The organism is Enterococcus sp. FR204 (assembly GCF_031143325.1).
Classification (GTDB): Bacteria; Bacillota; Bacilli; order Lactobacillales; family Enterococcaceae; genus Enterococcus_B; species Enterococcus_B faecium.
The window spans coordinates 1-57671 of the sequence record NZ_JAKZIW010000001.1; the positions used below are offsets into that span (position 1 = coordinate 1).

Sequence of the window (57671 nt, forward strand, 5' to 3'; positions counted from 1 at the left end):
TAAGGCTGTGACAAAAGTCGCATCACAGCTCCTTTTTCCGAATAAACGGCGTTCTTGAAGCTGACCACTTCTGTCACAACCTCCCTTAAATCTGAATCTATATTTTTTGGTATTTGTTTTTATTTGCTTGCCTATTCGACAAATTCAAATTCAAACTCACCGATACGTACAAGGTCGCCATCTTTCGCACCGCGTGCCCGAAGAGCTTCATCCACACCCATACCACGTAATTGACGAGCAAAACGCATCACTGTTTCATCATGATCGAAATTTGTCATTTGGAATAATTTTTCGATCTTCTCACCAGATAAGATCCACGTTGCATCTGAATCACGATCGATTTGGAACTCAGGACCTTCTGGATTGAATCCATAGTGTACAGTTTCTTCTTCCAGTTCTTCTTCGTACAATGGGAATTCTGGCGTTACTTCTAACAAATCTGCTGTAGCATTCAATAACGCGTCCAATCCTTGTCGAGTCACTCCAGAAATTGGAAATACTGGGATGTCATCAGCAAATTCATCTTCTTTTTCCTTGTTCAGCTGTTCTTTGAATTTCACTAGATTTTCCTGTGCATCCGGCATATCCATTTTGTTTGCCACGATGATTTGCGGACGCTCTAGCAAGCGTAAGTTATAAGTAGATAATTCTTTGTTGATGGCAAGATAATCTTCATAAGGATCTCGTCCTTCCATCCCACTCATATCGATCACATGTAAAATTACTCGTGTTCTTTCGATATGACGAAGGAATTGTGTACCCAGCCCAACACCTTGCGAAGCTCCTTCAATCAAGCCTGGCAAGTCTGCTGCGGCAAAACTTCTGCCATCACTTGTAGTAACCATTCCTAGATTAGGGACGAGCGTCGTGAAATGATAAGCGCCGATTTTTGGACGAGCAGATGAAATAACGGATAGTAAAGTCGATTTCCCGACAGATGGAAAACCTACAAGTCCAACGTCTGCCAATACTTTCAATTCTAGTTCGATTTTTCGCTCTTGTCCTGGTTCACCGTTTTCAGCAATTTCCGGTGCAGGATTCCGAGGAGAGGCAAAACGGATATTCCCTCGTCCACCGCGTCCACCTTTTGCCACAACTAGTGTTTGACCATTTTCAATTAAATCTCCTAAAAGAGCACCAGTCTCCGCATCTCGGACAGTGGTTCCTTGTGGTACTTTAACATAGGTATCTTCTGAACCACGACCGTGCATCCCTTTACTCATCCCATTTTCACCTGGCTGCGCTTTGAAATGGCGATTGAACCGAAAATCCATCAATGTACGTAACCCTTCATCGACGATCAAGATGACATCGCCGCCACGACCACCGTCTCCGCCAGCCGGTCCGCCGTCAGGAACGTATTTTTCGCGACGAAATGCAACCATTCCGTCTCCGCCCTTGCCAGCTTTCACATCGATCGTTACTTGATCTAAAAACATGGACATAATTAAGTCCTCCTATTATTCATTTATTTATTTGACTGCCTGAATTTCCACAATAAACAAAAGTCTTACTTATTTTATCGGTGAAATCTGATTTTGTCTATCATTTCAGCAAAAAGATTGTTTACCTTCTTCTTTTTTTATCATTTGGTAAGGTTTCCAACCTTTTTTCTGCTACCAAGTATAATTTTTTGACAAAATATTCTTTGCGTAGCAGAATAACAGTGTATTAATTGTATTAATTGAGGATGCCGTTTCACAGCACCCCTAATAAAGGAGGAACTTTTGATATGACAGTAAAAGTAGGTATTAACGGATTTGGGCGTATTGGCCGTCTGGCTTTCCGCCGCATCAAAGAAGTCTCAGATGATATTGAAGTAGTAGCAATCAACGACTTAACAAGTCCAACTATGTTAGCACAATTATTGCAATTTGACTCTACTCATGGTACTTATCCTGGCACAGTTACTGCAACAGAAGACTCAATCGTAGTGGATGGCGAAGCAACTCGTGTTTATGCAGAACCCGACGCAAGCAAAATCCCTTGGGCAAAAGAAAACGGTGTAGATATCGTACTAGAATGTACTGGTTTTTATACATCTGAAGAAAAAGCAAAAGCGCATTTAGATGCTGGTGTCAAACGAGTAGTTATTTCTGCCCCAGCTGGTGCTATGAAAACCATCGTCTATAACGTTAATGATGATACATTAGATGAAAACGACAAAATCATCTCAGCAGGTTCATGTACAACAAACTGTTTAGCACCTATGGCTTATTTCTTAAATAATGAATTTGGGATCGAAGTTGGTACAATGACAACAGTTCATGCCTACACTTCCACACAAATGCTCTTAGATGGACCTGTAAAAGGCGGTAATTTGCGTGCTGCTCGTTCAGCTGCTGACAATACTATCCCACATTCTACTGGTGCTGCGAAAGCAATCGGCTTAGTTATCCCTGAGCTACAAGGAAAATTACAAGGACACGCACAACGTGTTCCAGTCGTTGATGGTTCATTAACTGAATTGGTTTCAGTATTGAAAACAAAAGTAACTGCTGATCAAGTAAACGAAGCAATCAAAAAACACACAGTTGACAATCCTTCATTCGGGTATGATGACCGTCAAATCGTTTCTAGCGATGTCATTGGAACAACTCAAGGTTCGATCTTTGACCCAACGCAAACAGAAGTAACAACTGCTGGTGATTTCCAACTTGTTAAAACTGTTGCATGGTATGACAATGAGTATGGATTTACTTGCCAAATGATTCGCTTACTAGAAAAATTCGCTAACTTGTAATTTGATAGATCAATCGATAAAAGAAGCCTTTGACTGGATCCAGTCAAAGGCTTCTTTCTTTTCATCCCCTACTTTTAAACTCGTTCAATGAACATATTGGCTTAAAAATTGTTGGACTACTTGCTGATATTTTTCAGGATCTGTCTTGTATGCTTCCGCATGCTCGGCTCCTTTTACAACATACTTTTCTTTTGGTCCCTTCGTTGCACGATAGACCTTATCTAACATTTCAAATGGTACAAATGTATCTTCATCTCCATGTATAAAGAGCATTGGGCGCTGGTTTTTCTTCAATTGTTCCACTGCATTTGCTTCACCGAAAAAGTAGCCAGCACGGACTTTTGTCACTAGACTCGTTACTTGCATAAGCGGAAATGCTGGAAGACTAAACATATCGTCTAGCTGATAGGCAAGCTCATCATGAACGGAAGAATAACCGCAATCTTCAATGATTGCTTTCACATTATCTGGTAGTTTTTCTCCGCTAGTCATCATAACTGTTGCTGCTCCCATGCTGACACCGTATAGAACGATTTCTTGCGATTTTCCATTGTTTTCTAGCACTTTGTTTATCCACTGTACATAGTCTTTACGCTCTGGCCATCCAAATCCAATGTAATCCCCTTCGCTTTTTCCATGTCCTCTTGCATCAGGAACAAGGACATTGTAACCCATATCATGAAACATCTTTGCGTAATTGGTCATCGTTTCAGCGTTTCCCATATAGCCATGAGCCACAAGAGCTGTTTTTTCACTTTTCGTTTCAGCAGGAAGATAAATCGCTGATAATTTCAGACCGTCTTTTGAAGTGATGGTCCAATCGCTTCGGTTTTCTTTTGAACTAAACCATTTATGTGCATCCGTTTCTTTGGATGTCTGTGTTGTACCAGGTGTATCTTCGTCTAAAAAGTCTTTCTCAGAAGGCACAACAGCATAATTATAAAAATAATTCCCTGCAAACACTAACGCAACAATCAGAGCTAAAGCGACGCCTAAAAGGATTTTCATCCAAAGTTTCATAAATCATCCATCTCATTTCTCTTTTTTCATATAACCTTGAATTAGTATAATCAAAGAATCTCTACTATGCAATGTTCATTTTTATAACCTATAAAAAAACAAAATAAAAAAGCAGAAATAACTGGCTATTTCTAGCGGATTATTTCTGCAATAACTAATTATCTATTTTTTATTTTCAATTAATTTAAAGCTTGACCATGGTTTCAAAAAGTCAAGGAGGAATAATTCGTCATCGGAGATTCTTCCTACAACATTGACACGTCCGTCGTTTTTCATATCCTTCAAGGCGATTTGTGTTTCTCCTTTGTATTGACCGTACCCTTCATTGTCAATCAGTACATCCCCATGATGCATATCTCGCGTATTATGAGGCGGGAAATCTTTATCTTTGTAGTATACACGAGTCATCGTTGAACGAAGGATATATTCTGAGCGATCCCCTCGATAACTATGAAGGTTATCAAACAAGCAGATTCGTTCGTTTTCTGTAATACCTTCTTCCGTATCTACTTTCAATGTTGGATAATCCGCGTTAAATGCTTCTGCCATTTCTTTCAATTCTTCTTCACTTGCGTACGCATTTCCAATAGAAATATCATCAATCAATCCTGTAAGGATTAAATGCTTCACTTGTGTCGCAATTTCAAGATCTCGGTGGTCTTCCAGCGTGCACAAGCCATCTTGCGTAGGCCAAGGGCCAAACTCAGCAGATTGCGAATTGACGAATGCCATCGTATTCAAATTATATTTTCTGAATTTTTCTGAACAAAAAACAAAGTGTTCGTATCCTAAACCAGAGTATCGATGAGGATAAAGATTATGAGAACCTAATAAATTATCCGTGTTTGGCGAATAACTCATGATGTTGTCAACGTAATTCGTGCCCGAACTCATATTGATCTCGATTTTGATACCAAAAGGATTGCGCGTCATTTTTGCTTCTTCTGCTCCTGTGAATCCGATATCTAAGCGGACCCCGTAGGCACCCATCTTATGGAAAAAAGATAAGTCATCGTAAGAAATCTCCAACTGTTCAAATAACGCTGGATTGATATCAACCATTACTTCCATGCCTAGGCTATTCGCGTAATCAACTACTTCTTTAAATTCTGAAAGAACTTTTTCTTTATCATCATTGATCTGCAGCAAACTGGTAAAAACCCGTTTATACCCATACTTATGAGCTAAATCCAAGTACGCTTTGTCCTTTTCAAATGTTGACCGTTCTGGATAAATCGAGATTCCTAATTTTCCCATATTACCATTTCCTCCTGCATCTTTTCGTTTTTGTATCCACTTACATTATAGCAAACACAAAGTAAATGGTCTACACCTTTTCTTTTTCTTTTAAAATAAATGATAAATTCCAATAATTTAAGTAGGTATTTTCCCTCTATTTTGTTATCATTAAAGATAACAAAATAGTAAATTGGAAAGGAACAGTTATGAAGAAAAATAAAGTTATTTTAAGTATTAGTTTAGCAGTAGCATTGCTGTTTGCTGCTGGTTGTTCTGCAAACAACACGACTTCTTCTAGTTCGTCTACAGAAAGTTCAAAAAGTACATCTACTGCGGAAAGCACGACTGCCAGTAGCGTCGATTTGAACGCATTGGAATTACCACAATTGACGAAAGATGTCGCCGAAAATGAAGATCTGGTTGAAATGGTGACGAATAAAGGCACAATCAAAATCAAATTATTTCCCGAATACGCACCAAAAGCGGTTGAAAACTTTATGACACATGCAAAAGACGGTTACTACAACGGACTGACTTTCCATCGCGTCATCAAAGATTTCATGATCCAAGGTGGCGATCCTAAAGGCGATGGCACTGGAGGGGAAAGCATTTGGGGAGAAGGATTTGAAACAGAGATCAACAACCACCTTTATAATATAAGAGGTGCGTTATCTATGGCTCGCTCACAAGATCCTAACAGTAACGGCAGCCAGTTCTTTATCGTTCAAAATACAGATGATATGCATGATGGTCTTTTAAAAGACGACTATCCTCAAGCAATCATCGACGCTTATAAAAACGGCGGTTATCCTTCACTAGATGGCCATTATACTGTCTTCGGCCAAGTGATTGAAGGAATGAATGTCGTGGATGCTATTGCAAATATCGAAACAGATAGTTCAGACAAACCAAAAGAAGAAGTAAAAATCGATAAAATCAATATACTGCAAGAAGCAAAACAAAAATAAAAAAATAACGTCTGAATCCCGCATAGATGACAACGTATGCTAGGATTCAGGCGTCTTCTTTTTACATAAAAAGCAAGTAAGCTTCCTTCTGTTTTGCTATATCAGGTTTTATAGTCAAGCATTTTGGTTGACGATGAACGTGAACTCGCACTCACAGACTTTTTTATCATCTACATATGCTGCAGATAACGCTGTACCGACTGATCCCTTCATTTTGGTGATTTCAAAATGACATTTCAGTACATCTCCTGGAACAACTTTTTGACGGAATTTGGCCTTATTGATCCCACCGATATAAGCTCTTTTTCCTAGAAACTCTTCTGATTTTAGGATAAGTATCGAACCTGCTTGTGCCAGTGTTTCTAGAATCAACGCACCCGGCATCACTGGATTGTCAGGAAAGTGACCTTGGAAAAAATCTTCATTGATTGTTACATTTTTTGTCGCAACAATCTTTTTTCCTGGTTCTAAAGTATCTACATAATCAATATAACAAATAGGATAACGATTAGGAATCAATTCCATTACTTCAGTAGCAGATAATACGTAAGACATAATTAAACTCCTTCTTTCAGGCAATTGCCATTTTCATTACTTTGACTATCAAAGTATCATATTCCTAAATATTTAGCAATCTTTTTTTAATTTAAGAAAAGATAGTTTGACAATCAAAACATTTTGACTAATAATTAAGAAATCAAGAAGTTATTTTAGCTATTATTCTCTATTTTTTTACGACTATCAAATTTTTATCAGAAACAAAGGAGAGTCATTATGTCATTTCTAGAAGGAAAAAAAATCGTCATTATGGGCGTCGCTAACAAAAAAAGCATTGCTTGGGGTTGTGCTGAAGCAATGTTGAAACAAGGGGCAGAAATTATCTATACTTACCAAAATGAACGAATGAAAAAATCATTAGTCAAATTGGTCGGCGAAGAAGCATTCACTGTAGAATGTGATGTTTCTAGCGACGAAAGCATCGAAAAAGCAATGAATGCCATCGGTGAATATGCTGGGGAGATCCACGGCCTTGTCCATGCAGTTGCTTACGCCAACAAAGAAGAATTGTCCGGAAATGTGTCTGATATTTCCAGAGACGGCTATCAATTAGCTCAAGATATCAGCAGCTACTCTTTAATTGCTGTATCAAAATACGCACAACCGTTTCTTGCACCAAACAGCGGGATCGTTAGCATGACTTATCTAGGTTCAGAACGCGCAATCCCGAATTATAACATGATGGGTATTGCGAAAGCTTCTCTTGAAGCTGCTATCCGTTATTTGGCAGCTGAGTTCTCGCCTAAAGGAATTCGGGTCAATGGAATCTCAGCTGGGGCAATCAAAACATTAGCTGTCACAGGTGTTAAAGACTATCAAAAACTGATCCAGTTATCTGAATCTCGTACGCCTGATCAGCAAGGTGTGACGATCGAAGAAGTCGGTAATGCTTGTGCTTTCTTAATCAGCCCACTTTCCAGCGGAATCATCGGTGATATTATCTACGTTGACAAAGGTGTCCATCTTTCATAAACTTTTGTTGCATTCTTTAAAGTAAAACATATAAAAATCAGGAAAAAACTTTTTAAAGTCTCTTCCTGATTTTTTCTTTTTACGTTTTTTTCAACTCATTACTTTGAAATTATTCCACGACTTCAATCCAGCCTTCTGGTGCTTCTATGTCTCCAAATTGAATACCTGTCAATTCATCATACAACCGTTTTGTTACTGGTCCTACTTCCGTTTCACTATAAAATACATGAAGATTGTTATTGTGATAAATCCCACCGATTGGAGAAATAACAGCCGCTGTACCACATGCACCAGCTTCTGCAAATTGATCTAGATCATCAATGAAAATATCTCCTTCAATTGCTTGCAGTCCTAGTCGTTCTTCAGCTAACTGCAACAAGGAATATTTCGTGATACTTGGTAAGATAGAGGGCGATTGCGGAGTGATGAATTTTCCGTCTTTTGTAATTCCAAAGAAATTTGCTGCACCTACTTCTTCGATTTTCGTATGTGTGGCTGGATCAAGATAAACACAATCTGAGTAATCCAGTTCTTTTGCTTCTGTTCCTGGAAGTAAACTCGCTGCGTAATTTCCGCCGACTTTTGCTGCACCAGTCCCCTTAGGAGCAGCACGATCGTAATCAGATACAATAAAATTCGTTGGTTTTAGTCCACCTTTGAAATACGCTCCTACTGGCGTACAGAAGACGACAAATAAATATTCTGGAGCTGGATGGACACCAATGTTTTCACCGACCCCAATCAGTAAAGGGCGCAAGTATAATGTAGCGCCTGTTCCATAGGGCGGCACAAAATCTTCATTTGCTTTTACCACTTGCTTGACAGCATCAACGAACATCTTTTCAGGGACCATTGGCATCAGCAATCGTCTAGAACTTTGATTCATCCGTCGACTATTTTGTTCAGGTCGAAAGAGATTGACCTTGCCGTCTTTTCGACGATAAGCTTTTAGACCTTCAAAACATTGCTGACCATAATGAAGCGCTGGAGAGCCTTCATGAATCGTCAGGTAATTATCTTCTGTCAATTCTCCTTCTTCCCATTGTCCGTCTTTCCATTTGGCAATAAAACGCCAAGGAGTTTTGATATAAGAAAAACCTAGATTGTTCCAATCGATTTGCATATACTTACCACCTTCGTTATTTTCTCCACATTTTATCATTATCCATATTATTTGTCATTTTATTTTCAGCTTTTTTCCTTCATTATAGTTATTTTTGCTATTTCCTTTTTTGAATACTTCTTGGTACAATACAGAAAGAATCAAATTTTAGAAAAGAGGATTTTATGTTTTCATTATTAGCAACTGCCGGTACGACAGACTCTTCTGGCGAGACATTGACAGATCAAGCTGTCAGCAAAGTAAATGCGTTTCAGCGGTTTTGGGACGGGATTGATTGGGACGCCATTTTGGCTGCCTTTATCCAAAAAAGTTTATATCTGATTTTTTTGATCGTCCTTTTTTGGATTCTTCACCGTGTGGGAAAATATCTGATTGATAAGTCTTTTAATCAGTATTCTAAAAAAGCCATTCTAAACGAGAGCCGCTTAAAGACTTTACATAGTCTTTTAAATACTATTCTTCATTATACCCTTGGTTTCTTTTTTATCTATGCAATTTTATCTGCTATCGGTGTGCCGATCGGATCACTTTTGGCTGGTGCCGGAATTGCAGGTGTGGCAATCGGTCTTGGTGCCCAAGGGTTCATGAGTGATGTTATTACCGGATTTTTTATTATCATGGAACAACAGATGGATGTTGGGGACTACATCAAGCTAGCAAACTTAACGATTGAAGGAACCGTCGTATCTGTTGGTATCCGTACCCTTCAGCTGAAAGCAACGGATGGTACTGTCCATTTCATCCCGAATCGAAACATCACCACGATCAGCAATCTCTCTCGTGCAAATATGCAAGTACTTTTAGATATTCGGATTGTTCCTGAAGAAGGATATGACAAAATCTATGAGATCATTGATCGAGTAAATCGTACATTAGCTGAAAAATACCAAGAAGAGCTCCAAACTGAACCTTCTATCTTTGGATTAGTGGATCTTGGAAACAGCAATTTTGCGATTCGTACGGTCTGCTACGCATTGAACGGAAAACAATATGCCTTAAAAGAAGAGTTCTTGAGCTCCTATGTCAAAGAATTGACAGCTTCTGGTTTCACGATTCCGAACAGTCCAATTGCTGTCGGAAAATAATTTGGACAAACGATGCAACGAATCTCACTAAAAAGAGCGTGGGTCAAAAGTAAAGAACACTTTTGTCCCACGCTTTAAACACGTATAAACGGCGGAAGCAGAAGCAATTCCTTCGGAAATAAGCTGAAATTCACAAAAATTTGAAAAGTAATTTTCGTGAATTCCTTCTTATTTCTTGGAGTTAAACGCTTTTGTCCCAGCCTCTTTTTCAAGATAAAGTCAAAACTGGTACGCTGTTTTTTCTACTTATTTTTTGATTATCTTTTAGTTTCTCGTTCTTTAGCTCACGATATCGATTTGTTCTTTTAATTCTTCGATTTTCGGAGACAATATATTACGACGTTCTAATTCATGCACCATGAAGTTTACGGCTTTAAGCAGCTCTTTTCTTGTAATGATTCCTTTGAAAATCCGATCTTCTGTGACAACCGGTAAAAAAGGCGAATCGACTAACAAATGGAGTACTTCTTCTAGTTCCCAATTTTCATCAATTGTCGGAACATCTGTTTCTGTCACATCAGCAACCGTTAGTCCTTCTAACGGGTCCATGCTGATTGTTTGCAAGTCAATCATTTTATTGACCACATCTGATAAACTTACTAGTCCTACAAAGTGATCATCTTTTCCTAATACAGGAATTTTGGAATAACCGACCTTCGATAACACAAGTAAACCATGGGATAATGGATGATGATACATAACATTTGCCACATTTTCTGCAGGAATCAAAAACGTTTCCTGATTTTCCAGCAGCATTTCTCTTACTATAGGTCCAATCATCTGATGGCCTCCATTTCTATTTCATTCAACACTACTATTTTACCGAAACCGGATGCAAAATTCATAAAATAAAGCTTATTTTTATTAAAAATTAGAGTTTTTTTATTCAGCGCTCTCTCGAAAAAGAAAAGGCCAACTCTTCAACTGCCTGATGGGCACGGTTATAGTATTGAACAGAAATTTGGTCATCTAAACTTTCGATAAGAGCATATGATGGGATTTGGATCGGGCCTCTAGGCTGAGAAATGCTACCAGGATTCAAAAACAGGATTTTCTGATCCATCTCACAGCCTATTTGATGGGTATGACCAAAAAACACCATATCGGCAGTTGCAGCTCGAGCTTCGATTGCTAACTGTGTCAAACCAAATCGGACATTCGATAAATGACCGTGAGTCATGAATACTGTATCCTGACCAGTTTGGATCACTTTTTTCTGTTCGAATCCTGGTCCATAATCACAATTACCTTGAACCACTTGGAATGTATCCCATAATGGGTCAGAAGCTTCTAATTCCGAATCACCACAATGGAAAAAGATATCCACTTCAGAACGATAACGATCTACTAAGTCAACGAGGATATCTCTGTCTCCATGATTATCACTTACTACTAAATACCGCATCTATCTCTCTCCTTCCAGCCATTGTTTCCACTCGGCACTCAATTTTTTCATTGCTTGAGCCCGATGACTGATCTTGTTTTTTTCTTCGCTCGATAATTCTGCTGCTGTTTGTTTCTTACCTTCTGGGATAAATAAAGGATCATACCCAAAGCCATTTTCGCCAGATGGTATACGGGCTACTCGACCGGGCCATTCCGCTTCTACTACAAGGCTGTCTTTTTTGGGTGCCGCGAATACTAATGTACAATGGAATTGTGCTGTTCTTTTTTCATCCGGCACATCTGTCAATTCATATAATAATTTGGCGTTATTCCCCGCATCACTTTTTTGTTCCCCTGCAAAACGTGCAGAATAGATTCCTGGCATACCGCCTAAAGCATCGACTTTCAAACCTGAATCATCTGCTAAGACTGGCTGATCAAGCAATTGTGCAATCGTTTCTGCTTTTAATCGGGCATTTTCTTCAAATGTGCTGCCAGTTTCTTCCACATCTGGCAATTCAGGATAGTCAAGTAATGTTTTTACATGATATCCCGCTTCTTTGAACATATTTCGAAACTCTTCTGCTTTTCCTGGATTTCTTGTCGCAATGATGATTGTTTTTGTTTCTTCTATCCGCTCATCATTTTGAGCAAACTCTGTTAGCAAAGCATGTTTTTGCTCTTTGATCAAATCTTCAATCGCGTTTTTTCCAAAAAAGAGCATTTCATTCAACTGTTCACCATCAAACGTTGCTTCTTCTCCAGTTCCTTGAATCTCCACGAATTTTCCAGATTCTGTCATTACAAGGTTCATGTCTACAAGTGCTGCGGAATCTTCTTGGTAATCCAAATCTGTGACGCAAGTCCCATCTGGTAAGATTCCTACGCTAACTGCAGCAAGATGTTCTTTGATTGGATCTTCTGACAATTCTTTTTCTCTTAAAAGTTTTTCAATGGCTAATTTCAATGCCACGAATGCCCCAGTGATACTTGCTGTTCTAGTACCGCCATCCGCTTGGATCACATCGCAGTCTACGATGATACTACGTTCTCCTAATTTTTCCAAGTCTACTACTGCACGCAAGGAACGACCAATAAGACGCTGGATTTCCATTGTTCTACCAGAAAGTTTTCCTTTGCTGCTTTCTCTACGATTTCTCGTACTCGTTGCTCGAGGCAGCATACTATATTCTGCTGTCACCCATCCTGTTCCTGTTTCTCTCAAAAAGGGAGGTACAGAATCTTCTATTGTTGCAGAACAAATAACTGTTGTATCACCAAAACGGATCACTACCGATCCTTCTGCATATTTGAAAACATTTGTTTGAAGCTCCAGTTTGCGAAGCTCTTGGGCTTTTCTCCCGTCATGACGCATCCTTATTTTCCTCCCAATTCAATATGATCTACATTTAGGTGTCCGATTCCAAGCCAGTCTTCAGCTATTTCCTCGAAAAGTTTGGCAGAGCCAGTTGTATAAAACTGGCATAATGTCCGACCATTTTGCGGTGAATTGCTCAGATTGAAATAATCTAACAGCATAGATACTTCACCTACTGTTTCTGCTCCAGAATCGATCAGTTGAACATTTTCTCCCACTACATTTTGAATGATGGGGCGTAATAATGGATAATGGGTGCATCCCAAAATCAATGTATCGATTTTTTTAGTGGTTAAAGGAGCTAATGTTTCTGCCACAATTTTTTTCGCCACCGATGAATGGTATTCATTACTTTCGACAACTGAAACAAATTTGGGACAAGCAAGACTTGTCACAGTCAATTCTGGCACTTTCTCTTTCAGTGCTTTTTCATAAGCTTGACTTTTTACCGTACCAATCGTACCGATAATGCCAACTTGTTTATTTTGTGTTTTTTTTACTGCCGCTCTAGTACCGGGAAGGATCACACCGATGACTGGAATAGAAAGAGCAGCTTTGATTTCTTCTAAAGCCACCGCAGTTGCGGTATTGCAGGCGATCACCAGCATCTTGATTCCTTGCTCCACCAGATAATCCGTCATTTCCCAAGTATACTGGATTACCTGTTCCGCGGGTCTAGGGCCATATGGGCAGCGTGCTGTGTCTCCTACAAATAAAATATTTTCATTCGGTAATTGTTTCAGGGCTTCTTTTACTACAGTCAAGCCGCCGACACCTGAATCAATAAATCCGATAGGGCGATTATCTGTCAATCGTATCATCCTTTTTTTCAATAAATTCTATCCTCCCTATTGTGTACTTTTTAGCGTGAATTTTCAAGTGCTCTTACTTGCTTAAAACAATCGAAATCTCTTTTTTTCGAATGGAAAGAGGAAAAGCGGTTGTGACTTTAGTTTGCCACAACCGCTAAAAGAATCATCTATTAATAACTGTACCGTCTCTTTTCCAAGTAACCGGAAAGCAGAGAAAGCGCGTAACATACCACGAAGTACATGAGTGTCATGATGATGAACATCGGAAGCACATAATTGGTGTTCTGTCCATAAATAATACGTGCCTGATGAGAAAGTTCAGGTAAAGAAATGATTACTGCTAATGAAGTATCTTTGATCAGTGAAATCAATTGGCTCACAATTGCCGGGATCATTGATTTAAATGCTTGCGGTAACACGATCGTTCGCATCGTTTCTACATAAGTCAGTCCCGTTGATAATCCTGCTTCCATCTGTCCTTTTGGAACAGCATTGAGTCCAGCTCGGAAAATTTCCGACAACATAGCTGACTCAAAAATCGTTAATGCTGCGACAGCGGACCAGAAGATGTTCATCTGAATGCCGATTTGAGGTAAGGCAAAGTAAGTGAAGAAAATGATCAATAATAATGGAAGATTCCGTATAATATCAATCACTACACCAAGGATTTTGGAAAAGAAAGGGATATCCGCAAAACGAATCACACCTGTCAGACCACCGATCAAGAAACTAAAAATGATCGAAAACAATGAAACTTCAACAGTAACCTTTAATCCTTCCAATAAAAAACGGATATTCATCCATGAAAAAGCGCCGCTAAAATCCATGTATTTCCCCTCCTTCTATGAACGAACCGCCCATTTTTTCTCAAGATAAACCATTAAGTAAGATAACGGTAGCGTGATAACTAAGTAAAATAACCCAACGATGATATACGTATCGAAGGTATTGAATGTTTCACTGGCGATCAAGTCTCCTTGATACATCAAATCTAAACCAGCTACGATTGCTAAAATAGATGAATTTTTTACGAGGTTGATAAATTGGTTGCCTAATGGCGGAATAACGATTTTGAATGCTTGCGGTAAAACAATATAACGCATGATTTCTGAATAGGTAAAACCAGAAGATAGTCCTGCTTCTGTTTGACCTTTTGGTACGGTTTGAATCCCTGAACGTACTGTTTCAGCAATAAAAGCAGATGTATAGATCGTTAATCCAATCGTACCTGCTTGGAATCCATCTAGATTAAACCAATAAATCGGTACGACAACATAAAAAAACATCACGATGATTAATAATGGAACGTTTCTAAAAAATTCTACATATGCCTTTGCTAAGGCGCTCACTACTTTATTCTTTGATAATTGGAAGATTGCCATTAACGTTCCGATAATCAAACTAAACACAAGTGCTAAGACACTCGAAAACAATGTGATCTTGAACCCGTCGATAAAGATTGGTCCATAAGTCTGTATCAATTCGCTCATTGCCTCTCCCCCTTACTCTACTTTTCCTTCAGTTTCATTTGGAAACCATTTTTGATAGATTTTATCGTATGTGCCATCTGCATGCATTTCCTCTAGCGCTTGGTTAACAGCTTTCAAGAAGTTTTCTTGCCCTTTGTTGATCGCAATCCCGTAAGGCTCATTAGTAAACGTTCCACCAACTAACTCATACTCTGGATTTTCATCTGCAATCCCTAACAAAATCGCATTATCCGTAGTCATCGCGTCTCCCTGACCAGATTGTAAAGCAGTAAATGCTTCTGCATAGTTTTCTAATTCTAAAATTTTTGCATCTGGTGCATGCTGTCGGATATTCGCAGCCGATGTAGAACCCTTGACTGCTAGAACCGTTGTAGAAGCATTCAAATCATCTACACTTTTGATTTGGCTTCCTTTCTTTACCAACAAAGCTTGGCCAGCATCGAAATAGACATCTGAAAAGTCGACCTGTTTTTTTCGTTCATCTGTGATCGTCATCGTTGCAATAATTGCATCGATATTTCCGTTTTTCAATAATGGAATCCGAGTTTTAGAAGTGACTTCAACAAATTCTGTTTTTCCATTGTCACCAAGGATCTTTTTAGTGATTGCTTTTGCAATATCTACATCAAATCCTTGTACAGTTCTGCTCTCAATATCCATCATTCCAAATAATCGAGTATCATACTTGACACCCCAGATGATTTCATTGGTAGATTTGCTTCGCTCTAAAATATCTTCATTTGCCAACCCATTTCCTTTACATCCGGCTAGTGCAAGAAAAGCAATGCCTAAAAGGAAAATCAGGCGTATTTTTTTTAACCTGCGCATCTTTTTCCTCCTATCAATGATTGATAACTTTACTGATAAATTGCTGTGCTCGGACTTCATTTGGATTTTCGAAAAAGTCTCTCACATTTCTGCTGTCTTCCAATACTTCTCCATCAGCCATGAAGATAACACGATCCGCCACTTCTTTGGCAAAGCCCATTTCATGTGTCACGACAATCATTGACATACCGTCATGAGCCAATTTTTTCATAACGTCTAATACATCACCAATCATTTCCGGATCCAAAGCAGAAGTAGGTTCATCAAACAGCAGCATCTCAGGATTCATCGCTAAACCTCTGGCGATTGCCACCCGTTGCTGTTGTCCCCCGGATAACATGGAAGGATAAGAATCTTTCTTATCTAACATATTGACAGTTTTCAGAAATTTCTCAGCGTTTTTGACTGCAGTTGCCTGGTCTTGCTTTAACACTTTGATTGGTGCTAATGTAATATTTTCCAGAACGGTTTTATTAGGATACAAATTGAAATGCTGGAAAACCATGCCGATATTCTTTCGGACTTCTGTCAACTTTGTCTTTTTATCATGCAAGTCAGTATCATTAATTAGTAGCTTGCCTGAAGAAATCGTCTCTAATCCATTGATACAGCGAAGCATCGTGCTCTTTCCTGAACCAGAAGGACCAATGACAACGACAACTTCTCCTTTCTCGAATTCGAGATTGATATTTTTTAATGCGTGGAACTTGCCATAATATTTATCCACGTGATCAAATTTAATCATTGCCATAGAATTACACTCCCATTATTATTTAGTAAGATTTCTTTTAAAGATGTATAATAAAATACATTATATCTGATAGTTTAGTAATTTGTAAAGTTTCTTAGAACGTTTATTCTCCCATAAATATTTCTTCCATTTCTAATCTATTAGTTATTTTATCCTCTTTCCTTGTTTTTTCATTAGGAACTGTTGTTTCTTTTCAGGAAAAACGGTAAGATATTAAGTGCTCAGACTTACAAATCGTAAAGAGGTGTCTTTTTTGAAAAATATTATTTTAACGGGAGATCGACCAACTGGGAAGCTGCATTTAGGGCATTACGTCGGTTCTCTAAAAACCCGAGTGGCTATGCAGGCAGATGAAGACAACCAACTGTTTGTCATGATTGCTGACATGCAAGCACTGACAGATAATGCTAAAAATCCTGAGAAGGTTTCATCAAATGTCTTGCAAGTTGCTTTAGACTATTTAGCCGTGGGATTAGATCCTGCAAAATCTACTTTATTTATCCAATCACAAATTCCGGAATTAGCTGAATTAACCATGTATTATTTGAACTTAGTCAGCGTAGGACGCGTTCGGCGCAATCCGACTGTCAAAACAGAAATCGAACAAAAAAAATTCGGTGAAAGCGTGCCTACAGGATTCTTTATCTATCCTGTTTCTCAAGCAGCAGATATCACTGCATTCAAAGCGAATCTTGTACCTGTTGGTGAGGATCAAAAACCAATGCTAGAGCAGACACAGGAAATCGTACAAAGCTTCAATCATACATATGGTGAAGTCTTGGTGGAACCAAAAGGCGTATTCCCACCAAAAGGAATGGGTAGATTACCTGGAATCGATGGAAATGGCAAAATGAGTAAATCGTTAGGAAACGGTATTTATATCTCCGATCCTGCCGATGTCTTACAGAAAAAAGTCATGAGTATGTATACTGATCCAAACCACATCCATGTACAAGATCCTGGACAAGTAGAAGGGAATATGGTCTTCACCTACTTGGATGTATTCGGAACAGATAAAGAAGCAATTGAAGAAATGAAAGCTCATTACCGCCGCGGCGGACTTGGTGATGTAAAGATCAAACGATACCTCATTGATGTATTGGAAGCTGAATTTGCACCGATCCGTGCGCGCCGAGAAGAATTGGAAAAAGATCCTTCAGCTGTTATGGAAATCTTACGTAAAGGTAGTGAAGAAGCTGCTAAAGTAGCTGCACAAACACTTTCTGAAGTAAAATCAGCAATGGGAATCAATTACTTCCATTAATTCATTTACTCTAAAAAAGCAGGCTGTAAAGGCCTGTTTTTTTATCTCGTCTCTGTGCTATTCCTTTTTTAAAATCAAAAAAAGAGATGTGACGAAGTTGTGTCACATCTTTTTTTCAAATGTATGGTCTTCAAAAGCTACTTGATCGTTACTTACTATATTTTCCCTCTTAGCGAATACTTGCCTCTAGGTTTTCTACCAACGCTTTTTCGACTTTTTCCATTCCTTTATTGATTTCTTCATCTGTCAATGTTGCTTCTGGGTTGACGAATGTCAGGCTATACGCCATGGATTTATGTCCTTTTTCAATGTTTTCTCCTTGATAGACATCAAATAATTGGATATCTGTTAAAAATCTTCCGGCAGCAGAACGGATAACTTCTGTTAATTCCTGATTTGTCACAGTTTCTTTTACAAGCAAAGCGATGTCCCGGCTGACTGCTGGGAATTTTGTCACTGCTTCGAAAACGATCCCTTTTTGAGCAGCTTCCACTACAGCAGATAAATCAAACTCAGCAACATATGTTTCTGGAATATCATAACTTTTTGCAATCGTTGGATGCACTTGACCGACAAAACCAATAAATTTTTCGCCAAGGTAAATCGCAGCAGTTCTTCCAGGATGCATTTCCTTCATTTCTGTCACTGTTTGATAATGGACATCTTCAGTGATGCCTAGTTGTTCAAATAAGTTTTCTAAAAGACCCTTGATGGTGAAAAAGTCTACATTTTGAGCTTTCGTCTGCCAATCTTTTTCTTCCCAAATACCAGAAATAGCGATTGCTGCATGTTTTACTTCTTGCGGCAGATGTGTGCACGGATCATTTTCTTGGAAGAATACCCGCCCAATTTCATATAAAGCAATCTCTGTATTTTTTCGAGCAGTGTTATAACTGATATCATCTAATAATCCGCTGATCAAATTCATTCGCAATACAGAACGTTCTTCGCTCATTGGCCAGTCCAAACGTGTAATATTACTTTCATTTATAACAAACTGTCTTGATTTTTCTTCTGTTGTCAATGCATAACTGATTGCTTCGCTCAATCCGCTTCCTTCAAAGATTGTACGAATTTTACGAGTAGTTTTTTGTTCTTTTGACAAGCTTCCAGCAACCGTTTCTCCACTTGGAAGTGTAGATGGCAACTGGTCGTATCCATAAATACGAGCAACTTCTTCGATAATATCTGCTTCGATTTGGATATCCCAGCGTCTTGGCGGTACTACTACGGAATAAACATGATCCTTTTCTTCATAGCTAAATCCAAGTGCTTCAAAAATCTCATTTACTTCTTTAACGACAAGAGATGTTCCTAAATATTGATTGATGCGTTCAAGTGAAATCTTCACTGATACGTCTTCTGCTTTGATCTCTGAACCTTTGACCGCGCCTTGTAGAACTTCCCCACCCGCAAGAGAAACGATCATTGCTGCAGCAACCTCACTGGCTTCTCCAACAGTCGCATGGTTGATTCCTTTTTCAAAACGTGCAGAGGATTCACTACGCAAATTAAATTGTTTTGCTGTACGACGAATCGAAATTGGATCAAATAAAGCAGATTCTAGTGCAACTGTTGTTGTTTCATTCGTGATCTCTGAGTCTAACCCTCCCATGACACCAGCTAAAGCAACTGGTTCTTTGCCGTTAGTAATGACGAGATTGTCAGTTGTCAATTCCCGAGATTCTCCATCTAGTGTTACTAATGTTTCATTTTCTTTTGCACGGCGGACAAGGATCTCTTTTGATTTCAATTTTTCGTAGTCAAATGCATGTAGTGGTTGTCCGAATAAAAGCAAAATATAGTTCGTCACATCTACTACATTGTTGATTGGACGAATGCCTTCGTTCATCAAAAGATTTTGCAGCCATTGAGGACTTGGCTGGATTCTTACTCCTTCAATGATTCTGATTTGATAAGCAGGAACTGCTTCTTTATCTTCAACTTCCACTTGAATTTTATCGCTAGCAGGACGTGAGGATTCTACCAGCTTTTCGTCATCGAATGTAGGAGTCTGATGATAAATTGCCCCAACTTCATAAGCTACGCCACGCATTGACAATGCATCCGCACGATTCGGTGTGATAGATAATTCAATAATCGAATCATCCATATCCAAATAAGGAAAAACTGGATCGCCATTTACAGCTTCTTGTGGCATATAATAGATACCTTCAGCGTATTCTTTCGGTATAACACTATCTGAATAGCCAATTTCTTGTAATGAGCAAATCATGCCATTTGATACTTGGCCACGCATTTTTCCTTTTTTGATTTTTACATTACCAGCGATACGTGAGTTAGGAAGTGCAACAATCACTTTGATTCCAACCTTCACATTAGGCGCTCCACAAACGATTTGAGACAGTTCGTCTTCGCCAATATCGACTTGACAAATAGAAAGGTGATCAGAATCTGGATGTGGTACGCATTCCTTGACTTCGCCGACAACGATTTTTTTCAAGCCTTCTTCTGGAACCGTTACTCCCTCGACTTCGATTCCTGTCACAGACATTTTATCCGCTAATTCTTTTGGTGTTACATTCGATAAATCCACATAACGATTGAGCCATTTATATGAAACTAACATCTTCTTACTCCCCCTTGAACTGACTTAAGAAACGTAAGTCATTTTGATAGAAATTACGGATATCATTCACTCCATACCGCAACATAGCTACGCGGTCTGGTCCAAGGCCGAAAGCAAAGCCTGAATATTCTTCTGGATCGATTCCTGACATCTTCAACACATTCGGGTGCACCATGCCAGCTCCTAAAATCTCGATCCAGCCAGTGTATTTACATACGTTACAACCGGCACCCCCACATTTGAAACAGCTGACATCTACTTCTACTGATGGCTCCGTAAATGGGAAATAACTTGGACGCAAACGGATTTCACGATCTTCCCCAAACATTTTTTTCATTACGACTTCTAATGTTCCTTTAAGGTCGCCCATCGTGATGTTTTTATCAACAACTAGCCCTTCAATTTGATGGAACTGATGGCTGTGGGTCGCATCATCTGTATCTCTGCGGAAAACTTTTCCTGGCGAGATCATTCGTAGAGCACCCTTAGAGAAATCATGTTTTTCCATTGTCCGTGCTTGGACTGGTGAAGTATGTGTCCGAATGAGTATCTCGTCTGAAATATAGAAAGTATCTTGCATGTCCCGTGCTGGATGATCTTTTGGCAGATTCATCCGTTCGAAATTGTAATGATCAGATTCTACTTCATATCCTTCTACGATCTGATAGCCCATACCCACAAAAATATCTTCAATTTCTTCCATGATTTGTGTCACGATATGACGTGTACCATGTTTTACTTTTCTACCAGGTAGTGTCACGTCTATTGTTTCTTTTGCCAAAGCTGCATTTAACGCTTCTTCTTCTAATACTTGTTTTTTTCGCTCGATCTCTTCTGTCAAAAGATCTCGGATCTCATTTGCGAAACTTCCGACTTTTGGTCGCTCTTCTGGACTTAGATCTTTCATCCCACGTAATACTTCTGTGATCGGTCCTTTTTTTCCTAACGTTTCAACACGTATTTGATTTAATTCATTTAAATCTTGTGCCGCTGTGATTTTGACGAGCGTTGCTTCTTTCAAGCTCTCTAATTGTGCTTGTAGAGACATGTGCTTGTTCCTCCTTTAAATTCCAAATACAAAACAAAAAGACCTCATTCCTGTTAAGGAACGAGGTCTTCGCGTTACCATCCTAATTTGCGGATAAATGACTTACGCCGCACTCTTACTTCGTTAACGACAATTGCCGGTCTGATTTTATCAGACGAACTCGGAAAGTGAACTTCATTTTTCAAACACAGGATCTGCTTTCAGTCTGCGACAGATCTCCCTGAACTGGTTTAGCCAAACTACTCTTTTTCGTCATCGTTCTTTACTTATTCGTATGGACTATAGTTTACAAGATTTTTTTTACAAAATCAACCGCATTCTTCCTCTGTGACCCATTTTTCGCTCCAAACTTGTATTTGACGCATCGCTTTTTGCAAGTCTGCTCCTTTTTCAGTCAAGAGATATTCTGAACGGCTCTTTTCGCTACAGGCAAAGTTTCGAGTGACTATTCCTTCTTTTTCTAATTCCTTCAAGCGTTCGACTAATACTCGATCACTGACCATCGGGATTTTTGCCGCAAGCTCAACAAAGCGTTGCGGACCGTTTTCGAGTAGTACATCGATAATCAATCCGTTCCATTTTTTTCCTAAAATAGAGAATGTTTTTTCAAATTTAGGGCATAAAACGAATTCTGTCTGTGTTAGCTCCATCATACTCACCTCTTCCCAGAGTATAGCATAATCCTTACAAAACATAAGTCAAGTTTGCTCAATTATAATTATTTGTTAATGTTTATAATTTGTTTCACTCGAAGCAAAATTAGGAAAACATTTTCTACTGGCTTATTCAAAGCTTCTGACATTGCTTGTTGGTAAAGTCTTAGCTGTCCTTGATATTTTTGGACGATTGCATCTATTTCTGCTGGATTATCCGGATGTAAAATAAAATCTGTTTTAAAATCATAGATATTGAGATGATCTTTTTCTTCTAGGTATCCATCGACGATTCCGTGGATTAATAGTTCATCTTCTTGATTTGGATAGTCTTGAAATACTTCGTCAGCAGGAAGCAGCATGGAAAAAGGTTGTTCTCGTTTTACGTTTTCTTTGTTGGCAATCAGCTGTTGACCAAGTTCTGTTTGAAAGAACCATATAATAGAAGAAACATCTACTTTTTTCGCGACTTTTTCGTCTACTAACCGTTTCCTTACCAATTCCTGTAATTTTTGATGGATACTCTCTGTAGTTGGCATCTCTAATGGCAGTAATTGTAACAAAGCATGCGTAGCAGTTCCAACAGCAGCTGCTGACACTTGCCGATCTTTTTGCAAAAATTTTGGTTCTGCTAGTTGTTCTTGCGTATAACGAAATTGACGGGATGCTGCTTTGTTCTGACTGCTTTCCAGAGTCAAACGTGATTCTTGTGTATCATCTGGATCTTCGAATAATCGTTTGATTTCAGATACAGATTGATAACTTGTGGTTTGTGAAGAAGCTTGATAAGGATATTCATATGCCAGACGTTTTTGTAACGAATCTGCTAATAAAGTTTCATCTTCTTTCATCTGCTGATCTAAGTTAACCAGTTCTTTTTCAGCAAGCAACTGTCTTTGTTCAATGATCGATTGCTGATTCATCCATGAAATAGAAAACTGTGCATTTGAATGTTGAAGAAGAGAAGTCGAAATTTCTTCCTCTAAGTATTTCTGCATTTCAGGATGACGGATCAATCCGTAACCAATCCAATTCATCAAGCTGCTTCTGCCCTTCAAACGTAGCGCAGGATCAAAAACCAACTCCTCATGATCAGCTGCTTCAGACCACGTTTGGATCATTTGCTCTTTATTTTTATAGGAACCGACAATGAAAAGCTTTTGTTCTGCCCGAGTCAATCCTACATACAATTTACGCATTTCTTCCGACAACAATTTGTTTTGCTTTGCCAATTTGATGGCTTGAAACGGTAACGTATCATATAACACTCGTGTTTCAGGATCCATATAGCGAATTCCTGCTCCAAGTTTTTCTTCAAAAGCATACCGATTGCGCAAGTCTTGTAAGTTGAACTCCTTTGTCATATCTAACAAAAATACAACTGGGAATTCCAAGCCTTTACTTGCATGGATCGTCATAACGCGAACAGCATTATCTTCTATTGAAATGACTGGTTCTGCTAAGTCTTTATCTTTTTCTTGCATTTTTTCAATGAAACGCACGAACTGGTATAATCCTCTGAAAGAACTTTGCTCGTAAGCTTTGGCACGATCAACCAATGCATAAAGATTGGCTTGTCTCTGTGCCCCTGCTGGCAGACCGACCACATACTCTAGATATCCCGTCTCATAATAGATATCCCATAACAAGTCAGTGATCGAAGAACGGCGAGCAAGTTCTCGCCAATGCTCTAGTTGCTTGCCAAAATGTTCCAGCTTAGCTGCTAATTCATCTTCGTTTGATGCTTGATAAGCAAGCACAGCATCATAGTAAGTATGTGCACGGTCAGCTAATCGAATGCTGGCTAATTCTGGTTCAATCAGACCCACGATCGGTGAGCGCAATACAGCCGCAAGCGGAATATCTTGATAGGGATTATCGATTAATTGTAGCAGCGAGATCATCGTGCGAATTTCTGTCGCTTGAAAATAGTTTTGAGCATCATTCATCTCTAATGGAATATCCAATGTTTTGAAAATCTCTAAAATCGTTAAGTTGTTCTTCTTTGTAGGTGTCAAGAGAACAATGTCTTTGTACTCTATCGGACGACTTTTTTTTGATTTTTTATCATAAATCATAAAGGAGGAATCAATTAATTGACGAATTTTTAGTCCTGTCATAAAAAGTTCGCCTTCTGTTTTGTCTTCCAGTATATCATCCGTCGGAATCTCAATCTCTGATTCTTCCTGTTCTTTTTCATAGATCATGATTTCCGGCTCAAACTGTTCATTCTCTGGAAAGTCTGAAAATCCTTGGATCAGTTTGGCTGCTTCGTCATAATTGATTTGACCCACTGCTGGATCCATTAGTTGTTCAAAAATAAGATTCGTAAAAGAAAGGACTTCTTTTCTAGAGCGGAAGTTCTCAGCCAAAACGATTCGACGTCCGCCTTCTTTCTTTGAGAAATTCTCGTATTTCCCGATAAATAAACTAGGATCTGCTAAACGGAAAGAATAGATGGATTGTTTGACATCCCCAACCATGAACATATTTCCTTTTGTATCATCAGGTTCTCTTAGCCAGTATAAAATGGCTTCTTGTAATTGGTTCACGTCTTGATATTCATCTACCATTACTTCTTTGAATTTTTTTCGATAATGTTTTGAAGCTTCACTTGGCAGCCATGCATCTTTCGTTTTTTCTGTGAGAATCTGCAACGCTAAATGTTCCAGATCATTGAAATCCAGCACACCTTTTTCCCGTTTACGCATACTGAAACCGTCCATGAAGCTTTGCGTGACTTTTGTCATTTCTTCGACTAACGGTAGTGCTTTGTCCGTTAATTCTTCCATTTGGCTTGGGGAAACAGGAAAATAACTTTTACTTATCTGCTGAATCAGTTTTTTTGCTTTATCCCTCATGCCCTTGACTTCATTGGAAATTTCTTTCAATTCTGCTTTCCGACTGCTCTTAAAAGTTGAAAAAGTTAGTTGTTCCAAACCAGCATAAGCTTCTTCTAACCGATCTTGCGAGAACGCTTCATAGATATTCTTGATCTGCTGTTGTTCTCCAGCTACTTGCTCATGCATTTTTTCTAATCCTTCACCTTGTGCTAACTGAGTCATCTGTTCATATAACTGTACACATTGGTATATATCTGACAAAACTAAAGGACGGATTTGTTCTTGATATAATCGAGATTTCGCTAGCCCCTCAGGCAAACGATAATTATCGCTTAACTGTTCTAGCCATTTTTGGGGGTCAGGGTTGGCACGGGCAAACTCATAAAGAGAAAACACCAGATTCGTCAAGCCGTCATCTGAACGATCATTAGAAAAATTCATTGTTAATTGGAAAAATCGTTCATCATTTTCTGCATAAAGTGCTTCTCTCAGCTCGTTCCACACATCCTCCTTCATCAAGATCGTTTCTGTTTCATCTGTTAACATGCGAAAGACTGGATCAATATCAATTAAGTAATAATAACGTCGAATAACTGTCAGGCAAAAAGCATGTAAGGTTGAGATATTCGCTGTGGACAATAAAACTAACTGCTTAGTAAAATGCTGTCTACGTACAGGGTCACTTTCGCTATTGACGGCTTCTTGTAATGCCTCTTGAATTCTTTCTTTCATTTCTCTTGCGGCAGCTTCAGTAAATGTCACAATCAATAATTCATCGATATCAAAACCCATTTTTAGTTTTTCAATCACTCTTCGAACAAGCACTGTAGTTTTACCTGATCCGGCAGACGCAGAGACTAATAGATTATCTCCTTGATCAAAAATCGCTTGCCACTGATCATCTGTGAATCGTTCATTTTGCGGTTTTAAAGGAATTTGATTCACTCTTCTTCACTCCTTTTCAATATTCTACGCAGTGCTTCTTCCTTATCTATTTTCTCCAGACGGTGGTAATTATTTTCTTTCAGCATCACATCAAACGTACAGATGCTTCTGAATGGACAAAATTCGCAGGCAATCCGCTGTTTATCTTTATAAGCTGGATTTAGTTTGATTTCTCCGGAAGTAATCGCATCTCCAGCTAACCGCATATTTTCCCGATTATGCGCCATGAATAGTTGCAGTTCTTCTTCCGTGAAAAATTTGTCTTTACTGAAACTACCTTTTTGGTATTCATCTTTCGCATTTTTTTTCACTGGATAGATCAGTGATTGTTCTTTTGCTTCCAGTGAATGATCTAGTACTTCTAAAAGAGCGGGATCATCGACAAAAACGCCATCATAACTAAATTTTTTCAATGTATTCTTCTCTACATCATCTGTCTCCGTCAATACAGGATTATGAACATGTAAATAATATGATCCTGCTGGTTTAACAGTCGCCTTTCCTGTCAAACGCACTGCATCCATCAATGCTACGTCCAGGTACGTCAATAATTGCATAGCCATGCCATAATAAGCTTCTGTGACATCGAATGAACGTCCGCTAGATTTATAATCAACGACGCTTAGCCAAGTATCTTCTTGTTCAGAAGCTACATCGATTCGATCGATTTTCCCTCGAACATGGAGTTTTCCACCATTACTCAACGGTAATTCCAGACCTGTGATACCTTTTGCTCCAGCAATCTGACCAAATAGAATCTCTGTCTGAAGAGGATGCATGCCTGTATTTTTGCTCTGTTTTTGCAAAGCCCATGCCACTTTTTGAATCGTCTGTCCTAACTGGTAGCGGATATAGTTCATTCTTGCAGAACTATCCAATATCTCAAACCGAAGTTCTCCGAATACTTCCTGCAGCACTTTTTCAGTAAAGTCTCTACGCTGCGTATCGGACATATTCACTAAGGATAATTGGTTTGAAAACAGTAGCTTGAAGAAACGATCCAATGATTCATGATAAAAATCACCAGTTGCTGCTGGAGTTAGACCATAAACAGTTCGTTCTTTCAATTTCAAACCAAATTGCATGAAGTATTTGTATTCACAATTATAAAAATTCTCCATACGTGAAATTGAAGTATAAATTTCTTTTCCATAAAGCTCTTCCGCCATTTTTTCTGGCATCGAAACAGGAACATTTAAATGTTCCTGACTTTCAAAAATCTGTAAAGCAAAATTTCGCCATGACGAATTCAGTACTAATTCTTTGAGCTTTTGCCAGTGCTTTGGTACAGGTTTCTTTTCATCTAAAGCTAATCGATAAATCCTATTGACTGTATTGATTCCGCTTCTGTAAGTCCCTACATAACAATTAGGGTTGCTTTCGATCGTCAAATGCTCTTTTCTCTCGACGGGAACAGATAAATATTCTGTGATTCTACGCAAATAAGGAGACATCTTCAGCGAACCATCTGTGTCATAGCTTTGTGCATAACTAAGATATAATCGATCTGTTCCGGAAAGAAAAACAAGATAGGCTTGGAAAGGCTCAAAAGAGATACTTTCCTTTGATGGGTCGAATAAAAACTGTCCATCTGGCAAAGCCTGATTTAATACTTCTCGTTCTTCACTGGACAACAATCCTTTTGTCTCTTTTCGGTCTGGAAACACTTGATCATTCAACCCTAATGCAAAAGTGACGGCAGCTTGATTTGGTCGAACTAATTCCAAACGATTGATTCGCACTTGGTCGATTGCGGTAGGGATTTTACCATAACTTAGATTTTCTAGACCACTCGTAATGATTTCTTGGAACAGTGACCAGTCAAAAGCCGATTCACCATAAATTACTACATATTCATCCAACAGATCAATCAGCGCTCCCCATGTCTGCTCATGGTTTCTTGCCGCTTCTAAGTTTCCTCTGTCTACTTCCTGATTACGCCAAAACAATAATTGTTGCTGTACGCCACTTTGGATCAAAAATTGATAAAAACCATTTGCGGCCTCTTGTCCTGTTTTGCTTTTCTTTATTTTTTTCAAAAATACTGGTACAGCTTTCTGAAATAATCGTCTAATCGTATTTGACTGTTCTTCCAAATACTGTACGTCTTCAATCTGTTCTGCTTCAAAATCATACGCCACAAACTGCCAGTCTTTTTCACGAGTCCAATAAGTTCCTTGATAATTGTAAGCAAGTGCTACATTTTCAGTGATGTCCAGTTTTTTCCTGAATTCATCTCGCTCTTGTTTCCATTCATCAAGTTCGGTTTCTGCTTCCGTCGACAGAAATAATTCAGTTTTGAAAAAACGCATAATATCACTTAGCCGATAAGAATAGCGGTCAAGAGCGAACAGACTGTTGATCCATTCGATCAGCGGATGATTTTCCATCATTTGTTCTTCATCGATATAAAAAGGAATTGCCATTTCTTGAAAGATCGGCTGAAGGATATTTCCATATAAAGACATATTTTTTGTCAGCACTTGGATATCACGATAACGGTAGTTTTCTTCACTGACTAGTCGTCTGATTTCAACAGCTAATTGTCGGACTTCTTCAGTTGGATTTTCAGCTTCCCACAAATGGAGATGCTCTTGTCCCCCTAATTTGTGTACTGCCGCTTTCTTTTGGCTAGATGTCTCTTCCCACATTGTTTGCAGCAGTTGAAGCTCTGTCGGACGAGTCTGCTCTGGTGCAAATCGGTCCACTAATATAGGGACTTTCCGTTCTCTTGCACTTTGAAAAAGACGGAAATAAAGCTTTCCAGTCTCATGAAAGAGCGTAAGTACTTCTGGAAGATCCGCTGTATAAGGACGATCCAGCAATAAATCGACAACCAATTGCCCCTTTTCCATCATTGCCTGCAGTAATTGATACTCTTGACCATTGATTCGAGAAAAACCACTGACAATAAATTTGACGTTGTTGAAATCTTGTGTCTGCATATAATTTGCTAGTATAGATAGTGCATCTTCATTTGTTAGTGCACGTTGAGTCAATTCGCTGTCATAAGCTGAAAAAATCAGCTTCAAGTCTTTCATTTTAAGTTGCTGGTCTTCTGCATTAGGTGAATCACCAAATAAAAGCATCAGGTCTTCTGGTTGAATATTTCCTGTACGCAATTCACTGTAGAGTTCTTGTAATTGACGAATAAACCCTCTTTTATTGATTTCTCCGCGAAAGATTGTTAATTCTTCCTCATTTTTTTCTAAAATCTGTCGCAAGATCATTGCAGATCCTGATTCTGATAATTCATTTCCTGTAAGAAGAGTTGTCTGTTGCAGCAAATACCAAGCCAGACGATAAAAACTAAATACTTGAACGTTTGTTGTGCTGAAAGCTTTTTTTCCGCTTCTTCTTCGCATCTCCGCTAAAATTTCTTGTTCCTGTTCGAATTTGCTGTAGTTGGGAACAAGGAAAAATACTTGGTTACTTGCATCCTGGTCGAGCCAAGCGGATGCTTCGTCGATCAAGACTTGACGGTGATCTTTTTTCCCGTTTCCAAGAATAAATTGTAAAGACATGCTTTTCCTCCTTCAACACATGATACGGTGCTCCTTTATTATATCAAAAAATACTGAACATTTGTTCTATATTCTTCAAATTATATCCTTTTAAGGTTCTGATATTTCTACTTTTTTAAGTATACGCAAAAAACAGGAACTGCTGCAAATAAGCAATTCCTGTCTTTATGTTCATTGATTAATGAATAGAGCCCATTAGTTTTTTGATTGGTTCTTTCACAGTAAATAGCAAGATACCACCGACGATTGCTACTGCACCGATAATACCGAAGTAGGCAGATTCTGTTCCCGGTGTGTAGAAGCGTGCAATTTGTGCATTGATTGCTTGTGAAGAAGCATCAGCTAAGAACCAAATAGCGATTGTTTGTGATTCAAATGCTCGTGGTGCTAATTTTGTTGTCACAGACAAACCAACTGGTGAAAGACACAATTCAGCAATAACCACGATGAAGAAACTTCCCAACAACCACAATGGACTTACTTTTCCACTTGTACCATAAAGCATACCCGGCAACATCAATAGCAAGTACGATAATCCTGCAAATAAAAGTCCAAGAGAGAATTTCACTACTGTAGATGGTTGACGTTCACCAAGTTTCGTCCACATCGTTACGAATACTGGTGTCAGAATAAAGATGAAAATTGGATTCAATGATTGATACCAGCTTGCTTGGATCGTTACACCAAATAGCGTAGATTGTGTACGTTCACTAGCAAATAAAGCTAAGATAGATGAACCTTGTTCTTGTAATGACCAGAAAATGATTGCTGCAAGGAATAATGGGATATAAGCCCATACTCTTGGTTTTTCTTCAGCAGTTACATCTTTTGAAGTCAGCATTTTGATAAAGTAATACAACGGTAAGATAATCCCCAATACACTGATTGTATTGACAAAAAAGTCAATTGTCAGATGACCAGTTAGTTGTGCCCCGCCGAATACTGCAGCGATAACAACAAGTGCGATGATCAAGTTACGGATGAATCCTTTACGTTCTTCAGTTGTCAAAGGATTCGGCGGTGTTGTACCCACTCCGTCTAATGTCTTGCGTCCTTGGATGATGTATTGTAATAATCCAAAGAACATCCCAATAGCAGCTAAAGAGAACCCTAAATGATAGTTATATTCTTGACCGATTGTACCAACGATTAGTGGTGCTAATAATGCCCCTAAGTTGACACCCATGTAAAAAATCGAAAATCCTGCATCTCTTCGCAAGTCAGTCTTTGAATAAAGATGTCCGACCATGCCAGAAACATTTGGTTTCAAAAAGGCGGTTCCGATAATAATCAATGCCATCGAAACAAACAATGTACTTACACCAAATGGTAAAGCCAAGACGATGTGGCCAAGCATAATGAAAACTCCACCGAAGAATACAGTGCGTTTTGCTCCTAACACTCGGTCAGATACCCATCCGCCGACGATACTAGACATGTAGATCAAAGATCCGTAGATCGACATGATAGCTAATGCTGTTGCTCGTGGTAATCCAAGTCCCCCGTTGGCAACTGTATCGTACATATAATAGATAAGTAATGCACGCATACCGTAATAACTAAATCGTTCCCACATCTCAGTGAAGAACAAAGTTGACAATCCCTTCGGCTGCCCGAAGAAGCCCTTGTCTTGCTGTTTTTCCATAATCTATACCCCAATTCTTTAAATTTTCAGAAAATATTATACATCTTTACCGAAAAATTTAACTAAAAAACTTATTTAAGAAATATAAACTAATTTTCTATAAAAACAAGTAATTTTTAATGGCAATATCATAAAAAAAAGAAGATAGAGATTTAATAATTATATATCAGCTGTTTTTTTCAAATAAGCAAAAATTCCTAAAACACAACAATGAAAGCGATAATCAAGAAAATCCTTACATAACGATTTTTCTTATTAAAATTGTTTTTTGAACTTCGCTTATTTTTTGTGAGCATATCTGTTTACTTACTTTTTGTAAGGTGCTATACTTCATTTCGTAATCAATTAAAAAAAATGCAAAACGCAAATCAAAGGAGAAATTTTATTATGACAACTTTTACTGACACTTTGAAAAACCGCCGTTCAATCTATCATCTAGGACGTAATGTTTCACTTTCTAATGAAGAATTAACAACTTTGATCAAAGAAGCAATTAAAGAAAGCCCAACTGCTTTCAATGCTCAATCAACACGCGCAGTTATCCTTTTCGGAGATGCACATGAAAAACTTTGGGAAATCACTGAAGAAGCACTTCGCCCATTGACTCCAGCAGAAGCTTTCCCAAATACACAAAACAAATTAGCTGGTTTCAAAAATGGTTATGGTACAGTATTATTCTTCAAAGATACTGATGTGGTAAAAGGTCTACAAGAACAATTTGAATTATATGCAGACAACTTCCCAGATTGGTCAGAACAATCAAACGGAATCGCAACAGCTAATACTTGGGTAGCATTAGTTGATAAAGGATTGGGCGCAAACTTGCAACATTACAACCCAGTTATTGACGAAGCAGTTGTAAAAGAATGGAATATCCCTTCAAACTGGAAACTACGTTCGCAATTAGTATTCGGTTCACCAGAAACACCGGCTGGGGAAAAAGAATACATGAACGATGCCGATCGCTTCCGCGTATTTGGATAATTTTATTTGAAATAAAAAACAGAGGTTGTGACAAACATCTTGTCGCAACCTCTGTTTTTATTCTGGATCAATCATAATATCAATCTCTGCCTCATCGTTTAAGCGTTGGGACAAAAATGGAACTAATTCTTCTAATGATGCAGAAAATTTCAGCATCGGTCCTCGCCATCCGTTTCGGAAAAAATTCATTTTTACGATTTTAGAACCTTTTGGCTGATATAATACAATTTTATTGATCTCAGAAAAAGGAACACCTTTTTTGTCAAAGCTATTCAAAACAAGTCCTTCTTCTGTGATTCCTCTACTGTCCAACAAAAAACTAATAAAAATCATTGCTGACAAGATCCCTTTTGCCAATTCATCTGCTGTAGGATGACTGATGAGTGTATACCAAATGACTAGTGACACTAAGAAGGGTATCACCAAGTAGACCCATCGATTTCGCACAGTCCGATAAATAATTTCTTTTCGAACCAGCCAAAGAAATAAAAACATCACAACAACGAATAAAAACAATAGAACCGTAAAGAATGTTACCATGACAACTCGCCTCGCTTTTTCTTCTCCAGAAAATAGGAAAAGAATACTGATTTACCTTCTCAAAGAAATTGGACTTGCAGCACGCCGCACGTCCAATTGTTTTCTTTATTCAAATGTATCATATTTTGCAACAACCATGCTTGCTTTTTCATCTAATAATTCTTGGTCCTCTGCAGCACATTGGGCAACTTTGACCACGGCGCAGTTTGTCATTTTTGATACAACTTCACCAATGACCGTTTTTGTAAAACCAATTGGTTTGCATGCATATTGTTCTCCTAAATTAATCATTTCTTCCGTCATCAAAATCCTCCTAAACTGCTGGAACTTTTCTCCACATTACCACTGCTATTTCTTTGGAGATTTAACTCATTGATTTTTATTTACAGTTAAAAATCAACCTTACAGGCATTATAGCGTACTGTTTTCGTTTTCACAATTAAAACAGCTGTTGTATTTAGAAGAATTTTTTTTAAAAAATTAAAACATATTCCTTAAAAACTAATTATTTCCTACATATTAAAATATAATACTTCCATTTCCAATAAAAATACATTTATAATAGGAAAGATAAACAGCTGAAAAGGGAGATTTCAAATGAAGAAAAAAAACGTTCAAAAAACTATTGTTTCTAGGGGGCACAGCTGCTCTTTTATTAAGCGGTACAAGTTATTACCTACATATCCATTCTCCAGAACATACAATGAACACTGCACAAAAAAGTTCAACACAAAAAACAAAAAAGACAAAAGAGAAAGCAGAAGTTTTACTAGATGTTCCATTAGAGAGCCAGTTTGATTCTCCTTCTTTAGAAAATGGCTGTGAAGTCACTTCGCTTTCTATGCTTTTATCTTTTTATGGTTATGAAACAACTAAAAACCAGTTAGCTGAGCAATTGGATTACGTCCCTGTTTTCAATGCAGATGGGACTCATGGCGATCCTAATGAAGGATTTGTTGGTGATATCAGTGGCGGAGACTGGGCTATGGGCGTCTATGTTCCCCCAGTTGCCTCCCTTGCTCAGCAAATCGTCCAAACGGATTATCACACTTCTCCAAAAACCGATGCTCAACTCGATGATATCAAAAAAGCACTATCTAAAGGAAATCCTGTCTGGACTTCTGTGACTATCAATTTTGAAGTCCCAGATGAAACTGATTTTATGACTTGGACCACAAATAATGGAGAAGTAAGAGTCACTCCTCTTGTTCATGCTTGTGTAGTCACTGGATATGACAAAGAAAATATTTATGTCAACGATCCCTATGGTGTAAAAAATCGAGCAGTACCGATCAACGATTTTTCGGCGATTTTCACTGCAATGGGTGGACAGATGCTAACTTTGGAGAAAATCTAGTAATTCAAATAAAAATCCCTTATACTCAAGATACCAAACCTTTGAAGGGAGCGTAGATAATGGAAAAATTCACACATAAAAAAATGGATCCAAATGAAATTCCGATTATTTTTGTCCGTGACTGCAAGGGAAATGTTCAAGGTAAAGTCTCTATTAATGAGTGGAACGAGCGTCGCAGACCTGCTACCCTCAATGAACTGGAAATCAAATTGTATCGTCAATCTCTTGTTTATTACGCAGATCAAGAGTACGAGAAAGCCACCGATTTATTGAAATTTCTGATTGCTCGAACAGAGTATACTCGCTTTGAATATATTGAACGTTTAGCAAACATTTATCATATTATGAATGAACCTGTCAAAGAATATCAGTTACTGGACACCGTCTTGTCAGTAGCAGAACTGATTGCCCTTCCTGCTGGATTAGAAAAGAAACTAGTACGCCGCCTTTTACGAGTAAAGCAACAACTATCCGATCAAGAAAAATAACTTGCGTTTTTTTAGGAAAGTGCTATGATTATTTTGTTGAATAAATGGGATGTAGCCAAACTGGTAAGGCACTTGACTCTGAATCAAGCAATTGTAGGTTCGAACCCTGCCATCCCAATTTGATGTGCTTGCTGAAAAAATGAACCCCCTGTAAAAGAACAATCTTTTTGCAGGAGGATTATTGTATTATTTTTACTACTTCTATTTAGTTTACATAATTAAATTATGAATAATAAAATCGGGCGTATTCTTAATACAAAAACTGATTTACCCAATGCTTTCTCTGGAACTTTTTCTCTAGGAACTTCCTCATACGTTTCTATGTGTGCTCCTTTATTGCTGATTTTCAAATAATGATTTTCTTTTAACACAGAAAGACCATTAAATTCAACCGTTCGTTCTTTCCCATTGGCATCAGCAGCTTTCTGCACATACCTTGCTGTACCATATTCATTTACTTCCTCTGGTTTTTGTGTCTTTACATAGACCTCTCCTTTTTCAACTAATGGATTTAGCTGATCAAGTATACCAGGGATTTCTCCATAACTTCCTTCAGTATAATATTTCAGTCCAAATAGCAAAATACCACTAATCGCCGCCAGTCCAATCAAATATTTAATCACTTTCATCTTTCTACCTCCTTGTTATATATTCAGTATATGGGTCAGTTAAAGAAATTCCATCCGTCCCAAGTTGGAGATTTTTCTCCTACTTTAGAAGCGAGAATCGAGTGTTTTTTTAGTAAAAATGATCGTTATTTGATATTATTGACGTGTGGATAAATCAGTTTTTCTCGTTTTGTCCATGTAAAAAATCATGTTGATAGCAAAGGATGTGTTCAAAATGAATCAAGAAGAATTATTTCAAAAAGTCAAGGAAATGATTAAGAACGGCAATTTCGATGGCGCAAAACGATTTATCGAAGAACATAAAGAACAATTAGGACCTTATAAAGAGAAAGCCCAAAATCTTTTAAAAGATGTAAATATCGACAGTGTCAAAAACAAATTTAAAAATCTATTCAAATAAGTAAAACTTTCACTTTTGTAAAATCAAAGGAGGACAATGCTGCTGCATCGTCCTCCTTTGGTTCTTTTCTGAATACTTCATACTAAAATAAACGTGTCGGATCGTAATGATAAGTCACATTGCCGTTCAGTGAGGCTTTTCCCACCACATATTTACGATTCTCCAACTTCAGCCACGCTTCTCGAAAAGCCATTAATTCTTCTCTTTTTACATCAATCTTTTCGATTTTTCCATCGATCAAATCTTGAATAAGTTGTTCATATGGATTCATTTTTTTCCTCCATCTGCTATCTGCTGTCAATCAATAAGTTGTAAAAATAGGTTCATATGCTTTTTTGGTATCTAGATCTTCTCTGACTTTGACTGTCGTATAAATAATTTTTTCTACTGGGATACTATAATAACTTCCTTCACCATTATTGAATCGGTGAACGTCTTTCTTTGCTAAAATACCATTTATTTTATTCGTCAGTACACGTTGTTCGACACTGTTACTTACAACATAGTAAATCACCCGAATATTATTGATTAAATGCAAATCGATTTCTAACACTACATGATCCATGAAAATCCCACTCCTTCTTTCACTTTGATTATAGCAAGTTTCTCCTCTAATTTCAAAATCGATACAGATTTTACCGGATAAATCCACAAAACTGCTTGCGCCATTTCGCACAAAGTGTTATTTTGTATCATGGACTTTATTTATTGGAGGCAATAGTATGATCGCGATCGGTCAATTTGTTTTTTATATTCCTTTTTTTACTATGATAAGCATTCTTTTCTATTACATAAAATGGACAAAAAAAAGTTTTCAGTTTTACTGGCCTCTTTACCTGCTGTATATTTTACTTATCAAATTTTTTCTTTTAGGCATTGGGAAACAACGTCTGTATTAATAACACACATCATCGAATTGACGCTTTCAGTAATTTTTCTTATTATTTGGATCTATTTTTTATATAAGAATCAGAATTGAATCCCTCGCATGTTTAAAAAGAAAACGATTAAAGATGCAGCAAATTTCTGCCGATCTTTAATCGTTTTTTCTATTCTGTTATACCAAAAAAATGTTTGAATCGGTGAAGGATCGTTCCTTGTTTTAATTCTATAAATTCTTGTGCGATCGGGTACTTTTCTTCCAAATTTTCTTTGTTCTTTTCGATCAGGCTTTTCGCTTCTTCATATTTTTTATCTGCACATAGTGCTTTTACTTCCTGTAATACTTTTCCTGCTTCCATTTGCCTCACCCTCTTGCCATTTTATTGCTTTAAGTTTTATTTAAGTTATACGCATTATTCTAGTTTCATCCCAAATAACCTTTTTTCATTTTTACTCCTCGAACTAATCAGTTTTCTAAAGGCTGATTGGTTCGTCTTTTTTATTTTTCCTCCATTTCATTCTGCTCTTCTGTTAATTTATCTAATGCTTTGATTGATGCTGCGGCTCTTGCATAATCATAGCTGTATAATTCCATAAATTTATCAGGCAGAACAAACCACGCTGGATGATAACCGTTAGCTATGACAGGGAATCCTTTATCTTGTTGGTTATCTCCATCCCATCTCAGAGCAACACCTTTTTTTCCTTTCCACTTTACTAAAGCGATCGAGTATCCCTTTTTTGTTTGTGTGCCGTCTTCAATAATTGCTAAAATTTCTATTTTTTCTTTTGGCGCACGGACTTCTTGAGGACGAACCATTTTCTATTCCTCCCTTATCTCATTACTTCACGACCAACACACTGCAAGGGGCATGTGATACGACATAAGAAGCGGTCGATCCAACTAATGCTTGTTGTATAGCACCTTTTCCTGTCGCTCCCATAACGATCAAATCAATATTTTCTTGTCCAGGGATGACATTGGCAATCAAATTTCTTGGATCTCCAGTTTCAACTATTGCGTGGATCTCAGCAATGCCGAACTCTTTGGCATCATTGATTTTTTTCAGCATGGCTACTTCTGTTCTTTGTTTTTCATCTGCATAGATTTTTGAAAAGGCATAGGCACTATGGGTCAGCTCAACTTTGTTGATGATTGACACGATAAATAAGTGGGCTTCATTGTCCTTTGCTAAGTCAAGGGCTTCAGCGAACGCTTTGATCGATTGTCTTGATCCGTCAACTGCTACCATGATGTTCTGGTATCTTTTACTCATTGGAACCGCCTCCTTTTTCTTTTATTGTAACATCTCAAGCAAAAATACAAAAAATATACGCAATATGTAAATAAAATGATGAACAAAAGCAATTTCTTTCAAGTTATTTATACATTTCTTTTCTCATCAGAACACCTGTTCTAATCCCATTATTTCTGCATTATGTGAAATTCCTCATCATTTTTCACATCGAGCGAACATCATTCTGTTACAAAAAACGTGGATTTGTCATAAATTGTCATGCTTCTTTTACCTATGAAATATTTTCACGTGTTAAAGTATTCCTCGTTGAACACAACAAATAAAACTTTTTAACGAATAAAGGAGATTTTTCATGACATCACTTAAAACTTTACTTTTTGGAACAACTTTGGCTGCCGGCGCTGCATTCTTCATGGGAACGACTGCTCATGCGGACGAAGCTTATACCGTTCAATCAGGTGATACTCTATCAACGATTTTTCAAAAATACGTTGGTGATAACTCCTTGATCAATGCCATTGCAGAATCAAATTCAATTTCTGATATTAACCTGATTTACTCAGGACAACAATTAACAATCCCAACAGAAGGCTCTGCACAAGCAGCTGCTGAACCTCAAGCAGCCGTTCAAGAAGCACCAGTCCAAGCTGAACCTGTTCAAGCTGAACAACCTGTTGTACAAGAAACGGTTCAAACGGAAACACAAGCAGCGCCTGTTGCTGTAACACAAGCTGCTCCTGCTGTAACAGAAACTACTGCTACTCCAGCAAGCACAAGCTCTGCAAAAGAATGGATCGCACAAAAAGAATCAAGCGGTTCTTACACAGCAACGAACGGACGTTACATCGGACGTTACCAATTAGATTCTTCTTACTTAAATGGTGACTACTCTGCTGCAAACCAAGAAAGAGTAGCAGAACAATATGTTACTTCACGTTATGGTTCTTGGGAAGCGGCGAAAGCATTCTGGGAAGCAAACGGTTGGTACTAAGATTCATTATTTGAACGTTTAAACACATTCAAAATATAGTAAGAGGTCATGCGATTTATTCTTTCGCATGACCTCTTTTTGAGTTTAAGTTTAGTCTTTATTCCTTAACTATCGTTTGCCAGTATTTCTTGTATCAGAATCTATAAATCTACTATTTGAATCAATCTATTAGGTTTTAAACTGTCCCACCTTCACACAAATTTTTTTTGATTTATTTGAATCTGGTTCCGTTGTTTAAAATTTTTCCTATATTCTTTTAGATAATATGTTATTTTCTTTCTCATCGCTCCAGGTGTACCTTCTCTTTATAAAAAAAGATATCAACAGAGAAACTCCGTCGATATCTTTTTTCCTTCTCAAAAAAACAAATTATGCGGCTAAGAAGACTCGAACTTCCACGAGGTCACCCTCACTAGCGCCTGAAGCTAGCGCGTCTGCCAATTCCGCCATAGCCGCATCACATCTTTTAGTTTAGGATTACATGTGTTTTTTGTCAAGAACATATTTTTGTTCTTTTTCATTTCTGTACGCCCTCCCTTATGTCATCTACACAAATAATTCATCCGAGCAACTCCATCATCTATTGAGGGTTGGTGAAAAAACCTGTTTTATCCATATGATCGATTTCAATGTTAAACGAACGACTCTGGGATTAGTAACTATTTTATTTTTTTTCTTCATTTCTTTTTTCCTCTTTTTCTCGATTCAGCTATCTTCTTTCATTTGGATATTGATTATTTCTTCTGTTGGTTACTATCCTTCTGGAATTCTAGACGCTGAAGTAATTCACGTTTTCTTTCTTCTAGAGATCATAAGTAACGAATAAACGAACTTCAAATAATTTTTTTATTGTAATTCATATTTGTATTGTTCGATGATTCTTAATACGATATGACACAATAAATAAAAATAGGCATGGCTATTTACAACAATAGTGCTATAGTAGAAAACAAATGAATAAGGTTACTTAAAGAGGTGAATACGATGAAACTGATCAAACTATGGGAAGCAGATTTAAAGAAAGCTTATCAGCTACAAACTAGCTTTGGACCAAATGAGAATGGATTTATCAACAATGCTTATGGCTATACATTTGCTGAATTTTTAGATTATGTAAAAAAATGCGAAAAAACGTCTTTAGGAATCGATCTTCCTGAGAGTTACGTTCCCGCAACCGTCTTTATTTTAGAAAGTGATGAACATGAGTATGTAGGAATTTTTAATTTGCGCCATAAACTGAACGAAACATTAAGAAACGGCGCTGGCCATATTGGTTACGGCATCTCCCCTAATTATCGTAAAAAAGGATATGCCACACAAGGATTAGCATTAGTACTACAAGAGGAAAAAAAAATCGGCATTGATGAGGCACTTTTGTCTGTAAATAAAAAAAATCTTGGCAGCCTTAAAGCACAACAAAAAAATGGGGCTGCGATTTATCGTGAAGATGAGAAAGAATACTATACGAAAATCAAACTGATGTAAAAAAGAAGGATTCCAAAAGGAAAGGGATTTGAATGTCCTTTATCAATAGAACACATTTATTTAATTAACTTATAATATAGCAGACAAAATTTTATAAACAAAGAAACCTTTTATCTCTTTTCTTCTAGAAAGGATAAAAGGCTTTTTTGTTTTTCCTATTTGCTTCTCATAGCTAGTCAGCCAAGATTTCTATCGTATCCCCAACGCAATCCGTGCATAACGGCTCATCTTATCTGTCGTCCATGCTGGATACCAGACTAGTTTGACTTCTGCTTTCGTTACTTCTGGCACTTCTTTTAATGCGTCATGGATAGATTCTGTTAAAATATCTGCTAATGGACAGCCCATAGTTGTTAGAGTCATCTTAATGACTGTTTCTCCATTTTCAGGATTGAATTCTATATCATAAATCAAGCCTAAATTGACGATGTCGATTCCTAATTCAGGATCAATCACCATTTCCAGGGCAGCAAGAATACGTTCTTTGATTAGTTCTATTTCTTGTCCAGACCGTTCTTGGTTTGCTTCGCTCATCGTACGACACTCCTTAACACGATTTTTATTTATCATACTCTTTTTTTAGCTGCTTGTAAATGAGAATTTAGAAGGAAGATTCTCGTTTAAATTTATAAAAATGTTCTTATTAGATGTAATAGATTAAATTTATTCTAAAATAAACCTGATTCCTCATTTTTTTTGTGAACGATTTTTTATTTCTGGCAATACGCCAGTTGTTCGATACATTTTTTGTTCGTTTTCATTTGCAAACCGGCCAAATACTGAATGAGTTGGTAAAATATTGATAAATGCATCGTCGTCGATTTCATGAACGATCTGATCAAGATCATACAATTCGTAGCGGGTGATGACCATCATGATCATGTTCCCTTGTTTTTTTGAATAGCCACCGACAGACGGCAGTAATGTCATTCCACGTACCATCCGTTTTGCTAGTTCTTCTGTTACCTCTTCTGGCTTGACGGTAACGATCATTGCTGTTACTTTTTGATGACTCGTGTGGATGGCATCAATTACTTGAGTCATTGCATAAATGGAAATAATCGTATACAAGGCACTTTCCCAGTTAAAGAAGAAGCCTGCGATGACTACAATGATACCATTTAGAATCAGCATGTAGTTTCCGACTGTTTTTCCAGTTGTTTGTGAAAGTACAAGAGAGATGATATCCATCCCACCAGTTGTAAAGCCCATTTTTAAAGATAATCCTACGCCAAGACCTAATAAAACACCGCCTACTAGGGCATTCATCAAAATATTATCAGTGATCTGTCCGACTGGAAGCAGCATCGTCATCACCGATACACATACAACATTCACAAAACTAAGGATCGTTGCTCGTTTTCCTACTTTGAGAAACCCTAATACAAACACAGGGATATTCAAAAGAAAAATAAATGTTCCTGTGTCTATCTTGATATGAAACCATTCATATAAAAGCGAGGAAATGATTTGAGCGATCCCATTCATCCCTGCAGAAAAGACATTGGCTGGAATCAAAAAGTAATTTAAAGCGACCGCAGCGGTCAATCCGGTTATCAAAATAACCACTATTTTCTTTAATCTTTCATTTTTATGATACGCAGTCATAATTTTACTCACAAGCACCTCTCCCCTACTTTGGTATTCCAAATGTAAGAATAACAGTTTATCTATTAAAATAAAATACTTCGAACTCAAATGAGAAGAATTTTAGCAAACAGGTAAGAATCTGCCCTAATCCTATGATAAGATAGATGTATGGTAAATATTTATATGTATATCAGGAGGGTTCCTATGGCAAAAGATGCTAGCTTCGACATTGTATCAGAAGTCAATACAGAAGAAGTAAAAAATGCGATTCAGCAAACAACAAAAGAATTGTCCAATCGCTTTGACTTCAAGGATTCTACAGTAGAAATCAAATTAGAGAACAGCAATCTAGTTGTATTGAGCGATGATGATTTCAAAATCGAACAGATCAAAGATGTATTATTTGGTAAGCTGATCAAAAGAAATGTGCCAATCAAAAATATCCATTTTTCCGAATCAGAACACGCTCTAGGTGGCAAAGCTCGACAAACTGCCGATTTGGTCAACGGAATCGATCGTGAAAACGCGAAGAAAATCACTACAGCTATCAAAAATGAAAAACTGAAAGTAAAAGCACAAATCCAAGAAGATCAGATTAGAGTGACAGGTAAGAACCGTGATGATCTACAAACTGTGATTGCTTTATTACGTAAACTTGACTTACCAATCGAGTTGCAATTCACTAACTATCGTTAATCAAAAAACGAGGCTGACGTCTGTCATTCCTCGTTTTTTTGATTTACTGCTTCTTTTGATAACCAAAAACGCTGTATTCCTTCTTCCAATTCCCCAACATTTCGTACTTCTCTTGCTGTTTGCCAATGTTGTGGGAATAAACGTCGATAAGAAAAACTAGAAAATCGTTGATCTGCCAATACAACGATTCCTTGATCCGCCATGCCACGAATCACTCGACCACCAGCTTGCAAGACTTTGTTCATTCCAGGAAGCTGATAAGCGTAAGCAAATCCAAGGTGTTCCTTCTCATCATAATATGATTTGATCAGTTCCTGCTCATGATTCATCTGCGGCAAACCTACACCTACGATCATACTGCCGATCAATCGGTCCCCTCTCAAATCGATTCCTTCTGAAAAAATCCCGCCAAGTACGCAAAATCCAATCAATGTTTCAGCGGGATTTGTTTGAAATTTTGTTAAAAATCTTTCGCGTTCTTCCTCATTCATGTCCGTTTCTTGGATTAGCACATTGCTGTCGGGATATTGCTGTCTGAATGCTTCCACCGCGAGATCTAAATATTGATAAGAAGGAAAGAAAAAGAAATAATTCCCGACCTTTCCATCAGCAAAAGCATGAATCGTCTCTACTAATTTTGCCAGACTGTGTTCCCTTTTTCGATAAGTCGTCTCTAGGTAATTTGCGATGAAAACTTGCTGGTTTCCTTCTGGGAAAGGACTCGGCAGTTTGTAAGCCAGACTTTTTTGTCCCCCCAGTGTTTCCTGATAATAAGAGAGTGGTGAAAAACTAGCAGAAAAAAGAATACTGCTTTTTCCTTTATCCAACGACTGCTCAAGAAACAAGCTTGGATCAATACAAAACTCTTTTACTATCAGATCGCGATACGTTTTTTCGACTGTTGTTTCGTAGTGATCATCATAAAATTCACTGACCTTCAAAAAATGAAGCAAATCAAAATAATAAGGAAGCAATTGTTCTTGTGATGGGTGCTCAGGAAATTCTGCCAGCCATTCTTTAATTTTTTCGCTTAATTGATAACCTGCCTTTACTAAAGATTCAGCCGGTGCTTTTTGATGATGATAATCCCAATGATCTTCTTTTGCTATTTCTCGGATCGAATCAAATTCTTTTAATAGTTTGTTGAAACGGCGATGAAGTTTTTTGAATTCCTTTGGTATAGCTTCCTTACTTCGTTTCGTTTTTTCATAAGATAGTTCTGCCGAATACATCTCTCGGGAACGATTCACCAAATTATGTGCTTCGTCAATCAAAAACAGATAGTACTCGTTTTTTTCATCTTCAAAAAAACGTCTTAAATAAACAGTTGGATCAAATAAATAATTGTAATCCCCAATGATTACGTCACACCAGATACTGACATCTAATGATAGTTCGAAAGGACAAAGTGTATGCTTTCTTGCATAAGTTTCGATGACTTCACGAGTGATCTGATTCTCATGATTCAAAAGATCCCATAAACCTTCATTAATCCGATTGTAATAACCATTGGCATATGGGCACTGATCTGGATTACAGGTCGTCTCATCTAAAAAGCAGATCTTGTCTTTCGCCGTCAAAGTGACACTTTTTACTTCAGCTCCTGTATCTTTTAATGCTGTCATAGCATCTTCAGCTACTTGTCTAGTTATTGTTTTAGCCGTTAGATAAAAGATCTTTTCTCCCTCTTCTTCCCCTACAGCTTTCAAAGCGGGGAATAACGTAGAGATTGTTTTTCCTGTTCCGGTAGGTGCTTCTACAAACAATTTCTGTTTCGTACGGATCGTTTTATAAGCAGCTACCGCTAGTTCACGCTGACCTTTCCTATACTCATCATGGGGGAATTTCAAAGCCATCAAAGAGGCATTGCGTACAGTGCGCCAGTTTTCTTGAAAAACAAGCCATTCTTTATAATCTTCAGTCAGCTTTTTAAAAAAAGTTTCTAACTGCTCTCTTGTCTGATGTTCAACCTTTCTCGTGATCACTTCTTCTGCCGTCTGGAAGTAAGTCAATTGCAGATTTATTTCTTGTAAATCATGTTCTTGACTATAGATATAGGCATACACCCTTGCTTGATGAAAGAAAAGTTCCACTTGTTCTGGTTCTAAATCTTCAAATCGTGGTTCGGAGGTTTTGATTTCATCTATATAATAAATACCGTCTCTTTTGAAAATACCGTCTGCACGGCCTTCAACGATCAGGTGATATTCATCTAATTGAACTGTTGTTTTTAAAAAGACTTCTTTTTCATAGTTTTCTCCCGCATCTTTTTGGAGCTTGCGGTGGATTCTCGCTCCTTCTAATGCAGTATGGTTACTTTTTTTACGATTGTCGATACTTCCACGTCGCAAAATAAATTCTACTAAGTGCCGCACAGATATTTTTGACTGTTTGATCATTTCCACCACCTCTTTCTCTCTAAGATTACCTGAAAAAGCCTAGTTTAGCAAAAAGAGCTCTCTTTCCAAACATAAAAAAACACCCTGCTGATTAGGCAGGGATATAGGATATAGAATTTGGATTTTTGGATGAATCTAATGTAACAAGGACATATTAAAATGCTATGAAAACTTACTTTCCTTCTCTTTAGAATATCCAAATACTTTTCATATAGTCTGATAATTCAGATAAGTAAAGAGAAATAAGTACCTGTTTTTGTTTCCTAGCAATGAATGCGTTATACTAATGGATGAAAGAAGTTTTGGCTATCAAGGAGGAATGCACATGCATATCGAAAGATTAAAAACAGGAATGATTGAAGAAAACTGTTATTTGGTCTACAACGAAGAAGCACTTTTGATCATTGACCCTGGAGAAGACGCGGAACGAATCAAACAAGAAATCAAAAAAACAAACCAACAGCCGGTAGCGATTTTGCTTACCCATACCCACTACGATCATATCGGTGCAGTGGAACCTTTACGTGCGTATTATCAAATCCCAGTTTATGTCAGCCCACTAGAGCAAAAATGGCTAGGTGATCCGATTTTGAATCTTTCTGGACTCGGTAGACATGATGATATTGCTGATGTTATTGTCTCGCCTGCAGAATATGAATTTGAAATGAAAACTTATACTTTAGGAAACATGTCTTTTCGCGTCGTCCCTACCCCCGGGCACTCTATAGGAAGCGTCAGCTTTATTTTTGATGATTTTGTCGTTTCTGGCGACGCCCTGTTTAGAGGAAGTATCGGTAGAACCGATCTGTATACAGGGAATTTAGAACAATTACTTCATAGTATTCGGACCCAGCTGTTTGTTTTACCTGATGAATTTGCAGTCTATCCAGGACATGGCGATGCAACGACGATTGAACAGGAAAAAAGGACAAATCCTTTTTTCAATCGTTAAAACGACTTAGGAGGAGAATAAAATGACAGAAACTACACTTTATATCGTACGACACGGAAAAACGATGTTCAATACAATTGAACGAGTACAAGGCTGGTGTGATACACCCCTCACAAAGCAAGGACAAGAAGGCATTCATTATTTAGGTCGCGGGTTAAAAAATGTCGACTTTTCATTTGCTTATTCTAGTGACAGTGGTCGTGCGATCGAAACTGCCCGTATTATTCTAGGAGAACATTCTAAGGGAAAAGAAATTCCTTATTTTATTGAAAAAAGGATTAGAGAATGGTGTTTCGGGTCTCTTGAAGGTGGATATGACATGGAAATGTGGGGTGTGATCCCTCGTGTATTGAATTTTAAAACATATGATGAAATGTTTACCACAGAAGTTTCTTTTGAACAAATTGCTAATGCTGTATACAACTTAGATACCGCTGGGTGGGCGGAAACTTATGAAACATTGCGAGACCGTGTATGGACAGGATTTGAAGATATCGCCCATCACTGCGAAAAAAATGGTGGTGGAAATGTTTTAGTCGTATCTCATGGTTTGACGATCGCCTTTTTGCTTAATCTGATCGATCCTAAACAGCCTGTTCGTGCTGGGCTTTTAAATGGCAGCGTAACAAAGGTCACTTATGCAAACGGTCGATTTTCTATCCACGGCATCAATGATACGTCTTATATCGATAACGGGAAAACACATAGTCGCGACTCGTTTCTATAATGGGGATATTTTAATTTTTACCAGAGAATCATAAAAGGCAAAGTCTGAATGAGGGCTTTGTCTTCTTTTTTCTCTTCGTGTACTTATCTGCTTTATTTCTCAAGTTTTTCTTAATATTAAAAAACAGATTGGGTTTCTCAAAAAATAACGGTATACTATAAGATGTATCTTAATTGGGAAGGAAGGAATTTATGTTTTTTGCAAATATTATCAAAGCAGTGATTCTCGGTATTATTGAAGGAATAACGGAATGGCTGCCCATCAGTAGTACTGGTCATTTGATCCTAGCAGATGAATTCATCAAACTGGGTGCCAGTTCACAATTTATGTCGATGTTCAATGTCGTTATCCAATTAGGGGCGATCTTGGCTGTCGTCGTTCTTTATTTTCACAAGTTAAACCCATTTTCTCCAAGTAAATCAACGGTAGAAAAAAAAGATACGTGGACACTTTGGTTTAAAGTGATCGTTGCTTGCATACCAGCCATCATCATTGGTTTGCCTTTGGATGATTGGTTAGAAGCAAATTTCCACAAGTTCTTACCAGTTGCCATTGTTTTGATCGTTTACGGTATTGCCTTTATTATTGTCGAAAAACGCAACAAAAACAAAACACCTCGTTGGACTTCTCTGAATGACTTTACGTACCAAGCAGCTCTTCTTGTTGGGTTATTCCAAGTCTTGGCACTTGTTCCCGGAACATCCCGTTCTGGCGCAACGATCCTAGGAGCTATCTTGATTGGTGCTTCGCGTTTTGTCGCTACAGAGTTTTCATTTTTCTTAGGGATTCCTGTCATGTTTGGCGCAAGCGGCTTGAAGATCGTCAAATATTTAGCTGAAGGGAATTCATTCAAAATGGAAGAAACTGTTGTTCTTCTTGTAGGAACATTCGTATCTTTTGTGGTTTCCGTCTTAGCTATCAAATTCTTACTAAGCTATTTGAAGAAAAACGACTTTACCGCTTTTGGCTGGTATCGTATTATCCTTGGTATCATTTTGATTGGTTATTGGTTTATTGCAATGTAGAAAAAACCAGAACACTTCTCTTATTTGAGAAATGTTCTGGTTTTTTATTTTCTTTAATAATAATCATTATAAATAATAAAAACAACATCAAGCTTAATCACCAAATGATAACCATTATCGTTCTCATTTAGCTGTTATTATTATCAATTACATTTTTATTATGCTATCCTTGTTTTGACAAGGAGGTCTAATAACGATGACTAATCAGAAAAAAGCTTTTGCAGCAACAATCTGCTGCCTTTTATTTATGATCTTCGGTTTTATCTTCGACCGATTCTCTCTTACCATCACCCCACTTTTTTATATCAGTGCCATTATCATCGGTGGATATAAACAAACATCGGAAGGCTTGAAAGAATTGTGGAATGATCGAACACTGAATGTGGATTTATTGATGGCTTTAGCTGCTATTGGTGCCTGTTTGATCGGTAATTACTTTGAAGGAGCAATGTTGACATTCATCTTTTGTTTAAGCGGTGCATTAGAGGAATACACAACTAATAAAAGTCAAAAAGAAATTACTGCTTTGATGAATCTTCAACCACAAAAAGCCCAATTATTAAAAGAAAATGGACAAATGCAAGAAGTAGATGTTTCTCAACTAAAGGTGGATAACTTGGTATTTGTCGCTAAAGGAGCAGCTGTTCCGATAGATGGCTTTTTAGAAAGCACACAGGCAACGATCGATGAGTCTGCATTAAGCGGTGAATCTGTGCCTGTAGAAAAATATTTAGGTGATGAGATGTATGCAGGAACGCTGAATCAAGGAAATCCCATCACGATTCGAGTAACAAAAACGAGTTCCGAAACTGTCTTTGCTAAGATTATCCAATTAGTAGAAGAAGCGCAGAATACGCCAACTCAAACAGCTTCATTTATCGAACGAATCGAAAATAATTATGTAAAATTGATTTTGCTTGCTGTTCCTCTAATGATCCTTCTCCCCCACTTTTTCCTAGGTTGGAGTTGGGATGAAAGCTTTTATCGAGGAATGGTATTATTAGTTGTGGCTTCTCCTTGTGCGCTTGTCGCATCTGCTACACCAGCTTCTCTAGCTGCTCTTTCAAATTCTGCAAAAAATGGGATTTTAATCAAAGGCGGTATCCATTTAGAAAAGCTTTCTGAATTAAAAGCGATTGCCTTTGATAAAACAGGAACGCTCACTAAAGGAAAACCAGTTGTAACTGACAGCTTTTTCTTTGATGAAAAGGATTTGGCACAACAACTTCTTGTTGCTATGGAACAAAAAACGACGCATCCACTTGCTCATGCGATTTTGCAATATTTCGATTGCACAATACCTGAAGAAATCCAATACTTACCAATAGAAGAAATTACTGGTTTTGGATTACAAACTACCTATTTAGGTGCGCAATGGAAAGTTGGCAAGCACGCATATGATCCTGAGACGATGATAATCAGCAAAGAGATTGCGGAAATGATCGAACGTTTGGAAAATCAAGGCAAAACCGTGATTTATCTTTCTAAAGATCAGCAGTTAATTGCTGTTTTAGGTCTGCTAGATATTCCAAAAGCAAATACCCAACAAGTAATTTCCTACTTTAAATCCCAAAACATCCATACAAGTATGATAACCGGCGACCATTCTGGCACAGCAAAGGCCATTGCTGAACAAGTAGGGATTGAACATTACTATGCAAGCTGTACTCCGGAAGAAAAAACACAACTAGTCAAAAAAGAGAATGAACTTTACCAAGTAAATGCGATGGTTGGTGATGGAGTCAATGATGCGCCTGCTTTAGCAGCCGCTTCTTTAGGTGTCGCTATGGGGCAAGGGACAGATGCCGCTATGGATATCGCAGACATCGTCTTAATGAAAAGCGACTTAAATAAATTTGTCTACAGTCATCGGCTATCTTTAAAAATGCGGCGGATCATCAAACAAAATATTATTTTTTCGATTCTTGTTATTCTCTTGTTGATTGCTTCTAACTTCCTGCAATTTTTAAATCTACCTCTTGGAGTTGTAGGACACGAAGGAAGCACAATATTGGTTATTCTGAATGGCTTGCGTTTACTAAGACCTTTACCTGATCTTTCTGATTCTTCAAAAAAATGTAAGTCTTGTCCACTATACAAAGCGCGGCTGTCTTCTGTCAAATAAGCAAAGTGTTTTTTTATGATTTTGTTTATTTTATGAAAAAAACAGCTTATGAATAGGTCTTGAAGGATGAATTCCTACTTTTGCAACTTTCTAAAAACATGTTATGATTGTTTCGAAGAAAGTGAGGAATATATTTCATGGAAAGTTGGCTTTTTTTAGGAATTATTTTACTTGTAGCAATTTTAGCTAAAAATCAAAGTCTGATGATAGCGGCAGCTTTTGTTTTGATTATGAAGCTCATACCAGCCTCCCGTTCCTTTTTCCCTTGGCTTCAAGGCAAAGGAATCAATATTGGGGTGACGATCATCACAGCGGCTATTCTAATCCCTATCGCAACAGGAGAAATCGGTCTACGTGATCTATTAGAAGCCTTTAAATCCCCTATTGGCTGGGTAGCTGTTTTTTGCGGTGGGCTAGTGGCTGTCTTATCTTCCAAGGGTGTAGGATTGATTGCTTCTGATCCACAAATCACTGTTGCACTTGTTTTCGGCACGATTTTAGGCGTTGTCTTCTTAAGAGGAATCGCCGCCGGACCGGTCATTGCTTCTGGTATCACTTACTGTATCTTACAAGTATTTGCTTTAGGAAAATAGAACAAATTTTGTCTATTTTAGGAGATTCTTAACACCCCCAATTTACTGATCCGTGATATACTGACAACGAGGTGATACAATGTTCGAAAAATTAAAGTATTTCATAGGAACAATCGGCTGGTTTCTTCTAGCGGTACTTTTGATTCTGGGCTTAGCTTATCTATTATTTCCTGATTTGATACAAAATGTGTTTGATACTGCTTTTTGATTGACCTATTAAAACGATATAGGGGATGCTCCTGCGATGCAGGGGCTTTTTTTAATCAATGTTTTGTAATAATTTAGGCCATGCCAATGAGACTTCCTATAGAATTCGATGCTCTTTTTTCTTTTTGGCTCTTCTGCTCTTTTTTGTTATACTAGATTACAGTGGACAAAAGAAAGAATGATCGCATCCACTTCAACGAATATCAAAATGGAAGAATTAGTGCCTGTTTTCAGGTTACTTTGAAAAGAAAGGAAGACGCTTGTGGAAACTTTTGAAGGTCTTTTAATTGATACGTACGTTTTACAAGAACAGCCAATGATGCTGACTGGGATCAACTTGCAGCTTGAGGACCGTGTGATCAATGGCCTGCTTAAAGATCGCTATTTGGCAAAATATATCTTACGTTTGCCCCTAAATAAATATGTGCTGGAAGTAAGTGGCAAATGGAACCGTCGGAACCAGTTGGTCATAAAAAAAATGTTGATAAAAAATATCGATGAATACATTAAAATAATCGGTACACCAGAATAGCCTTTACTGATCAAAGGATACTGGTTATAAAATAACTGCAGTTTCTTAATAGAAAAACAAAGAACAACAGGGAATCGTATCCCTTTTCAAAAAAAACTTTGCAAACGGTTCTCTTTGTTATATAATAACTTAGTACCAAACATTCCCATTCAAACTTTGTTTAAATAGATAAATAAAAATCTAGTTTGGTTTGACGCTATTGCCTCCCACAATAGCGTCTTTTTGATTTTTTTCAGCTTGTACTATCCGTTTTTACTGAAAAAAAATCCTAATAAAAGACTGTTAAGGAAAAAAACTTGTCATGTTCATATTGCAAAGCACGCTGCCTTTAGGTATAATAATGAATGTTGAATTATGCGGTAACACGCGTAAGAACTTAAGTTATCGGAGGTGAAACTAATGCCAAACATTGAATCTGCAATCAAACGTGTTCGTACAAGCGAAAACGCTAATGTGAAAAATTCATCTCAAACAAGCGCTATGCGTACTGCAATCAAAAAATTTGAAGATGCTGTAGCTTCAGGTGCTGACAACGTAGATGCGTTATATAAAGAAGCTGTTAAAGCTATTGATATGGCTGAATCAAAAGGTCTAATCCACAAAAACAAAGCTAACCGCGACAAATCTCGTTTAAGCAAAAAAATCGCTAAATAAAAGAATCGGCTTCGGCCGATTTTTTTATTTGTCAAAAAAAGGACAAAAACAAACGACCTTCCCGCATGCTTTGCCCTCGTCTTTCTTCTTATCGATTTCTTAACAACTGCCCTGTGCGCAAAACGAATAGTTGAAAACTTAATTCTTTTTCGATTTGTCCCGTTTTGATTTGATAATCCATCTCAACTAATTGATCAAACAACTGTACCAGCAAATGTTCATCGAATTTTTTTACTTCCTGCATGGCAAGTTTTACACGATATGGATGGATTTTCAATGTTTCAGCAATATTTGCCTGCTGATAACCAATCTTTACAAGAAATTTTGTCTGTAAAAATAAACGTAATTGAGAAAGCAAAATCGCATTAATTTTGATTGTTTCTTCCCCTTGCATAACTAAATCTTCGTATAAACGCAAAGCTTGTTCCGTCTTCCCTTTTAAAATATATTGGGTCATGTCAAAAATATTATGTTCTAACGTTTTAGGAACTAATTCTTCTACTTCTCTTACCGTGATTTGCTGTTGATTTTGTCCATAAAGGACCAATTTCTGTAACTCTCTCATCATTTTGGATAAATCTAAGTCGGTCAACCTCAAGAATAAATCAATTGCACTTCGTTCCATTTTGATTGAGGAATTCTCTAAGGTATTCATCAGATATTGACGTACTTCTTTTTCATTCAACTGTTGGACATTGATGATGATTGCTGTTTTTTTCAATTGTTTCGTTACTTTTTTCCGTTCATCCAACTTTTCATATGGCGCAAAGAATACTAATACAGTCGATTCTAATGGTTCTTTCAAATAAGCCGTCAATAAATCAGTATTTTGTTCGATTCCATTGTTTACTTTTTCACCTGTTAAAAAATAAGGATTCTCTACGAATACTAACCGTTGATCTCCGAAAAACGGCAACGTCTCTGCTTCAGCTACTACCTCATCTAAACTTGCATTTTCCATGTCAAAACTTAAAAAATTTAAGTCATCTTCGCCCTCTAATTGGATTTTTTTGACAATTTCTGTCCGAATTTGATCTTGGAGAAACTTTTCTGTTCCTAAAATCAAGTAACAAGATGCAAGTTTTTCTTTACGTATTTTTTGTAACTCTGCTTGTATACTCAAATTACTCACCACTTTCAAAAATTATCCTACCATGAGCAGATGAGAATTACTAGTCTATCATTGTTTCCACTAGCCCATGAGGATGAAAAACTGGATGCCAGCGATAGGTGATCATTCCTTGTTGATCCGTTCGCCATGTTTTTATCTGATTTTCTTCTAGTGTCTCCAATACTTCGCTGTGCGGGTGACCATAACGATTATTTACTCCGCAGGATATAATCCCATGTTTTGCTTCAATATGGGAAAGAAAATCTGTGTTACTTGACGTACGGCTACTGTGATGACCTAATTTGACTACATCGGCTTTCAGATTAGGATAAATCAAAAGCAATTGTTTTTCCATTGCTTGATTCAAATCTCCTAAAAATAAAAAGCGCCTATTGTTATATTCCATCCATAGACCAATCGAATCTTCATTTCTTCCCTCTCCCTTTTCAAAAGGAGTCAATAAATAAAGATCATAATAACCGCTGATCCTGTCCCCATGTTTAATTTCAATGATCTCAGTACCATTTTTTTGAGCTTCAGATAAATGGCTTTGTAATGGCTCATTTCGTCCAGCGCCCCAACCGATATAAATTTTTTTGATAGTAAAATGCTGAGATAACGTGGGTAATTCTCCCACATGATCCGTATCGTCGTGTGTCAAGATGAGTTTATCGATTACACTTATCCCCTGACCTTTTAGATATGGAACGATATTTCTTTCAGCAGGAGGACGTATCATACCTTGCGCCCACTTTTCTCTTTCAAAGTGTAACTGACCTCCAGTATCGATCAAAATCGTTTCTTTTCGAAAAGGACTTTGCAAAAAGATACTGTCTCCTTGACCGACATCGATAAAAGCGATCGTTGAAGAAAAGCGTAAAAATGGCAAAGTCAAAAAAATAAAAGAAAAAAGACCAACATAAAACAAGTGTTTCACAGGTTGTTCTTTCAACCTATCCGTACAAATCAGTAATCCGAAAATATACATCCCAGATAGTACAAGGGGCAAACGTCCTATAATGAGAGACGACCCTGAAGAAAAATCGATTATTCGCTCAAATAAGATTAATCCCTCTTCTATCAGCAAAAGTAAAGTTTCCGGCAGCCAGCGATTGAAGAGTGTGAGAAATAACACACCAGGAAGAAAAAGAAACTTGAATACCGGTGCAATCAGTAATGTAAAAAGACTACCTAAAATAGGCCACTCATAAAAATGCCATACAATCAACGGCATCGTGATCATAGTAAACAGGACGTGAGAGGCCGTTTTTTTCAACCAATCTCCATCAAAAGAAATCAGGATAAACAAAAAACTCATGAAAAAACTAAGCTGTCCACCCGCATGAAAAAGAAATCGAGGATCAAATAGTAAAAGAAGCCAAAAGACAACTGCAAATAAGTCCATGGTGGAATAATGCTTATTCAGCAATTTGACTAGCAATCGCAATAAAAACAGCAAACTAGCACGCAAAACAGAAATAGAACTTCCTGCAATAGAAACATAACAGATAGTTAGTAGACTCAACGGAATAATACTGACGTGTAGTGGCCATCCGATACGTCGAAATAAATAATACAGCCACCCTAAATAAAATTGGATGTGTAGACCCGATAGACTGAACAGATGCAGCAAACCACTCTCCCTAAAAATTTCTTCTGATTCTCTGAATCCTGCATATTTATAGCCCCATAATAAAGAATTAATATATACACTTGTTTTTTGCGGAAATTCAGATTGGACAAAGGAGATAAAAGATCCTCTTTTTCTCTGAAGCCAGTTTCGCCAGTGATTTTGCATGGTGATCTGTTCAATCTTTTGAATTTGGAACCGTCCAGAGATTCTATGGTTCCTGAAGTAAGCTTCTTGGTCAAAACTATAAAGATTCCGCTTTTTTGCTGGAGAAATGAACTCGCCTTCAGCAGTCAATTCTATTCCCTTTCCTCGGAAGTTAAGCCATGTTTTCAATTCTGCTTCTGTGTTTACTTGATAAGAAAGCTGGAGCTTTTGTTTATTCTCTGATAACCTTCCTTCCATTGTCAAAAAATTACCATTTGCACGAATCGTATCTGTAAATACAGTAATTTGCGCAGATGTTGTTTTTTCCTCTAAAAATGAATACTCTTGTAGCCTATAAGAAATGGATACCGTTATGCTACACAAAATACACAAGTACGCGATAAAACGTCCTTCTTTTAGCGAAAACCATAAAAAAATTCCGGCAAGAAGCAAACGATAACCCCAATTGTCAGTGTAATACAACAAACAGATAATCATCGACGTAATTGCCGGAAAAATCAACCGATTTCGAAAATGCCTTTCTAAAACGCTAGACATGTTTTCCTGTTAATTCATTTTGAAGTTTTGAAAAATGCTGTGAGTCTAAAGCAACTTGGTGTACAGATACACCTAATTGTTCGATCAACGCTTGGGCATAAGGATCATTTCGATAGTCATGGAGATAATTGATCCCTTTCACACCAGCTTGCAACAAAGCCTTTGTACAGGCCAAACATGGAAAATGTGTGACATAGATTTCTGAACCTTCCGTCGGGATACCAAGTTTTGCACACTGTAGGAGTGCATTCATCTCTGCATGGATCGTTCGCAAGCAGTGTCCATCCACGACGTAACACCTTTCATCTATGCAGTGGACATCTCCACTGACTGCTCCATTATAGCCGCCAGCAATGATCCTTTTTTCTCGAACGAGTGTCGCTCCTACTTCTAAACGTGTACACGTACTACGTAAAGATAACAGTACTGCCTGAGCCATAAAGTACTGGTCCCAAGGAATGCGTTCATTATGTGACTTATCAGTAACTTTTTCTTTATTCGTATCGCATGCTTTTGAAGATTTTTCTAACATGTTTTATATTCCTCCGTTTTTTCAAGTTGATTAAAAAGTACTCATTGCTTAAACAAAATATTCTTTAAATATAACGAATCATCCTGTCTGACAAAAGATCCTACCCTTCACTGCCGAAATGAAGTCCGTCATCCATTAGCCCATTATAAAAATTCTTCGAATCCATTTGTTCAAGAAATTCCGTATAAAAATCGATACTTCACAATCATGGCGTTTTGCTACTTCTGTGAGAACAGAGATATATTCTTTGATCAACTTGTTATTCCGATATTTTTGTTTTGTCTCATCGACTGCTGGTGGCGTGATAAAGAAAGCATGATCAGAACTATAGTCTTTTTTCAGCTGAACTATCATCCACTGCAGATTTTTTGGTACGTTTCTTTAGAAAGTTGTTTATGCTCTGCTAGATCATTCGTCCCAATGAGAATAAATACTTTATCTGCTGTATAGCTAAGTACATCTTTGGCAAAGCGTTCTCGTAGAGCTTGACTGTTATTGCCGCTGACAGCCGTATTCATAATATGAATCCCAGATATTTTATTTTGGAGATAGACATTCAGCATTGGTTTTTTTAATGTTTCTTTGCGAACAATCAAGCTATTTCCTATCCAAAAATACTACCTCCTCGTCCTGCCAAGCTCTTAGAATTGGATTATTCTTAGTATCCATTAGCGTCCATTTATTGCTCGTGCCAGTCGATTTTGAATCATTCTATTTAATTGTAACGAAGTTTTTTAGTTTTTCAACTGTCTTTTCACCGATACCAGAAATCTCCTGCAGGTCTTCCACTTTCTGGAAGGATCCGTTTTCTTCTCTAAATCGAATGATTTCTTGCGCTTTGACTGATCCGATCCCAGGAATCTGCTGAAGTTCTGATGGAGTGGCTGTATTGATATTTATTTTGGGAGGCTCGGAATCTGCTGTAGGCTGTTTTCCTTCCGAGGATGCCAACTGATCAAGATGTTCTGGCAGCTCTTCACCTACAGCAGGGATATATAGGACTTGCTGATCTTCTATCTTCGCAGAAAAGTTGATTCGATCGCTATCCGCTTCTTCTAATAATCCACCTGCACGCTTTAGTACATCATAGACCCGTTCTTCTGAAGAAAAGGAATAGATACCAGGCTCCTTCACACTTCCTTTGATATCGGTGTACATGACCTTTGGACGAGCATCCTCTTCTACATCGTTTCCTTCAGCTGATGGATCTTCTCCACTGGAACTAAACGGAGAAAGTATTTCTTTTGCAGCAGTCTCTTCTGGTTCTCTATAAAATAGCAAATTTGATAATAAAAAACCACTTGCGATACAAAAGATAAGAACTATCATAGACATCCAAATGATCAATTTGGGTGAAGCTAGTATTTTCTTGCTGATTTTTTCTATCATTGTTCTTTTTCCAAAGAATGACCAGTAAAAATCATTCATTACTCCTTTCATTTGAAATTGAAGAAACAGTGAGCTCTGGCAAAATCGTCCCTTCAACATCTAATTACGTCAATTTTTTCTTTTGTTTTTATTTTTATCGTGAAGATTTTTGACGAAAAAGAGGGGGTGTGACAGAACTCGTGTCACAACCCCTCTTTAATTATTTAGTTTCATTTCATTTTCTCTAGATAGTCAAGCGCTTCTTGTACTGTTTTTACTGGTACGATTTTCATTGAGGAATTCAATTTTTTAGCGGCAGCTTTTGCTTCTTCGTAGTTGGTTTTTATTTCAGGATATTCTTTCTTAACATCGTCTGAAATCGTATCATCTGGTGCAAAGAAAATCTCTACGCCAGCTTTATCCGCACTTGCCACTTTTTTATCGATTCCTCCGATTCGGCCAACTTCTCCTTCACTGTTGATCGTTCCAGTTCCTGCAATTTGCTTACCATGTCGCAAGTTTTTACCAGTGACTTGTTCATAGATTTCTAAAGTGAACATCAATCCCGCTGATGGCCCACCGATAGAGCCAGAATTAATACGAACATCTGTATCTGATTCGATCTCGGTATGGTCAGTAAGCGTGATACCTATTCCTGCCTTTTTATCTGTTGGTAACTCGATCAGATCACCAGAAGCTGTTTTTTCTTCACCATTATGCAAATAACTGATTTCGATTGTTTGTCCAACTTTTTGGCTTTTTACATAATCCATAAATGCTTCTGTACTTTGAAAGCTTTTCCCGTCTACTTTTGTTACTGTATCTCCAACTGAAAGCTTGCCAAAGAAATTCGATGTTTTCTCTACACTCATGACATATACGCCTTTGAATTCCATTTTATAAGGCTTGTCTGCAAGTTTTAACGCTTGTTCGATTGCTGCATTT

At 37.7% G+C, this 57671-nt stretch carries 57 protein-coding genes, 2 tRNA genes and 1 pseudogene (1 of these 60 running past the window's edge); 22 read left to right on the top strand and 38 right to left on the bottom strand.

Translation table 11 applies throughout. The annotated features are described in order from the left end of the window. Positions 1-131: 131 nt before the first annotated feature. The gene (obgE, locus tag RG571_RS00005; protein WP_002295805.1) at positions 132-1445 is read right to left on the bottom strand and encodes a GTPase ObgE; all 1314 of its coding nucleotides are present in this window, start codon (positions 1443-1445) and stop codon (positions 132-134) included. Positions 1446-1732: 287 nt separating this feature from the next. Between obgE and gap the strand changes: the two genes are divergently transcribed. Continuing rightward, positions 1733-2743 (top strand): type I glyceraldehyde-3-phosphate dehydrogenase, encoded by a 1011-nt coding sequence (gene gap, locus RG571_RS00010; protein ID WP_002289734.1) that lies wholly within the window; start codon positions 1733-1735, stop codon positions 2741-2743. Between the two features lie 84 nt (positions 2744-2827). Here the strand turns inward: gap and RG571_RS00015 are convergent, their stop codons facing one another. Both RG571_RS00015 and RG571_RS00020 read right to left on the bottom strand, forming a co-directional pair. Then, positions 2828-3763, bottom strand: coding sequence for an alpha/beta hydrolase (locus RG571_RS00015; protein ID WP_002289735.1), 936 nt, complete (start codon positions 3761-3763; stop codon positions 2828-2830). Positions 3764-3925: 162 nt separating this feature from the next. Further along, positions 3926-5020 (bottom strand): DUF871 domain-containing protein, encoded by a 1095-nt coding sequence (locus RG571_RS00020; RefSeq protein ID WP_131774403.1) that lies wholly within the window; start codon positions 5018-5020, stop codon positions 3926-3928. Positions 5021-5208: 188 nt separating this feature from the next. On the opposite strand from RG571_RS00020, the gene RG571_RS00025 reads away from it, so the two are divergent. Next, the gene (locus tag RG571_RS00025) at positions 5209-5970 is read left to right on the top strand and encodes a peptidylprolyl isomerase (protein ID WP_002376918.1); all 762 of its coding nucleotides are present in this window, start codon (positions 5209-5211) and stop codon (positions 5968-5970) included. A gap of 114 nt (positions 5971-6084) precedes the next feature. Here the strand turns inward: RG571_RS00025 and fabZ are convergent, their stop codons facing one another. Continuing rightward, positions 6085-6525 (bottom strand): 3-hydroxyacyl-ACP dehydratase FabZ, encoded by a 441-nt coding sequence (gene fabZ, locus RG571_RS00030; protein ID WP_002295797.1) that lies wholly within the window; start codon positions 6523-6525, stop codon positions 6085-6087. A gap of 219 nt (positions 6526-6744) precedes the next feature. On the opposite strand from fabZ, the gene fabI reads away from it, so the two are divergent. Continuing rightward, positions 6745-7500: an enoyl-ACP reductase FabI gene (gene fabI / locus RG571_RS00035; RefSeq protein ID WP_002295795.1), complete on the top strand. Its 756-nt coding sequence runs from the start codon at positions 6745-6747 to the stop codon at positions 7498-7500. 109 nt (positions 7501-7609) lie between these two features. On the opposite strand, the gene RG571_RS00040 is transcribed toward fabI, so the two are convergent. Continuing rightward, positions 7610-8662 (bottom strand): branched-chain amino acid aminotransferase, encoded by a 1053-nt coding sequence (locus RG571_RS00040; protein ID WP_002376923.1) that lies wholly within the window; start codon positions 8660-8662, stop codon positions 7610-7612. Between the two features lie 125 nt (positions 8663-8787). Here RG571_RS00040 and RG571_RS00045 point away from each other — a divergent pair, with 125 nt between their 5' ends. Continuing rightward, the gene (locus RG571_RS00045) at positions 8788-9708 is read left to right on the top strand and encodes a mechanosensitive ion channel family protein (RefSeq protein ID WP_131774401.1); all 921 of its coding nucleotides are present in this window, start codon (positions 8788-8790) and stop codon (positions 9706-9708) included. A 279-nt stretch (positions 9709-9987) separates the two neighbouring features. Here RG571_RS00045 and cbpB read toward each other — a convergent pair whose 3' ends face one another. The 8 genes from cbpB to RG571_RS00085 all read right to left on the bottom strand — a co-directional run bounded on the left by cbpB (position 9988) and on the right by RG571_RS00085 (position 16353). Next, positions 9988-10488, bottom strand: coding sequence for a cyclic-di-AMP-binding protein CbpB (cbpB, locus tag RG571_RS00050; RefSeq protein ID WP_002295789.1), 501 nt, complete (start codon positions 10486-10488; stop codon positions 9988-9990). A 106-nt stretch (positions 10489-10594) separates the two neighbouring features. Then, positions 10595-11113: a metallophosphoesterase gene (locus tag RG571_RS00055; protein ID WP_002288030.1), complete on the bottom strand. Its 519-nt coding sequence runs from the start codon at positions 11111-11113 to the stop codon at positions 10595-10597. Continuing rightward, positions 11114-12469: a ribonuclease PH gene (rph, locus tag RG571_RS00060; protein WP_195193777.1), complete on the bottom strand. Its 1356-nt coding sequence runs from the start codon at positions 12467-12469 to the stop codon at positions 11114-11116. It abuts the gene before it with no gap. Positions 12470-12471: 2 nt separating this feature from the next. Further along, complete coding sequence (gene racE, locus RG571_RS00065; protein WP_002376926.1) at positions 12472-13293, bottom strand: glutamate racemase; 822 nt, start codon at positions 13291-13293, stop codon at positions 12472-12474. A 161-nt stretch (positions 13294-13454) separates the two neighbouring features. Next, the gene (locus RG571_RS00070) at positions 13455-14111 is read right to left on the bottom strand and encodes an amino acid ABC transporter permease (RefSeq protein WP_002324802.1); all 657 of its coding nucleotides are present in this window, start codon (positions 14109-14111) and stop codon (positions 13455-13457) included. Between the two features lie 15 nt (positions 14112-14126). Next, a complete protein-coding gene (locus RG571_RS00075; RefSeq protein ID WP_002376928.1) occupies positions 14127-14774 on the bottom strand; it encodes an amino acid ABC transporter permease in 648 nt (215 codons plus the stop codon). Positions 14775-14786: 12 nt separating this feature from the next. After that, the gene (locus RG571_RS00080) at positions 14787-15602 is read right to left on the bottom strand and encodes a transporter substrate-binding domain-containing protein (RefSeq protein WP_002288041.1); all 816 of its coding nucleotides are present in this window, start codon (positions 15600-15602) and stop codon (positions 14787-14789) included. Positions 15603-15615: 13 nt separating this feature from the next. Further along, positions 15616-16353: an amino acid ABC transporter ATP-binding protein gene (locus tag RG571_RS00085; RefSeq protein ID WP_002288042.1), complete on the bottom strand. Its 738-nt coding sequence runs from the start codon at positions 16351-16353 to the stop codon at positions 15616-15618. Between the two features lie 253 nt (positions 16354-16606). Between RG571_RS00085 and trpS the strand changes: the two genes are divergently transcribed. Further along, positions 16607-17617, top strand: a complete 1011-nt coding sequence (trpS, locus tag RG571_RS00090; protein WP_002288045.1) for a tryptophan--tRNA ligase — start codon at positions 16607-16609, stop codon at positions 17615-17617. Positions 17618-17786: 169 nt separating this feature from the next. On the opposite strand, the gene pheT is transcribed toward trpS, so the two are convergent. The 6 genes from pheT to RG571_RS00120 form a co-directional block, all read right to left on the bottom strand. After that, positions 17787-20207: a phenylalanine--tRNA ligase subunit beta gene (pheT, locus tag RG571_RS00095; RefSeq protein WP_131774399.1), complete on the bottom strand. Its 2421-nt coding sequence runs from the start codon at positions 20205-20207 to the stop codon at positions 17787-17789. Between the two features lie 4 nt (positions 20208-20211). After that, complete coding sequence (gene pheS / locus RG571_RS00100; RefSeq protein WP_002295783.1) at positions 20212-21255, bottom strand: phenylalanine--tRNA ligase subunit alpha; 1044 nt, start codon at positions 21253-21255, stop codon at positions 20212-20214. 308 nt (positions 21256-21563) lie between these two features. Then, the gene (locus RG571_RS00105) at positions 21564-21905 is read right to left on the bottom strand and encodes a helix-turn-helix domain-containing protein (RefSeq protein WP_002295781.1); all 342 of its coding nucleotides are present in this window, start codon (positions 21903-21905) and stop codon (positions 21564-21566) included. A 68-nt stretch (positions 21906-21973) separates the two neighbouring features. Further along, entirely contained in the window at positions 21974-25696 is a 3723-nt protein-coding gene (addA, locus tag RG571_RS00110; protein WP_258430578.1) for a helicase-exonuclease AddAB subunit AddA, read from the bottom strand. Next, the gene (locus RG571_RS00115; RefSeq protein WP_258430577.1) at positions 25693-29220 is read right to left on the bottom strand and encodes a PD-(D/E)XK nuclease family protein; all 3528 of its coding nucleotides are present in this window, start codon (positions 29218-29220) and stop codon (positions 25693-25695) included. Before RG571_RS00115 ends, addA begins: the two co-directional genes overlap by 4 nt. Positions 29221-29398: 178 nt before the next feature. After that, a complete protein-coding gene (locus tag RG571_RS00120) occupies positions 29399-30865 on the bottom strand; it encodes a peptide MFS transporter (RefSeq protein ID WP_002288052.1) in 1467 nt (488 codons plus the stop codon). 387 nt (positions 30866-31252) lie between these two features. Here RG571_RS00120 and RG571_RS00125 point away from each other — a divergent pair, with 387 nt between their 5' ends. Beyond that, on the top strand, positions 31253-31849 hold the full coding sequence (locus RG571_RS00125) for a nitroreductase family protein (RefSeq protein WP_258430576.1): 597 nt from the start codon (positions 31253-31255) through the stop codon (positions 31847-31849). 57 nt (positions 31850-31906) lie between these two features. On the opposite strand, the gene RG571_RS00130 is transcribed toward RG571_RS00125, so the two are convergent. Both RG571_RS00130 and RG571_RS00135 read right to left on the bottom strand, forming a co-directional pair. Further along, on the bottom strand, positions 31907-32389 hold the full coding sequence (locus RG571_RS00130) for a hypothetical protein (RefSeq protein ID WP_002288056.1): 483 nt from the start codon (positions 32387-32389) through the stop codon (positions 31907-31909). A 105-nt stretch (positions 32390-32494) separates the two neighbouring features. After that, positions 32495-32692, bottom strand: coding sequence for a hypothetical protein (locus RG571_RS00135; RefSeq protein WP_002288059.1), 198 nt, complete (start codon positions 32690-32692; stop codon positions 32495-32497). A 400-nt stretch (positions 32693-33092) separates the two neighbouring features. Between RG571_RS00135 and RG571_RS00140 the strand changes: the two genes are divergently transcribed. The 3 genes from RG571_RS00140 (at position 33093) to RG571_RS00150 (ending at position 34352) form a co-directional block, all read left to right on the top strand. Beyond that, complete coding sequence (locus RG571_RS00140) at positions 33093-33746, top strand: C39 family peptidase (protein ID WP_374990302.1); 654 nt, start codon at positions 33093-33095, stop codon at positions 33744-33746. Between the two features lie 59 nt (positions 33747-33805). Then, a complete protein-coding gene (locus RG571_RS00145) occupies positions 33806-34234 on the top strand; it encodes a hypothetical protein (protein WP_002295776.1) in 429 nt (142 codons plus the stop codon). Positions 34235-34279: 45 nt separating this feature from the next. Then, positions 34280-34352: transfer RNA gene (locus RG571_RS00150), tRNA-Gln, on the top strand. A 100-nt stretch (positions 34353-34452) separates the two neighbouring features. Here the strand turns inward: RG571_RS00150 and RG571_RS00155 are convergent. Next, complete coding sequence (locus RG571_RS00155) at positions 34453-34863, bottom strand: YxeA family protein (protein WP_258430255.1); 411 nt, start codon at positions 34861-34863, stop codon at positions 34453-34455. 214 nt (positions 34864-35077) lie between these two features. Between RG571_RS00155 and RG571_RS00160 the strand changes: the two genes are divergently transcribed. Then, positions 35078-35263 (top strand): hypothetical protein, encoded by a 186-nt coding sequence (locus RG571_RS00160; protein WP_002288064.1) that lies wholly within the window; start codon positions 35078-35080, stop codon positions 35261-35263. 82 nt (positions 35264-35345) lie between these two features. Here RG571_RS00160 and RG571_RS00165 read toward each other — a convergent pair whose 3' ends face one another. Next, positions 35346-35534: a hypothetical protein gene (locus RG571_RS00165; protein WP_002288067.1), complete on the bottom strand. Its 189-nt coding sequence runs from the start codon at positions 35532-35534 to the stop codon at positions 35346-35348. Positions 35535-35564: 30 nt separating this feature from the next. Beyond that, positions 35565-35828: a hypothetical protein gene (locus RG571_RS00170; RefSeq protein ID WP_002292935.1), complete on the bottom strand. Its 264-nt coding sequence runs from the start codon at positions 35826-35828 to the stop codon at positions 35565-35567. Positions 35829-35985: 157 nt separating this feature from the next. Between RG571_RS00170 and RG571_RS00175 the strand changes: the two are divergent. Continuing rightward, a pseudogene (locus tag RG571_RS00175) lies at positions 35986-36242 on the top strand (glucose uptake protein). Between the two features lie 70 nt (positions 36243-36312). Here the strand turns inward: RG571_RS00175 and RG571_RS00180 are convergent. The 3 genes from RG571_RS00180 to RG571_RS00190 form a co-directional block, all read right to left on the bottom strand. Continuing rightward, complete coding sequence (locus RG571_RS00180; protein WP_002296424.1) at positions 36313-36504, bottom strand: hypothetical protein; 192 nt, start codon at positions 36502-36504, stop codon at positions 36313-36315. A 140-nt stretch (positions 36505-36644) separates the two neighbouring features. Next, positions 36645-36965 carry a hypothetical protein gene (locus RG571_RS00185; protein ID WP_029485306.1) on the bottom strand — a complete coding sequence of 107 codons (321 nt, stop codon included), beginning with the start codon at positions 36963-36965 and terminating at the stop codon, positions 36645-36647. A 22-nt stretch (positions 36966-36987) separates the two neighbouring features. Further along, complete coding sequence (locus RG571_RS00190) at positions 36988-37422, bottom strand: universal stress protein (protein ID WP_002292929.1); 435 nt, start codon at positions 37420-37422, stop codon at positions 36988-36990. Between the two features lie 334 nt (positions 37423-37756). On the opposite strand from RG571_RS00190, the gene RG571_RS00195 reads away from it, so the two are divergent. Beyond that, positions 37757-38395, top strand: a complete 639-nt coding sequence (locus RG571_RS00195) for a LysM peptidoglycan-binding domain-containing protein (protein WP_308947751.1) — start codon at positions 37757-37759, stop codon at positions 38393-38395. Between the two features lie 372 nt (positions 38396-38767). Here RG571_RS00195 and RG571_RS00200 read toward each other — a convergent pair. Next, positions 38768-38851: transfer RNA gene (locus RG571_RS00200), tRNA-Leu, on the bottom strand. Positions 38852-39379: 528 nt separating this feature from the next. Here RG571_RS00200 and RG571_RS00205 point away from each other — a divergent pair. Continuing rightward, the gene (locus RG571_RS00205) at positions 39380-39880 is read left to right on the top strand and encodes a GNAT family N-acetyltransferase (RefSeq protein WP_195193855.1); all 501 of its coding nucleotides are present in this window, start codon (positions 39380-39382) and stop codon (positions 39878-39880) included. 189 nt (positions 39881-40069) lie between these two features. On the opposite strand, the gene RG571_RS00210 is transcribed toward RG571_RS00205, so the two are convergent. Together RG571_RS00210 and RG571_RS00215 are read right to left on the bottom strand one after the other, a co-directional pair. Beyond that, positions 40070-40414, bottom strand: coding sequence for a metal-sulfur cluster assembly factor (locus tag RG571_RS00210; RefSeq protein WP_002289113.1), 345 nt, complete (start codon positions 40412-40414; stop codon positions 40070-40072). A gap of 153 nt (positions 40415-40567) precedes the next feature. Further along, positions 40568-41488: a YitT family protein gene (locus RG571_RS00215; RefSeq protein WP_131774706.1), complete on the bottom strand. Its 921-nt coding sequence runs from the start codon at positions 41486-41488 to the stop codon at positions 40568-40570. A gap of 186 nt (positions 41489-41674) precedes the next feature. Between RG571_RS00215 and RG571_RS00220 the strand changes: the two genes are divergently transcribed. After that, positions 41675-42166, top strand: a complete 492-nt coding sequence (locus RG571_RS00220) for a YajQ family cyclic di-GMP-binding protein (protein ID WP_131774393.1) — start codon at positions 41675-41677, stop codon at positions 42164-42166. 23 nt (positions 42167-42189) lie between these two features. Here the strand turns inward: RG571_RS00220 and RG571_RS00225 are convergent, their stop codons facing one another. After that, a complete protein-coding gene (locus RG571_RS00225; protein WP_308947752.1) occupies positions 42190-44565 on the bottom strand; it encodes an ATP-dependent DNA helicase in 2376 nt (791 codons plus the stop codon). A 325-nt stretch (positions 44566-44890) separates the two neighbouring features. On the opposite strand from RG571_RS00225, the gene RG571_RS00230 reads away from it, so the two are divergent. From RG571_RS00230 to rpsT, 8 genes are all read left to right on the top strand, one after another. Next, positions 44891-45517 (top strand): MBL fold metallo-hydrolase, encoded by a 627-nt coding sequence (locus tag RG571_RS00230; RefSeq protein WP_002289118.1) that lies wholly within the window; start codon positions 44891-44893, stop codon positions 45515-45517. Between the two features lie 22 nt (positions 45518-45539). Next, complete coding sequence (locus RG571_RS00235) at positions 45540-46244, top strand: histidine phosphatase family protein (protein ID WP_002289120.1); 705 nt, start codon at positions 45540-45542, stop codon at positions 46242-46244. Between the two features lie 191 nt (positions 46245-46435). Beyond that, a complete protein-coding gene (locus tag RG571_RS00240) occupies positions 46436-47269 on the top strand; it encodes an undecaprenyl-diphosphate phosphatase (RefSeq protein WP_131774391.1) in 834 nt (277 codons plus the stop codon). A gap of 196 nt (positions 47270-47465) precedes the next feature. Further along, complete coding sequence (locus tag RG571_RS00245) at positions 47466-49394, top strand: heavy metal translocating P-type ATPase (RefSeq protein ID WP_010724018.1); 1929 nt, start codon at positions 47466-47468, stop codon at positions 49392-49394. A 137-nt stretch (positions 49395-49531) separates the two neighbouring features. Continuing rightward, the gene (locus RG571_RS00250; protein WP_002289123.1) at positions 49532-49987 is read left to right on the top strand and encodes a DUF441 domain-containing protein; all 456 of its coding nucleotides are present in this window, start codon (positions 49532-49534) and stop codon (positions 49985-49987) included. Between the two features lie 79 nt (positions 49988-50066). After that, complete coding sequence (locus RG571_RS00255; protein WP_002295511.1) at positions 50067-50195, top strand: hypothetical protein; 129 nt, start codon at positions 50067-50069, stop codon at positions 50193-50195. A gap of 261 nt (positions 50196-50456) precedes the next feature. Further along, the gene (locus RG571_RS00260; protein WP_002289125.1) at positions 50457-50726 is read left to right on the top strand and encodes a hypothetical protein; all 270 of its coding nucleotides are present in this window, start codon (positions 50457-50459) and stop codon (positions 50724-50726) included. Positions 50727-51125: 399 nt separating this feature from the next. After that, positions 51126-51380, top strand: a complete 255-nt coding sequence (gene rpsT, locus RG571_RS00265) for a 30S ribosomal protein S20 (RefSeq protein ID WP_002292188.1) — start codon at positions 51126-51128, stop codon at positions 51378-51380. A gap of 88 nt (positions 51381-51468) precedes the next feature. Here rpsT and holA read toward each other — a convergent pair whose 3' ends face one another. From holA to RG571_RS00300, 7 genes are all read right to left on the bottom strand, one after another. Continuing rightward, entirely contained in the window at positions 51469-52515 is a 1047-nt protein-coding gene (gene holA, locus RG571_RS00270) for a DNA polymerase III subunit delta (RefSeq protein WP_029485599.1), read from the bottom strand. Positions 52516-52552: 37 nt separating this feature from the next. Beyond that, positions 52553-54826, bottom strand: a complete 2274-nt coding sequence (locus RG571_RS00275) for a DNA internalization-related competence protein ComEC/Rec2 (protein WP_131774389.1) — start codon at positions 54824-54826, stop codon at positions 52553-52555. After that, entirely contained in the window at positions 54819-55358 is a 540-nt protein-coding gene (locus RG571_RS00280) for a ComE operon protein 2 (RefSeq protein ID WP_131774388.1), read from the bottom strand. The genes RG571_RS00275 and RG571_RS00280 overlap by 8 nt, the downstream gene beginning before the upstream one ends. Positions 55359-55493: 135 nt before the next feature. After that, entirely contained in the window at positions 55494-55712 is a 219-nt protein-coding gene (locus tag RG571_RS00285) for an esterase (protein ID WP_002295502.1), read from the bottom strand. After that, the gene (locus RG571_RS00290) at positions 55709-55954 is read right to left on the bottom strand and encodes an SGNH/GDSL hydrolase family protein (protein ID WP_002297231.1); all 246 of its coding nucleotides are present in this window, start codon (positions 55952-55954) and stop codon (positions 55709-55711) included. Before RG571_RS00290 ends, RG571_RS00285 begins: the two co-directional genes overlap by 4 nt. A 115-nt stretch (positions 55955-56069) precedes the next feature. Continuing rightward, positions 56070-56798, bottom strand: coding sequence for a helix-hairpin-helix domain-containing protein (locus RG571_RS00295; protein WP_016628352.1), 729 nt, complete (start codon positions 56796-56798; stop codon positions 56070-56072). A 158-nt stretch (positions 56799-56956) separates the two neighbouring features. Beyond that, positions 56957-57671, bottom strand: the 3' portion of a protein-coding gene (locus RG571_RS00300) for a SepM family pheromone-processing serine protease (protein ID WP_002295493.1). Its footprint extends 329 nt past the window's final position; the window shows 715 of its 1044 coding nt (coding positions 330-1044); its start codon lies off the right edge, out of view — the gene reads right to left on this strand; its stop codon occupies positions 56957-56959.

Excerpts from the sequence above, each read along its gene's own strand:
- obgE (WP_002295805.1), bottom strand. The coding sequence starts at position 1,445 with ATGTCCATGTTTTTAGATCAAGTAACGATCGATGTGAAAGCTGGCAAG.
- gap (WP_002289734.1), top strand. The coding sequence starts at position 1,733 with ATGACAGTAAAAGTAGGTATTAACGGATTTGGGCGTATTGGCCGTCTG.
- RG571_RS00015 (WP_002289735.1), bottom strand. The coding sequence starts at position 3,763 with ATGAAACTTTGGATGAAAATCCTTTTAGGCGTCGCTTTAGCTCTGATT.
- RG571_RS00020 (WP_131774403.1), bottom strand. The coding sequence starts at position 5,020 with ATGGGAAAATTAGGAATCTCGATTTATCCAGAACGGTCAACATTTGAA.
- RG571_RS00025 (WP_002376918.1), top strand. The coding sequence starts at position 5,209 with ATGAAGAAAAATAAAGTTATTTTAAGTATTAGTTTAGCAGTAGCATTG.
- fabZ (WP_002295797.1), bottom strand. The coding sequence starts at position 6,525 with ATGTCTTACGTATTATCTGCTACTGAAGTAATGGAATTGATTCCTAAT.
- fabI (WP_002295795.1), top strand. The coding sequence starts at position 6,745 with ATGTCATTTCTAGAAGGAAAAAAAATCGTCATTATGGGCGTCGCTAAC.
- RG571_RS00040 (WP_002376923.1), bottom strand. The coding sequence starts at position 8,662 with ATGATAAAATGTGGAGAAAATAACGAAGGTGGTAAGTATATGCAAATC.
- RG571_RS00045 (WP_131774401.1), top strand. The coding sequence starts at position 8,788 with ATGTTTTCATTATTAGCAACTGCCGGTACGACAGACTCTTCTGGCGAG.
- cbpB (WP_002295789.1), bottom strand. The coding sequence starts at position 10,488 with ATGATTGGACCTATAGTAAGAGAAATGCTGCTGGAAAATCAGGAAACG.
- RG571_RS00055 (WP_002288030.1), bottom strand. The coding sequence starts at position 11,113 with ATGCGGTATTTAGTAGTAAGTGATAATCATGGAGACAGAGATATCCTC.
- rph (WP_195193777.1), bottom strand. The coding sequence starts at position 12,469 with ATGCGTCATGACGGGAGAAAAGCCCAAGAGCTTCGCAAACTGGAGCTT.
- racE (WP_002376926.1), bottom strand. The coding sequence starts at position 13,293 with ATGATACGATTGACAGATAATCGCCCTATCGGATTTATTGATTCAGGT.
- RG571_RS00070 (WP_002324802.1), bottom strand. The coding sequence starts at position 14,111 with ATGGATTTTAGCGGCGCTTTTTCATGGATGAATATCCGTTTTTTATTG.
- RG571_RS00075 (WP_002376928.1), bottom strand. The coding sequence starts at position 14,774 with ATGAGCGAATTGATACAGACTTATGGACCAATCTTTATCGACGGGTTC.
- RG571_RS00080 (WP_002288041.1), bottom strand. The coding sequence starts at position 15,602 with ATGCGCAGGTTAAAAAAAATACGCCTGATTTTCCTTTTAGGCATTGCT.
- RG571_RS00085 (WP_002288042.1), bottom strand. The coding sequence starts at position 16,353 with ATGGCAATGATTAAATTTGATCACGTGGATAAATATTATGGCAAGTTC.
- pheT (WP_131774399.1), bottom strand. The coding sequence starts at position 20,207 with ATGTTAGTTTCATATAAATGGCTCAATCGTTATGTGGATTTATCGAAT.
- pheS (WP_002295783.1), bottom strand. The coding sequence starts at position 21,255 with ATGTCTCTACAAGCACAATTAGAGAGCTTGAAAGAAGCAACGCTCGTC.
- RG571_RS00105 (WP_002295781.1), bottom strand. The coding sequence starts at position 21,905 with ATGGAGCTAACACAGACAGAATTCGTTTTATGCCCTAAATTTGAAAAA.
- RG571_RS00115 (WP_258430577.1), bottom strand. The coding sequence starts at position 29,220 with ATGTCTTTACAATTTATTCTTGGAAACGGGAAAAAAGATCACCGTCAA.
- RG571_RS00120 (WP_002288052.1), bottom strand. The coding sequence starts at position 30,865 with ATGGAAAAACAGCAAGACAAGGGCTTCTTCGGGCAGCCGAAGGGATTG.
- RG571_RS00125 (WP_258430576.1), top strand. The coding sequence starts at position 31,253 with ATGACAACTTTTACTGACACTTTGAAAAACCGCCGTTCAATCTATCAT.
- RG571_RS00130 (WP_002288056.1), bottom strand. The coding sequence starts at position 32,389 with ATGGTAACATTCTTTACGGTTCTATTGTTTTTATTCGTTGTTGTGATG.
- RG571_RS00135 (WP_002288059.1), bottom strand. The coding sequence starts at position 32,692 with ATGACGGAAGAAATGATTAATTTAGGAGAACAATATGCATGCAAACCA.
- RG571_RS00140 (WP_374990302.1), top strand. The coding sequence starts at position 33,093 with ATGAACACTGCACAAAAAAGTTCAACACAAAAAACAAAAAAGACAAAA.
- RG571_RS00145 (WP_002295776.1), top strand. The coding sequence starts at position 33,806 with ATGGAAAAATTCACACATAAAAAAATGGATCCAAATGAAATTCCGATT.
- RG571_RS00155 (WP_258430255.1), bottom strand. The coding sequence starts at position 34,863 with ATGAAAGTGATTAAATATTTGATTGGACTGGCGGCGATTAGTGGTATT.
- RG571_RS00160 (WP_002288064.1), top strand. The coding sequence starts at position 35,078 with ATGAATCAAGAAGAATTATTTCAAAAAGTCAAGGAAATGATTAAGAAC.
- RG571_RS00165 (WP_002288067.1), bottom strand. The coding sequence starts at position 35,534 with ATGAATCCATATGAACAACTTATTCAAGATTTGATCGATGGAAAAATC.
- RG571_RS00170 (WP_002292935.1), bottom strand. The coding sequence starts at position 35,828 with ATGGATCATGTAGTGTTAGAAATCGATTTGCATTTAATCAATAATATT.
- RG571_RS00180 (WP_002296424.1), bottom strand. The coding sequence starts at position 36,504 with ATGGAAGCAGGAAAAGTATTACAGGAAGTAAAAGCACTATGTGCAGAT.
- RG571_RS00185 (WP_029485306.1), bottom strand. The coding sequence starts at position 36,965 with ATGGTTCGTCCTCAAGAAGTCCGTGCGCCAAAAGAAAAAATAGAAATT.
- RG571_RS00190 (WP_002292929.1), bottom strand. The coding sequence starts at position 37,422 with ATGAGTAAAAGATACCAGAACATCATGGTAGCAGTTGACGGATCAAGA.
- RG571_RS00195 (WP_308947751.1), top strand. The coding sequence starts at position 37,757 with ATGACATCACTTAAAACTTTACTTTTTGGAACAACTTTGGCTGCCGGC.
- RG571_RS00205 (WP_195193855.1), top strand. The coding sequence starts at position 39,380 with ATGAAACTGATCAAACTATGGGAAGCAGATTTAAAGAAAGCTTATCAG.
- RG571_RS00210 (WP_002289113.1), bottom strand. The coding sequence starts at position 40,414 with ATGAGCGAAGCAAACCAAGAACGGTCTGGACAAGAAATAGAACTAATC.
- RG571_RS00215 (WP_131774706.1), bottom strand. The coding sequence starts at position 41,488 with ATGACTGCGTATCATAAAAATGAAAGATTAAAGAAAATAGTGGTTATT.
- RG571_RS00220 (WP_131774393.1), top strand. The coding sequence starts at position 41,675 with ATGGCAAAAGATGCTAGCTTCGACATTGTATCAGAAGTCAATACAGAA.
- RG571_RS00225 (WP_308947752.1), bottom strand. The coding sequence starts at position 44,565 with ATGATCAAACAGTCAAAAATATCTGTGCGGCACTTAGTAGAATTTATT.
- RG571_RS00230 (WP_002289118.1), top strand. The coding sequence starts at position 44,891 with ATGCATATCGAAAGATTAAAAACAGGAATGATTGAAGAAAACTGTTAT.
- RG571_RS00235 (WP_002289120.1), top strand. The coding sequence starts at position 45,540 with ATGACAGAAACTACACTTTATATCGTACGACACGGAAAAACGATGTTC.
- RG571_RS00240 (WP_131774391.1), top strand. The coding sequence starts at position 46,436 with ATGTTTTTTGCAAATATTATCAAAGCAGTGATTCTCGGTATTATTGAA.
- RG571_RS00245 (WP_010724018.1), top strand. The coding sequence starts at position 47,466 with ATGACTAATCAGAAAAAAGCTTTTGCAGCAACAATCTGCTGCCTTTTA.
- RG571_RS00250 (WP_002289123.1), top strand. The coding sequence starts at position 49,532 with ATGGAAAGTTGGCTTTTTTTAGGAATTATTTTACTTGTAGCAATTTTA.
- RG571_RS00255 (WP_002295511.1), top strand. The coding sequence starts at position 50,067 with ATGTTCGAAAAATTAAAGTATTTCATAGGAACAATCGGCTGGTTTCTT.
- rpsT (WP_002292188.1), top strand. The coding sequence starts at position 51,126 with ATGCCAAACATTGAATCTGCAATCAAACGTGTTCGTACAAGCGAAAAC.
- RG571_RS00275 (WP_131774389.1), bottom strand. The coding sequence starts at position 54,826 with ATGTCTAGCGTTTTAGAAAGGCATTTTCGAAATCGGTTGATTTTTCCG.
- RG571_RS00280 (WP_131774388.1), bottom strand. The coding sequence starts at position 55,358 with ATGTTAGAAAAATCTTCAAAAGCATGCGATACGAATAAAGAAAAAGTT.
- RG571_RS00285 (WP_002295502.1), bottom strand. The coding sequence starts at position 55,712 with ATGATAGTTCAGCTGAAAAAAGACTATAGTTCTGATCATGCTTTCTTT.
- RG571_RS00295 (WP_016628352.1), bottom strand. The coding sequence starts at position 56,798 with ATGAAAGGAGTAATGAATGATTTTTACTGGTCATTCTTTGGAAAAAGA.